Annotated in this window: 39 protein-coding genes, 4 tRNA genes, 1 other RNA gene and 1 pseudogene; 19 read left to right on the top strand and 26 right to left on the bottom strand. The window is 51.3% G+C overall.

Annotated elements, in window-relative coordinates; translation table 11 throughout:
• A pseudogene (locus A9165_RS14115) lies at positions 1–429 on the bottom strand (AraC family transcriptional regulator); the annotation flags it as partial.
• A gap of 61 nt (positions 430–490) precedes the next feature.
• Between A9165_RS14115 and A9165_RS14110 the strand changes: the two are divergent.
• Both A9165_RS14110 and A9165_RS14105 read left to right on the top strand, forming a co-directional pair.
• Positions 491–808, top strand: a complete 318-nt coding sequence (locus tag A9165_RS14110; RefSeq protein ID WP_255365732.1) for a hypothetical protein — start codon at positions 491–493, stop codon at positions 806–808.
• 120 nt (positions 809–928) lie between these two features.
• Positions 929–2149 carry a GGDEF domain-containing protein gene (locus tag A9165_RS14105; RefSeq protein ID WP_008607719.1) on the top strand — a complete coding sequence of 407 codons (1221 nt, stop codon included), beginning with the start codon at positions 929–931 and terminating at the stop codon, positions 2147–2149.
• A gap of 20 nt (positions 2150–2169) precedes the next feature.
• Here the strand turns inward: A9165_RS14105 and A9165_RS14100 are convergent, their stop codons facing one another.
• Positions 2170–3033 (bottom strand): LysR family transcriptional regulator, encoded by an 864-nt coding sequence (locus A9165_RS14100; protein ID WP_008607718.1) that lies wholly within the window; start codon positions 3031–3033, stop codon positions 2170–2172.
• A gap of 258 nt (positions 3034–3291) precedes the next feature.
• Here A9165_RS14100 and A9165_RS14095 point away from each other — a divergent pair, with 258 nt between their 5' ends.
• The 4 genes from A9165_RS14095 (at position 3292) to A9165_RS14080 (ending at position 6333) form a co-directional block, all read left to right on the top strand.
• The gene (locus A9165_RS14095; protein ID WP_065956373.1) at positions 3292–4152 is read left to right on the top strand and encodes an EamA family transporter; all 861 of its coding nucleotides are present in this window, start codon (positions 3292–3294) and stop codon (positions 4150–4152) included.
• 150 nt (positions 4153–4302) lie between these two features.
• Complete coding sequence (locus A9165_RS14090; protein WP_039925165.1) at positions 4303–4722, top strand: AtaL-like protein; 420 nt, start codon at positions 4303–4305, stop codon at positions 4720–4722.
• A gap of 151 nt (positions 4723–4873) precedes the next feature.
• Complete coding sequence (gene wrbA / locus A9165_RS14085; RefSeq protein ID WP_065956372.1) at positions 4874–5470, top strand: NAD(P)H:quinone oxidoreductase; 597 nt, start codon at positions 4874–4876, stop codon at positions 5468–5470.
• Between the two features lie 170 nt (positions 5471–5640).
• A complete protein-coding gene (locus tag A9165_RS14080) occupies positions 5641–6333 on the top strand; it encodes a LiaF domain-containing protein (RefSeq protein WP_008607713.1) in 693 nt (230 codons plus the stop codon).
• A gap of 9 nt (positions 6334–6342) precedes the next feature.
• Here the strand turns inward: A9165_RS14080 and A9165_RS14075 are convergent, their stop codons facing one another.
• The 5 genes from A9165_RS14075 to A9165_RS14055 all read right to left on the bottom strand — a co-directional run bounded on the left by A9165_RS14075 (position 6343) and on the right by A9165_RS14055 (position 12214).
• On the bottom strand, positions 6343–7572 hold the full coding sequence (locus A9165_RS14075; RefSeq protein ID WP_255365731.1) for an MFS transporter: 1230 nt from the start codon (positions 7570–7572) through the stop codon (positions 6343–6345).
• 136 nt (positions 7573–7708) lie between these two features.
• A complete protein-coding gene (locus A9165_RS14070; protein WP_065956370.1) occupies positions 7709–9811 on the bottom strand; it encodes a sodium:proton antiporter in 2103 nt (700 codons plus the stop codon).
• An 82-nt stretch (positions 9812–9893) separates the two neighbouring features.
• Positions 9894–10292: a hypothetical protein gene (locus A9165_RS14065; RefSeq protein ID WP_065956369.1), complete on the bottom strand. Its 399-nt coding sequence runs from the start codon at positions 10290–10292 to the stop codon at positions 9894–9896.
• A gap of 285 nt (positions 10293–10577) precedes the next feature.
• A complete protein-coding gene (locus tag A9165_RS14060) occupies positions 10578–11870 on the bottom strand; it encodes a DEAD/DEAH box helicase (protein WP_065956368.1) in 1293 nt (430 codons plus the stop codon).
• A 41-nt stretch (positions 11871–11911) separates the two neighbouring features.
• Positions 11912–12214 carry a DUF6172 family protein gene (locus tag A9165_RS14055; protein WP_065956367.1) on the bottom strand — a complete coding sequence of 101 codons (303 nt, stop codon included), beginning with the start codon at positions 12212–12214 and terminating at the stop codon, positions 11912–11914.
• A gap of 205 nt (positions 12215–12419) precedes the next feature.
• Here A9165_RS14055 and A9165_RS14050 point away from each other — a divergent pair, with 205 nt between their 5' ends.
• Complete coding sequence (locus tag A9165_RS14050) at positions 12420–13331, top strand: tetratricopeptide repeat protein (protein WP_065956366.1); 912 nt, start codon at positions 12420–12422, stop codon at positions 13329–13331.
• A gap of 83 nt (positions 13332–13414) precedes the next feature.
• Here the strand turns inward: A9165_RS14050 and A9165_RS14045 are convergent, their stop codons facing one another.
• Together A9165_RS14045 and A9165_RS14040 are read right to left on the bottom strand one after the other, a co-directional pair.
• Complete coding sequence (locus A9165_RS14045; protein ID WP_065956365.1) at positions 13415–13825, bottom strand: hypothetical protein; 411 nt, start codon at positions 13823–13825, stop codon at positions 13415–13417.
• Between the two features lie 50 nt (positions 13826–13875).
• Positions 13876–14841 carry a hypothetical protein gene (locus A9165_RS14040; RefSeq protein ID WP_065956364.1) on the bottom strand — a complete coding sequence of 322 codons (966 nt, stop codon included), beginning with the start codon at positions 14839–14841 and terminating at the stop codon, positions 13876–13878.
• Between the two features lie 308 nt (positions 14842–15149).
• On the opposite strand from A9165_RS14040, the gene A9165_RS14035 reads away from it, so the two are divergent.
• On the top strand, positions 15150–16037 hold the full coding sequence (locus A9165_RS14035; RefSeq protein ID WP_065956363.1) for a hypothetical protein: 888 nt from the start codon (positions 15150–15152) through the stop codon (positions 16035–16037).
• A 132-nt stretch (positions 16038–16169) separates the two neighbouring features.
• On the opposite strand, the gene A9165_RS14030 is transcribed toward A9165_RS14035, so the two are convergent.
• The 4 genes from A9165_RS14030 to A9165_RS14015 form a co-directional block, all read right to left on the bottom strand.
• The gene (locus A9165_RS14030) at positions 16170–17195 is read right to left on the bottom strand and encodes a helix-turn-helix transcriptional regulator (RefSeq protein WP_065956362.1); all 1026 of its coding nucleotides are present in this window, start codon (positions 17193–17195) and stop codon (positions 16170–16172) included.
• Positions 17196–17294: 99 nt separating this feature from the next.
• The gene (locus A9165_RS14025) at positions 17295–18530 is read right to left on the bottom strand and encodes a triacylglycerol lipase (RefSeq protein ID WP_040291578.1); all 1236 of its coding nucleotides are present in this window, start codon (positions 18528–18530) and stop codon (positions 17295–17297) included.
• Between the two features lie 38 nt (positions 18531–18568).
• The gene (locus A9165_RS14020; RefSeq protein ID WP_065956361.1) at positions 18569–19516 is read right to left on the bottom strand and encodes an alpha/beta hydrolase; all 948 of its coding nucleotides are present in this window, start codon (positions 19514–19516) and stop codon (positions 18569–18571) included.
• Entirely contained in the window at positions 19516–21780 is a 2265-nt protein-coding gene (locus tag A9165_RS14015) for a TonB-dependent receptor (protein ID WP_065956360.1), read from the bottom strand. The genes A9165_RS14020 and A9165_RS14015 overlap by 1 nt, the downstream gene beginning before the upstream one ends.
• 455 nt (positions 21781–22235) lie before the next feature.
• Between A9165_RS14015 and A9165_RS16940 the strand changes: the two genes are divergently transcribed.
• A complete protein-coding gene (locus A9165_RS16940) occupies positions 22236–22514 on the top strand; it encodes a hypothetical protein (protein ID WP_065956359.1) in 279 nt (92 codons plus the stop codon).
• Positions 22515–22995: 481 nt separating this feature from the next.
• Positions 22996–24447, top strand: a complete 1452-nt coding sequence (locus tag A9165_RS14005) for an anion permease (protein ID WP_065956358.1) — start codon at positions 22996–22998, stop codon at positions 24445–24447.
• Positions 24448–24670: 223 nt separating this feature from the next.
• Here A9165_RS14005 and gcvP read toward each other — a convergent pair whose 3' ends face one another.
• The 7 genes from gcvP to A9165_RS13970 form a co-directional block, all read right to left on the bottom strand.
• Entirely contained in the window at positions 24671–27562 is a 2892-nt protein-coding gene (gene gcvP / locus A9165_RS14000) for an aminomethyl-transferring glycine dehydrogenase (RefSeq protein WP_065956357.1), read from the bottom strand.
• A gap of 79 nt (positions 27563–27641) precedes the next feature.
• Positions 27642–28031, bottom strand: a complete 390-nt coding sequence (gene gcvH / locus A9165_RS13995) for a glycine cleavage system protein GcvH (RefSeq protein WP_065956356.1) — start codon at positions 28029–28031, stop codon at positions 27642–27644.
• A gap of 132 nt (positions 28032–28163) precedes the next feature.
• Complete coding sequence (gene gcvT / locus A9165_RS13990; protein ID WP_065956355.1) at positions 28164–29243, bottom strand: glycine cleavage system aminomethyltransferase GcvT; 1080 nt, start codon at positions 29241–29243, stop codon at positions 28164–28166.
• A gap of 231 nt (positions 29244–29474) precedes the next feature.
• Positions 29475–30674: an FAD-dependent oxidoreductase gene (locus A9165_RS13985; protein ID WP_065956354.1), complete on the bottom strand. Its 1200-nt coding sequence runs from the start codon at positions 30672–30674 to the stop codon at positions 29475–29477.
• Entirely contained in the window at positions 30661–31869 is a 1209-nt protein-coding gene (gene ubiH, locus A9165_RS13980) for a 2-octaprenyl-6-methoxyphenyl hydroxylase (protein ID WP_065956353.1), read from the bottom strand. The genes A9165_RS13985 and ubiH overlap by 14 nt, the downstream gene beginning before the upstream one ends.
• Before the next feature lie 57 nt (positions 31870–31926).
• Positions 31927–33234, bottom strand: coding sequence for a Xaa-Pro aminopeptidase (pepP, locus tag A9165_RS13975; RefSeq protein ID WP_065956352.1), 1308 nt, complete (start codon positions 33232–33234; stop codon positions 31927–31929).
• A gap of 8 nt (positions 33235–33242) precedes the next feature.
• The gene (locus A9165_RS13970; protein ID WP_065956351.1) at positions 33243–33824 is read right to left on the bottom strand and encodes a UPF0149 family protein; all 582 of its coding nucleotides are present in this window, start codon (positions 33822–33824) and stop codon (positions 33243–33245) included.
• Between the two features lie 141 nt (positions 33825–33965).
• On the opposite strand from A9165_RS13970, the gene ssrS reads away from it, so the two are divergent.
• The 4 genes from ssrS to serA all read left to right on the top strand — a co-directional run bounded on the left by ssrS (position 33966) and on the right by serA (position 36877).
• Positions 33966–34149: non-coding RNA, 6S RNA (gene ssrS, locus A9165_RS13965), on the top strand.
• A 38-nt stretch (positions 34150–34187) separates the two neighbouring features.
• Entirely contained in the window at positions 34188–34766 is a 579-nt protein-coding gene (locus A9165_RS13960) for a 5-formyltetrahydrofolate cyclo-ligase (RefSeq protein ID WP_065956350.1), read from the top strand.
• A 122-nt stretch (positions 34767–34888) separates the two neighbouring features.
• Positions 34889–35545 carry a ribose-5-phosphate isomerase RpiA gene (rpiA, locus tag A9165_RS13955; protein ID WP_008951555.1) on the top strand — a complete coding sequence of 219 codons (657 nt, stop codon included), beginning with the start codon at positions 34889–34891 and terminating at the stop codon, positions 35543–35545.
• A gap of 105 nt (positions 35546–35650) precedes the next feature.
• The gene (gene serA / locus A9165_RS13950; RefSeq protein WP_008607690.1) at positions 35651–36877 is read left to right on the top strand and encodes a phosphoglycerate dehydrogenase; all 1227 of its coding nucleotides are present in this window, start codon (positions 35651–35653) and stop codon (positions 36875–36877) included.
• Positions 36878–36973: 96 nt separating this feature from the next.
• Here serA and A9165_RS13945 read toward each other — a convergent pair whose 3' ends face one another.
• The 3 genes from A9165_RS13945 to gltX all read right to left on the bottom strand — a co-directional run bounded on the left by A9165_RS13945 (position 36974) and on the right by gltX (position 41410).
• Positions 36974–38980, bottom strand: a complete 2007-nt coding sequence (locus A9165_RS13945; protein ID WP_065956349.1) for a PhoX family phosphatase — start codon at positions 38978–38980, stop codon at positions 36974–36976.
• 114 nt (positions 38981–39094) lie between these two features.
• Complete coding sequence (locus A9165_RS13940) at positions 39095–39886, bottom strand: YdiY family protein (protein ID WP_065956348.1); 792 nt, start codon at positions 39884–39886, stop codon at positions 39095–39097.
• 117 nt (positions 39887–40003) lie between these two features.
• Positions 40004–41410, bottom strand: a complete 1407-nt coding sequence (gene gltX, locus A9165_RS13935; RefSeq protein WP_065956347.1) for a glutamate--tRNA ligase — start codon at positions 41408–41410, stop codon at positions 40004–40006.
• A gap of 198 nt (positions 41411–41608) precedes the next feature.
• Here gltX and A9165_RS13930 point away from each other — a divergent pair.
• The 5 genes from A9165_RS13930 to A9165_RS13910 all read left to right on the top strand — a co-directional run bounded on the left by A9165_RS13930 (position 41609) and on the right by A9165_RS13910 (position 44414).
• Positions 41609–41684 (top strand) — tRNA-Val (locus A9165_RS13930).
• A 27-nt stretch (positions 41685–41711) separates the two neighbouring features.
• Positions 41712–41787 (top strand) — tRNA-Val (locus A9165_RS13925).
• 25 nt (positions 41788–41812) lie between these two features.
• A tRNA-Val gene (locus tag A9165_RS13920) sits at positions 41813–41888 on the top strand.
• Positions 41889–41913: 25 nt separating this feature from the next.
• A tRNA-Cys gene (locus tag A9165_RS13915) sits at positions 41914–41997 on the top strand.
• A gap of 788 nt (positions 41998–42785) precedes the next feature.
• A complete protein-coding gene (locus tag A9165_RS13910; protein ID WP_065956346.1) occupies positions 42786–44414 on the top strand; it encodes a response regulator in 1629 nt (542 codons plus the stop codon).
• A gap of 11 nt (positions 44415–44425) precedes the next feature.
• Here the strand turns inward: A9165_RS13910 and A9165_RS13905 are convergent, their stop codons facing one another.
• The 3 genes from A9165_RS13905 to ligA are packed head-to-tail and all read right to left on the bottom strand — an operon-like array spanning position 44426 to position 47254.
• Positions 44426–44893 (bottom strand): DUF2919 family protein, encoded by a 468-nt coding sequence (locus A9165_RS13905; protein WP_065956345.1) that lies wholly within the window; start codon positions 44891–44893, stop codon positions 44426–44428.
• Positions 44890–45225 carry a DUF3392 domain-containing protein gene (locus tag A9165_RS13900; RefSeq protein WP_065956344.1) on the bottom strand — a complete coding sequence of 112 codons (336 nt, stop codon included), beginning with the start codon at positions 45223–45225 and terminating at the stop codon, positions 44890–44892. Before A9165_RS13900 ends, A9165_RS13905 begins: the two co-directional genes overlap by 4 nt.
• The gene (gene ligA, locus A9165_RS13895; protein ID WP_369799979.1) at positions 45218–47254 is read right to left on the bottom strand and encodes an NAD-dependent DNA ligase LigA; all 2037 of its coding nucleotides are present in this window, start codon (positions 47252–47254) and stop codon (positions 45218–45220) included. Before ligA ends, A9165_RS13900 begins: the two co-directional genes overlap by 8 nt.
• Positions 47255–47290 lie beyond the last annotated feature (36 nt).

The raw sequence follows: 47290 nt of genomic DNA, 5'->3' as shown, positions 1-47290 counted from the left end.
CATCCTAATTGTCGCCGAACAGGTCGTGGCCCTTTTATGCGCCAGCAAACCGCTTGCGGCCAGAATAAAGGTGCCGGTGCAATTCGCCGCAATCAACTTGCCGCTTTGCGCCACGTCAAGCAAGCCTGCTAAATAAGGGCGTGATGGCTCGGCAATGGCTGTCAGTTGCGCACGGTTATAGGCATAAGCCGGTGGCAGGATAATGGCATCAGCCTCTTGCCAGCGATGCGGTTGTACCGGCAGGCTAACCCCTTGTTTCAGTTGCAGTGGCGTGCCGTCCGGTGACACCAGGTAGCAATGCAGCAAAGGCGTTGCCTGGTGTTGCTGTTGATATTGCCACAGCACATTACAGTACTCAAAAAAGTCCAGCACACCAAAGAGATCGCTGCTGATACTGTTATTGGTTGCTAATACGGCGATTTGTTTCATACCGACCCCGCTTTGGCACTATTCACCTTATTTTTATCAATAGTGACACTGTGGCCCCCCTTTGGCAAGGCGTAAACTGCAAACCACAGACACAACAACGGACGGAAACAAGATGAAGACTAAATTTGCAACGGCTTTCACTGTGCTGGCCTGGCTTGGTAATTGGTGGCTGATTTTGTGGATCAACTTTGCTGCTGAGTTGTCTCTTTTGATGCATCTGGTGGCGATACCGGTTTTATTACTTAGCACGGCCTTTGGCGTCGGCAAGTTGCTGGAGCAGCGCCAAGCACGCCACCGTCGAACGTTACGTGTTAAGTCGCAGGCACAGCCAACCCCAGCCAGAGTGCAGTTAAATACTCGCGCGCGCCTTCAGCACTAAAGGCACTGGATGCCGGGTGGCAAACTGCAACGGGCTGCACTATAGTATTTAGATACTAACTCCGGCAATGCTGTATTAGCCGGCACCGCGGGTGCTGACAGCAGCGGGTGACAGGCAAAGATGGATATGGCTTGGTATCAGGTTGTGCATATTGCTGGCAGTGCCTTGTATCTACTGCTGCTGTTGTTATTTCTGATTTGCTCGCGGGTACCGCGCACCAATCCGGGAGCCGGGTTTTGGGCCCTGGCGCTGGCTGCGATGTGTCTGGCCCGACTTCAACTACTGCTGAGCTTGCCGGCGTTGCTTTTTATCGATACCTTTGTCTGGTATGCCGGCTTTATTATTCTGGAAAAAATATTTCTAATTCATGGCCTGAAACGTTTTTTGCAATTACCGCTACCTACCGTTGTTTTCGTTGGTCCCGCCAGCCTGCTATTTGGCCTGTTAGTCCTGTTCAGCTTGTTACAACGACCGCAATTAGGTCCGATGATCATCTTTGCGCTGTTTAATCTGGGCTGTTTAAGCTACGTTGCCTACAGCTGCTTTCAACACCGCCAGGCAGTCCCTAAACAAGCCCTGCTTTTTACCTCGGGTATCGCCTTGGTACTGGCACTGCATTGGGCGACTTTTCCCTTTGTGTTAACACTGTCCTGGTGGCGGGTATTAGGCTTTGTGCTTGGCACCATTCTGACGATGGCGTTATATCTGAGCTTGCTACTGGCAGTATTTGCACTGTTTTATCAGCGTTTATCTGATGCCGAAAGCCAGGCGCTGGAGCTGGCCTATCAGGATCCGCTAACCGGACTCAATAATAAGCGTTATATGGATATGCTGTTTGATAAGGCTCTGCTGCTGGCCACCCGGCCGCACCAGTTTGTAGCGATTTACTATATCGATCTGGATAACTTTAAACCGATCAATGACCTGTATGGCCATCAAACCGGCGATAAGGTACTACTGGAGGTAGCTAACCGGTTAAGGCGCTCGGTGCGCAGCACCGATATCTGCGCCCGGATCGGTGGCGATGAGTTTGTGGTGATTGCTACCCAGCTGGATCAGTCAGAGCAACTCCACAAGCTAGCCGATAAACTACTGACGATCTTAAAACAACCAGTTGAGCTGGGTAACAAGGTATATCAGCTTGGAGCCAGTATTGGTGTCAGTATCTGCCCGGCGCAAGGCACCAGTTTAGCCGAATTGCTAGCCCATGCCGATCAGGCGATGTATCAGGTGAAGCAGCATGGGAAGAGTGGCTATAGCGTATACACTGTCACCAAACAAATGGAGAATGCTACTGCTGCCAATGGTGATGCCGCAGTGTCAATGAAAACAGAGTTATAGAAACCCGCAGCCACAGCGTTTCAACGCAGCGCTGATACCAGATAATCAACAAAAGCCATAGCGGCGGTCGTTTTAGCCTTACTATTGGCATACAGCACATGCACCGGCGTCTGGCTGGCCGGATAATCCGGCAATAAGCTGAGCAGTTGCCCTGTGGCAAGATATTCCGCCACCATAAAATCAGGTAGCAACCCTATCCCTTGCCCAGCCAGCACTAACTGACAGGCGTTAGACATATTACCGGCTGCGATCTGCCAATTTACGCTGACCGAAATATTATTCTCAAACTGCCATTTATCCAGCGCGGCAGACAATACCACACATTGCTGCCGTCTCAGATCGTCCGGAGTGACCAGCGTTTCCGATTTTGCAAGATAAGCGGGGGCAGCACAGAGGATCCGTCTGACAGTACCAATTTTACGGCACAACAATTCAGAGTCAGCCAACTCCCCCATTCTGATGGTAAGATCGAGCCCATCCTGCACAACGTGGCTGCGTTGCTCACTTAGCTTTAATTCAATCCGGACCCTGGGATACGCAGTAAGAAAGCCCGGTAACAGAGGCGTAATCCGATGCTGACAGTAGCCAGTGGTGGCACCAATCCGGATCAAGCCAGCAGGCTCGGCATGTTGCTGCAGCAAGCTCTGCTCTGCCAGCTCTAGTTCGTCAATCAGGCTAACAACGCTGGCATAGTATTCCTGCCCCAAATCGGTTAGCGACAACGCCCGGGTGGAGCGGTTTAGTAGTCGGTTGCCAAGTCGCTGCTCCAGAGCTGATAATTGCCGGCTTAGGGTTGCCTTTGGCAAATTCAGTACCCTGGCTGCGGCAGAGATACTGCCCATTTGCACGATCTTTACGAAATAGCGGGTCGCATTTAAATCCATGACAAGCTCATCTTCAGGCTGGCAAAACGTGCCCGGCAGCGGGCATTAGCGTAACACAGCATAGTTCAGCTTAGATCTTAAGCCCAGCTCTAGTGCCAACTATTCTGGCTCGCGGTTTAACTCGCCTTTCCGCGGCGGAACAGGCACGACGCAAACGGATAGCGTATAAAAACGAAACAGCGCCCGGCCATTTTTAGAACTAGTGGCACAGCAGACAACAGGATAATCTGATCACAACAGCAGGCACAGGACTCACCAATGAACCGTGAAAGCAACGCCCGTGACGTGCTGATCACTGGCCTGGCGCCAGTGATCTGGGGCAGCACTTATCTGATCACCACCGAGATGTTGCCACTGGGCTATCCGCTTACCACGTCAATGCTAAGGGCCTTACCTGCCGGTATCCTGCTGTTACTGTTGGTGCGGCAACTTCCCGACAGACACTGGCTGGGCCGGATTTTTCTGCTCGGCGCCCTGAATTCCTCAGTGTTCTGGTGGTTATTATTTATCGCGGCGTACCGCTTGCCCGGAGGCGTGGCTGCAACCCTGGGGGCAATGCAGTTTTTGTTTGTTATCGTCTTATCCAGAGGATTACTGGGCACCAAGATTCACACCAGCGCACTAATCGCTGCCGTGGCCGGCATACTCGGGGTCGCGCTACTGATTCTGACACCGGCGGCTAAACTTGATCCTGTGGGCATTGCAGCCGGGATCGGCAGTGCCGTTGCCATGGCATTGGGCACTGTCTTGAGCCGGCGCTGGCAACCGGCGGTCAGCACCCTGACCTTTACCAGCTGGCAACTCACGGCTGGCGGCATTCTGTTAGTGCCTGCGGCATGGTTTTTCGAGCCAGCTCTGCCGTCCCTGACACTGGTCAATATCGCCGGTTTTTTATATCTGGGGCTGCTGGGTGCCGCCTTTACCTACATTATCTGGTTTCGTGGCATTGCCCGGCTAAGCCCCAATCTGGTGGCACCTTTGGGTTTTTTAAGCCCGCTAAGTGCCGTAATGCTGGGTTGGCTGATCCTGGGGCAAGCCCTGTCGGTACTGCAAATCCTTGGTATTGTGGTGGTACTGGGCAGTGTCTGGTTCAGTCAACAGCGCAAAACCAGCTCCTAAACTGGGTGCAACAGAGTTTGCCCCGGACGCCCGGGCAAACGCCCTATCCTATAGCTAGCTATTTTGAAACGCAGCTGTTTCAGATCTCGCGCTAGTGCACGGCGGTCACACCCTCTAAGCTTAGTAGCAGAACCAACAGTGGAGGCCGCTATGCCATTAGTGAACTATCGGGTAAAGGTGCATGCAAGTGCGAATAAACTCTGGGACATGATGCTCGATAAAATGCGTCGTCCTGACAAATACGTACCCGGGATAGTCCGGGTCGCAATACTACGGGAACACAGTGCCAATTGCATTGAACGGGAAATGGAGACGGCACAGGGCAAAGTGATCAGAGAGCTGGTTGTGGCCGAACCGCTAACCCTGACGGTGATTTTTAAATCTTATCAGGATGAGGTGTATAGCGGCTTTGTCACTAATACCATCTTTGAAGAAGACGACGGCGTTTATCTTGATTACACCCTGAATTGGACGCTGAAACCGGGTAAGTCAGCAGCGCAGCCCGACAGTTTTTGGCAAGAGACCATTAAAAATGCCGTGTTGCATGCCAAACAACTGGCGGAGTCATAAGACAAGCGGCGGCTATTGCAGCTAAGCTTATTGCTGTCAGCGTACCTGCCCAGACTGTCGCCGGCACTGCTCCGGTCGCCAAAGGCGTGATAACAGCGGCCTGTGGCAGAACCTTAAACTGCTTGATGCCATTAATACTTATGAGGACCTTATGAAAAAACTACTGGTGCTGTACTACTCATCATACGGCCATGTCGAGACCATGGCGAATGCGGTTGCCGAAGGCGCCCGACAAGTTAGTGGCGTGCAGGTGGATATTAAACGGGTGGCGGAACTGATGCCCCCTGAAGTGGCGAAATCAGCCGGTGTGAAGCTGGATCAGGCAGCCGCAATAGCTAAGCCTGCTGAGCTGGCCGATTACGATGCGATCATCTTCGGCACCCCAACCCGCTTTGGCAATATGGCCTCGCAAATGCGCAATTTCCTTGATCAAACCGGTGGGCTTTGGGCACAAGGCAAACTGATTGGCAAAATTGGCAGCGTTTTTACCTCTACCGGCACCGGTGGTGGCAACGAAACCACAGTGCAGTCCTTTCATACCACGCTATTGCACCATGGCATGATTATCGTTGGCTTGCCTTACAGCTGTCCGGAGTTGGCCGATATTTCAGAGCTTAAAGGGGGCTCACCACTGGGTGCTGCCTGTATAGCCGGGGCAGATGGGAAACGCGCGCCCTCGCCAAAAGAGCTGAATATGGCGCGCTTTCAGGAGCGGCATGTTGCAACGCTGGCGCTAAAGCTTACCTGACAGGCGCGAACTACCCGGCAGTAGACCACAGCCAGAAGGCTGATGTTTTCTGGCTGTTAAAATCGCTTACAATTTTCTCCTGTTCGAACGGTTAAAATTGGGCCATGCTGATAGTTATTCGATCAGTACTGTGTGCCGGCTCCGGCAGCAACCAGCAAAAGGATAGCGAGATGGCAATTGATACCACAGGCGTAAAACTGCAAGACCGGCCTGTTGCTCAAATCAGGGAAGAGGTGATTGACCAACTGATTATGAACTACAGCCATGGTGTCATTTCCGAGCAAGCCTTTGAACGGCGGCTGGATATTGCCACCAATTCTGATGATCACCTGCTGCTGGCCGAACAGGTTGCTGACCTCACTTTATTACCCGATGCCAAATATCGCGCCATGTGGGCGCAAAATTTTAACTCGCCGGGTCGCCATAATCAGGCGCACCAGCAAAGCGCGCCGACTGACTGTGATCGCCTGGTTTCGGTATTAAGCAGTGATGAACGCAGTGGCCCATGGCGGGTACCACAACATCTGACCATCATTAATGCGCTCTCCTCGGTTGAGCTGGATTTTTCTGAAGCGCAGTTTGACCATACGCAGCTAACAATAAAAGTGCAAAACTGGCTGGGCAGCGTCACGATCAAGGTACCTGAACACGTTGCAGTAATTAGCGATGTGAACAATATCGCCTCTTCCAGCAGTAATAACGTCAGCAGCGGCGGCCCGGGGCAAGCCAAAACGCACTTTATCCGGGTTGAGGGTATCTCGGTACTGGGCTCGGTCAGTATCAGTGTAAAACGCACCTTACAGGAACGCTTTACCGAGTTTGCTAACTCTATCCGCTCAGCACTGGGATTAACCAAAAGCTGATTATGCGTGCTAGGTTTGTGGTCGCGGGATCCTGGGTAACCAAAACGCCAGCATCCCCAGTAGCGGAAACCAGGCACAAAGCTTAAAGATGGTGCTGATACTGGTGACATCGGCCAGCATGCCGAGCAAGGCGGCGGCGATGCCACTGATGCCAAACATCATGCCGTAGAATACACCGGAAATCATACCGATTTTGGCTGGCATCAACTCCTGGGCAAAGACGATAATCGCCGAAAAGGCTGAGGACATAATCAGCCCAATCAACACGGTCAGCACGGCAGCCCCGGCTAAATTGACATAGGGTAGTAGCAACGCCAACGGCGCCGCACCAACAATAGACACCCAGATCACCGGCTTACGCCCTATCCTGTCGCCGATAGGCCCACCTGCCACTGTACCCACTGCCACTGCAGCCAGAAATAAAAATAAAAACAGCTGGGAATCTGCAACGGATACTGCAAAGTTTTCAATCAGATAAAAGGTGTAAAAGTTGCTGAGGCAGGTCATATAGACGTATTTGGAAAACACCAGCAGCGCCAGTACCAGCAGCGCCTGCCGGGTTTGCTGCACTGTTAAGCCATTGCCATTTTTTGCCGCGCTACGCAATTGCAGACGGGCGTTACTGCTAACCACCCAGCGACTGACGCGCAACAGCACCATAATGCCAACTATTGCTAACAGGCAAAACCAGCCAATACTCCCCTGGCCCCGCGGAATAATAATCAGAGCCGCTAACAATGGCCCCAGGGCCGAGCCGGCATTACCGCCGACCTGAAATAACCCCTGCGCAAAGCCATAACGACCACCCGACGCCATTCGGGCTACCCGCGACGCTTCCGGATGAAAAGTTGACGAGCCTAACCCGATCAGTGCTGAAGCCAGCAACAACATGGCAAAACTTTGCCCCAGGCTGAGTAACACCAGACCAAGCAGCGTAAACACCATACCAAGTGGCAGTAACAAGGGTTTGGGATGCTTATCGGTGTACAGGCCGACCGCCGGTTGCAATAACGATGCGGTAAGCTGAAAAATCAGCGTAATTAAGCCAATCTGGGTAAAGCTCAGCGCATAATCCAGTTTTAACATCGGATAGATCGCAGGCAAGATGGCCTGAATAATATCATTCAGCAGATGCACAAAACTGACCGCGCCAACCACCGGCAAGACTAACACTGTGGGGGAAAAGCTGGCGGATGCTGGCGTGCCGGCAGCAGCAATTGACTTGGTTAATTCAGACAAAGACGACTCCTCTGCTGTCTGCTGATCGCTATGTAAAAACAAGGCGCGGCTGATTACCCCGCGCCTGTTGCTACCCGTTTGACCCGCATTTAACAGGCTGGCCTGTTAAATGCGGCTGCGCTGCGAAAACACCGCGCTAGGCACTATGATTACTGGTATCAAACCGGTGGCGGATATCTTCTTCGGCCGCTTCCGTTACCAGACCGTTCTCATGTAAATAGTTCAGTGCCCGCTGACCGGATTGCGCCAACGAACGGTTCGCCAGTTGCTCCAGATGTGCTGACAAGACCTGCGGATGCTGTGCCGTTAATGCCGCTTGTTTACTGGCATTGCGCTCCTGATATTGCCGGTACAACTCGGTGACTTCGGCATAAATATCCGCCTGGAATACCGGCTCGTCAAAATTATCCTGCATCAGGCCAATAATAATCAGTGCTTTACGGGCAATAATCATCTGACTGCGATAATACTCCAATTTTTCTTCCAGTAACTTCTGCTCGCTGACCTTGCGACTGAACAAGGTGTGCATCATATTGGCCAGCCATTCAAAGATATCCTTTCGCTCTTTAAAGGCTTCCGGATCGATATGGCTATGCTGGGCATACTCAATTTTTTCTTTCTGTAAGAACAACTTGCTATAGATTTTGCGATAAGGCCGTAAACTGACTTCATCATTAATATACAAGCGTTTCAGGATGGTAAATTCGATATTGACCATCGCCAGATGTAGCGACTGCACAAAGATGGTCCGGCCATAACGCTGCATCAGGGCCTCACGTTCTGCTTTGGCTTCGCCGAGCTTTTTCTCTACCTGCGCCAATAAAAACTGGTATTTTTCTTCACTGAAAAAGCCTTTCGCGCGGTGTTCCTGTAAGCGCGACCGCTCCATCAGCAGATAGTAAATACCCAGATCGGCACGATGTGCGGTTCCCAGTGGCTCGGCGGCATTGATTTTGTAGCGGCGCATCATAGGGCCAATCATCGGCGCTTTAATAAACAGGGTCGCCAGAATACAGCCGATGGTCAGTGCCAGCAGGAAATCGCGTGGCGAATATGGCAGGCTCCAGCCTTCCAGCGTAAAGTCTTCCGGGATAATCAACACGATAATAATCGACAAGGCACCGCGCAAACTGGCCCAGGCCAATAACTTATTCCACGATGCGGGAATAGTTTCTTCTACCTTACTCCAGTTAAGTGGCACCATCACCGCATAAACCGCGACGATCCGGGTTACGGCCACCACAACCACTGTCAGCAAGATTGGTAACCACAGCTCAGCAAAATTAACGCCCAGGCTGGCGAACAATAAGCCCGCCATCAGGAACACCAGCGAGTTAACGATAAAAGCCATGTTCTCAATCAGCTTACTCAGGTACTCATCGACCTTCGGCGCCAGGATATTACGCGAGTAATTACCAAGGAATAAGGAGGCAACAGTCGTCGCAATAATCGACGACACATGGAAATAGCCCAGGCTGTTAATCAACTCGGTCAGGATAAACACCAGGTGGGCCGAGATCACTAACAAGGTGACAGTTACAAATTCATTGCTTTTTGTAAAGTGCAGTGCTTTGGAAAACAGTCCTGCCAACACCAGGCCAATCACCACACCCGAGGTCAGCATAATGACAAACTCGCTGATACCGTGCAGTACCGTAGCGCTGCCATTAAAACCATCGGTAGCTATGGCAAAGAACACGAAAAATAAGGCGACGGCGGTACCATCGTTAAACAAACTTTCACCTTCAAAAATCATTCCTAAGCGGCGAGGCACACCAAATTCTTTAAACATCGACAGCACCGCGACCGGATCGGTGGCAGAGATAATGGCACCGAACATCAGCGTCAGAATAAAGGGTACTTCAATCCCAATCAGCGGTAACAGGTAGTAGAGCAAGGTACCGATCATCACTGACGAGATACAGAGACCCACCACCGCCAGTAACGAAATGGCCCAGGCGTTATCGACCATCTTGCGGAAGTTCATATTAAAGCCGGATTCAAAAATCAGCACCGGCAGGAAGATAAAGAACAGTAACTCCGGGGTCAGCGCCATCTCGCTGATAAAGCCGAAAACCGTACTGACATAGGGCAAGCTGACAATCGGCACCAGCAGCAGGCCAACCAGCACCAGCAACACGGTATAAGGCATTTTAAAACGTTTAGCTGCGAAAAAAACCACGGTCGACAGCGCTATTAATACAAATAGTGCCAGTGTGGATGTCAGAGTCAGTACCATTGCCAAAGCTCTCCGCTAGATATTGCACGGTTTAAATTAAAAGTGAGTGAACCTTGCCGTTAACTGAACTGTGTTTTGTCTTTTAGCCTGAGTGACCATAAGCGCCCTGCATCCCTGTGGCAGCACAGGCTTGCTTGCTCAGGGCAACAGATAACAGCGACAAAACAGCGGTAGTAAACGAAAAGCGGTTGGCAGGGAGGCAGGAATACGTTGGGCCGACCCTGGCGTGCCGGCTGTTATCAGGGCGTCCGGCATGGTGGTAATACACCCTAAGATGGCGGACGCGGGTGATAAAACAGCGCAGCAAATAAAGAGGTTGAGACTGAGGCAAGAGCTTGGCAGATAACATAAGGACGGACGTTTTACAGACACGGCGTTGCGAAACCAGACAGAGGATTCCGGCCAGCATAATACCGACGAAAATGATGACGTTACCGGTGAAACGGGCAGCGCGGACCGCGATGTTTAACATCGGATGCATTGCAATTACCTTATATAACCAGAGCGGTGTAGTCTTTGCTCAGAACAGCGCGCGTATTCTAACCCTTAGCGGTAGGAAGTAAAGCGCTAAGCGTTATTCATCGTGATTTTTATGCCATTCCCCGCACACTGACCAGGTCGCACTATTGAGTGTAACTGCTTGTAATAACGGCATTCTGCTGTAAGTGCGACAGCTTTAAGCTATCGACTAAAGTAGCACGGTGCGCCAGCGCAGAACCGCCATTCACGATAACGGTTTGCGCTGCGTGCTGTGAATGTATTGAGCTTAGCTGCGGCGGGCTTTACCAGATTTTACCGCTGCGCTGCCGGCTGGCTTTTTTGCTTTTGCTTTCGGGGTGGCAACATCAATCTGGGTCGCGCTGGCTTTATTGGCGCGGGTGCCAAGCACTTTACGCGAAATGCTTTTTAACAAGCTGCCGCGGTTGCTGACTTCAAAGCCGGGTTTCACCACCCGCGCAATAGTACTACCAATCAGCTTTTGAATGCGCTCCAGGCTCTGCTCTTCTTCACGGCTGACAAAGGAGATCGCCTGCCCCTTGGCGCCAGCGCGGCCGGTACGACCAATGCGGTGGACATAGTCTTCCGGTAAATACGGCAAGTTAAAGTTCACCACATAATCCAGCCCCTGGATATCCAGACCCCGGGCGGCAACTTCAGTAGCAATCAGTACCTGCAGTTTGGCTGATTTAAAATCGGCCAGTGCGCGGCGACGACTGCCCTGGCTTTTATCGGCATGACAAACCGCAGCATTGACTTTAGCTTTTTGCAGATCGGCGAGTAACCGATCGGCCTGCTCTTTAGTACTGGTAAAAACCAGCACCTGAAACCAGTTGTGCTCAGCTAACAGTTGTTCAAATAACTCGATTTTGCGACTTTCTTCTACCGGATACACCACATGCTCCACCGTGTCGGCAGTGCTGTTGGTTTTCGCTACCCGGATTTGCTGATGATTTTTCAAAATCTTGTGAGACAGTTCATTCACTGCCGGCGACGTGGTCGCAGAAAACAGCAGTGTTTGCCGGCTGGCCGCGGTCATCTCCACTAACTTCAGCACATCAGTACTAAAGCCCATATCAAGCATACGATCAGCCTCATCCAGCACCACAAAAGCAACGTCACTTAAGATCACGTTACCCAGCGCCATGTGCTCAATTAAGCGGCCCGGCGTACTAACCACGATATCAACGCCGGTCTGTAATTTACTGGCCTGCCCGCCCATTTTAACGCCGCCATAAATCGCAGTGACGCTAAGTGGCAAAAATTGGGCATAGGTGCTAATCGCATTGGCAATTTGCTCGGCAAGCTCCCGGGTTGGCGTTAAAATTAACGCCCGGGGCCGCCGCTCAACCACAGCTTGCGGCGTATCCACCAAGCGTTGTAATAATGGAATAGCAAAGGCCGCGGTTTTACCGGTACCGGTTTGCGCAGTAACCTGTAAATCTTTGCCGCGCCGCGCCGGCACTATCGCCTGCGCCTGCACTGGCGTAAGCTCACTAAAACCACATGCTGTTAAGCCACGCAGTAAGTCTGGTGCCAAATTTAAAGCTGAAAATTGCATAAGAATTCCTCTGCAGCCTGGCTGCAGCTTATAAGTGAAGCTTATTCGGTATCGCTATCCAGGCGTGGCTTGTGATTACAGGCACGGGCCAGAATTTCGATATAAAACTGTGGCCACTGCTGCGCAGCCGCGGCATCGATATGTTGGTTGATTTCTGAGGTGAACATCGGCTTTGCTTCCGCTTCTGAGGCGCCAAAGCGACAATCAAAGGTCCAATAATCTTTATCTGCAGGTACCGCTTTGCGCCGCTCACGCGCCAGATATTTGCGAATTTCGTGTTTAATGGCGTCAACTAAACGCGCTGGTTGCAGCTTGGGGTGGGTTAAGGCAAAGGTCTTTTTCATCACAAATCCTAGGGGGTGGCTACTACGCAACAGCTTGCGCGCGCGAATAAACCGTTATTATACCTTTAAGTGTCCAAGATAACTGCCCTATTCTTTCGTTCACGTCTTAACGCCGGTTAATTGCTGACGAGCATTGACGGTCTGAAGAGCGGCGGGCATAGTGATAACTCACTACCTTGGACATCTATCCTGCAGTAGGTTTTATATGCGCCATGCTCTCTTTGTTGTGGTATGCCTGACCTTTTCGGTTAACGCTTCAGAAAATCTAAGCGACCATGCGCAATTCTGCGCGCCTGTGGCAGCGCAAAACTGTGGCGACTATCTGCAGCAACAACTAACGGCATTAACGCCTTATAGCTCTGCCTGGTATCGGATCAAAGCTTATCAGCTTAACTACCTGTTTGATAAACATCAGTTCCGGCAATTAAACACCGAAGCCGAACAGCTATTACAACAGCCCAATCTACCCGAGGTGTTGAAGGTACAACTGTACTTTTATTACGCGAAAACCCTGTTTTATTTCGAACGGCGTGACGAGGCAAAACACTATGCCAAGCTGGCTCTCGCGATGCTGGAAGAGGTTTACCATGCCTTTGGTGACCCGCTGCGACTGGTCGAGCTGGCAAATTTACACTATTCATTGGGTGAGCTTGAACAGGCCGGGCAACTGCTGCAGGTGGCACAGTCGCGATATCAAAAAAGTAAGGATCCCCAGTTTAGCTTTGAGCTTAATTCCAATCTGGCATTAGTCGCCCACCAGCGTGGCGATCTGGCAGCCGCCGCGGCCTACCGTAGTGAAGCCTTAACCGCCGCCAGTGCGCTTGGTCATCATAATAAGATTATTGTTGCTATGGGTAATTTAGCGCGCACCAGGCAGCTATTAGGTCAGTTGCAGGAAGCGCTGCAGCTGTATCAGGACTCGCTGCAGTTTACCGCTGCCGCAGAACACCGCGTGCAACATCAGATCCATTTGCTGCGCTTATCCGAAATCAGCCTGCAACTGCAACAACCCGCACAGGCCCGAGCTTACCTGCAACAAGTTATCCCAGAGCAGCTTGGGCCGGGTCACCGACAACTTTATCAGCAGCTTGCCACTGCGTTGGACCATACCCCGTAGCACAGCACCTGCGCTGCTTTACTAAACCGGACACGCTAATGCAAGGCTGTAAGTTGGCTTGGTTACAAGCTTATCTTATGTGGTTATTGATATTCTTTTTTTAAACCTTTACCGGTAAGCCCTGTATACAAGGTACAGAGACCACCAATGCCAATAACAACAAGGCCAAAATAAAATCCCTCCGGATTATCCGCCAGCCTTACGATAACGCTGCCATGCTTACCTTTAATCACTCCGTCACTATAAAAAATAAAAGCCATAAAAAACAAACCGATACCAGTTATCGCCAAAAAAGTTCGGCCTAATACCTTTTTCGCATCATGACTCTTTATTTCCTGTGCGCCCAACTCTGCCTGCTCTTGTTGCTGCCGCTCCGGTTTAGCCAGTTCAGCCATTAAGCGGGCATAATTTTCCGGATATTGTGCAGCGTCGATACTTTCCTGTGCCTGGCGCAGCTCTTCTACGCTGTAACGACTAAAATCGATTCCTGCCAAAATACCCCTCCCTTAAAAACTCCCAACATCAGCTTACCCAACAAAAATAATCAGCTCACTTGTTTAACTTTCTGCTGTAACAAGGTCAGTAACTGCTCACTATTGTACATTTCATGATTTAATATCAGCGAGGATTTAATACTGCCGCCGCCGGCATCGCTAAAATGCAAAATATAACGCTGGCCAAAACCAATCCGAAACCAGGCTTGCCAGCCAGGGGCTGGCTCAACGGCCACTAACCGCGTAAGCGGAATTACCTGCCTGGAGAATAAGCTTTGCTTGATTAAGGTATCACCTTGTAACAACAGCCGGTTGTTTACTATGGTTGCGCCGAGGATCCCGGCACCGGCGATGTAAACCATAAACAGATTGGCAGCAAGATGGGTATTCGCCATAAAGCCTATATCAAATATCCCAAGCAAAGCGGCACTACCGACAAACAGCATCAATAGCATCAAAATTGCGGCGGCAGCTTTACTGGCGGGCGGCGAGAAAACCTCTAATGTCTCACCCGGCTTAAGGGACTCGACACGTTGTGTTGTTTTTGCCGGTGCCTGACCAAAGGTTAAATAAGCAGCCATAACATTGCCGAAAAACAAAAAATAAAACATAAACATCGATATATATCCGGACCATGAGCTTTCCTGCGCTGTCTCCGAGCTCAGGTTAAAAAGCGTCATAAATACCGCATACGGCAGCCCGGTGCTCAGCATCATATTAACGTAAAAAGCACGACGCTCCTGACGCTGAGCTTGACCTCGTACTGCTGCCGGGCCGAGCTGCTCTACTGCGGCCAAACTGGCAGTTGTTGCCTCCTTGCCATCTGCAATTAAGCTCGCTTTTTGTGCAACCAACTGCTCCCGAACTGCAGCCAAAGTATGGTTACGCACCATTTTGGCTCCCACCAACTCAGCGTCCAGTGCCTGTAAATACTGATCAAGGTGAGTGTCACCGGTGGCCAACTGTTGATCGAATTTTGGTGAAGGCAGACGGGAAAGTGTCCGTAACATAGTCATCACAGCTCCTTAGTTATAAAAGTTCCCAATCCACAGCGTTAACTGCCATTAACGCTAATCGGCCAGACCTTACTACAACCGGGAAAAGCTGTAAAACAAAATAAGCAGCCATGTTTTTTTAATGAAATATTACGCTTTTTTAGGTTAACGATGCCCGCATCGAAATCCTGGCAAGGCTCTGCAGCACGGCAGATTTGCCGTCTGCCGTTAATCTCTCTCAGCGAACTTAAGCTACTGTAGCGCCAACGGCTTTATCTCAGCCCTGATATCGTGAATACTGAGCCAAAGTGTATTTAGCGGAGAACAGCATGCGTTTTTTCAGCAAACTCAGTACCTGGCAGCGGCTAGCGCTGCTACTGCTCTGCCTGTTTACGTTAGCTGCCGGGATCTATAGCGGTGTGCTGCAACAGCGGTTAGTAAATCCGGCACTGGCGCCACTGGATCAAAAAGCCGAACAGGCTTTACAACACAGTTTACTGCTAAGCAGTGCCTCCTTTGCCACGGCGCGGTTGATTGACCGCGGTATCGCTTTTGTTTCCGAAGCCGAAGTTGGCGTTGGTGTTGCCAGCGTAAAACCGGGCCAGCTGTTAAAGCCGCTGCAGGATATGGCAGTGCGCTACTCGGATGTGATGGTAATTGCGATGACCTCGGTTGGGTTACAGCTCTTTTTACTGCACTTTGGTCAGCTGGCCGCCTTGCCGCTTTTTGGTAGCGGCATCCTGGCCTCGGCAGCATTACTGTTATGCGGGCCCGCCAGCTGGCGCAACAGTTGCCGCTATCTGCTGCGGCTTTTTGTGGCGCTGTTGCTGATTATCCGCATTGGCATTCCACTGGCGGCCTATGGTGTGGCCGAACTGTCGGATTGGGTACTTACGCCACAACGCGAAGCCGCCGAAGCGGCACTTAACCGCGAAACGGCTGCTTTGCAGCAAATTGATCAGCCAATTAGTAATACAGAAGATGGCTCAGTTAGCTGGCTGCGGCAAATGGCCGCTAAAGCCACTGATATGCTGGGCGCGATGCGCGGCTTCTCCGACAATATGGTAGAAAAGCTGATCCAGCTTATCGTGGTATACAGCCTGAAAACCTTGCTATTTCCGCTGTTATCCATGTATTTACTGTGGCAGCTGGGTCGCTGGTTTGTGAGCCGGCCAATGCCGCAGCCAGAGGCGGCAGAGAAAATAGCAGCGGTGTAGGGGTATTTCGGCACAACACAAAGTTCCACGACTTTGGTTTACTTGCATAACCAGAGTCGCATTCACATACATCAAAGAACATCTAACAATCGAGACTACTTTGCTCTGAAATATTACTGTTATTAATCAAACTTATTTACCTTCCGAAATCCGGTGATGCTGGCGAAACTTCATCAGCGAATACTGCTTTGGACTGACTCCGTTCCAGTTTCGAAAAGCGCGTTTAAAACTTCTGACGTCAGAGAAATCCAGTTTGCTTGCGATCTCTTCTAATGACAGGTGTTGGGTCAATAACAGTTTCGCTTCTTGGTTAAGTACCAACTCTCTGGATTGACGAAAGCTGGTGCGATAAGCGGAGAGTCTGCGTCTTAGCGTCGCGACACTGCATCCGAGGCTCCTGGCAACACTTTGCTGGTCTCTCAAGCCTGCCTCTAATGCGCCTCTAACTCTGACCAGAAAGCTCTGACAGGCATCAGTTGATGGTACCGTTCCCAACCGCTGTAGTTCACTATAAACCATCGCAGTATTCAGCGTGTTATTGCATGATTGTGTTATTTCAAGCTCCGCCTGCGTCAGAGGATAATGCAGCTCAAAACAACCCATTTTGTAGCTGATTGCTGTTTCCGGAAAGGCTGTGCTCAAAGGCGACTGCCCGGCCTCTGTGTTACGACTTTTTATTTTTAACAGCGCGACAGGAGCTCCAGAGAGGGTGGTGACGATAGCATGAATAAAGATCAACACCATATCCAGGTTGAACATTACATATTGCCCTGCCTCAGCCGCATACGGGAAGGTTCGGTCATCAATTCGATAGACGAGGGCATCTGTGGTTTTTTCAACCTGATTGTAATTTCCTCCATGAATAAAGTTATAGGCGTTAGCCAGTTGCCGACATGCCCCTTCAATTGTACGGCAGTGACTCAGGCTTGAGAGTACATAGTCATTGGTACCCGGCATCAAAGGTCTGGCCGATAAATGCAGCGATTCATCCTGAACCTCGATGGCAAATCTCTCGAGCAGTCTGAGCAAGTTCGCCGGATCTTCCGTCTCTTCGCCTGCATTAATTGCAGTTAGCGTATCAAGAGAAATCCCCTGCGAGGCCATCATTTCGGCTAATATCTGCCTACTAACACCGCAACGTTGGTTAACTGTTGCCATAACGTCTCTGCACGTGCTGAATTATTACATGAATAAAGCACAGCGCAGAACAGCTGGCAACAGTACGAAAGTACAGTTTGGGTTAAATATACGTTGCGGTCAGATAGCGTTTAACCAATTTCTGATTTGCGTCATCCCTGAACTCTGCCAACCTAAAGCTAAATGGTTCAAATATAACACCGCTGAACCGCCGTGATTACTGATGCCAGTACTGTCATTACAGCTCGCGACAAAAACAACACCATCCGATGGCCCGGTATGCTCGTTATGAATCAGTGCGATATTCGCTCTGTCACCACAAAGATTATGTACTCTGACATCGGCAGGTGTACCGGCAGCCCTGAGCTGATCCACCAAAGATAAATGCATAAAGGCTTGAATACCCTGCCCACCACTATAAAAGCCCTGCCCACCATAATAGGTGGTGTACCAGTCTTGCTCATAACTAGGTAGCGGATAAGTCGCGTCCCAACGTTTCAACATTTGCACAGATCCCGGGAAAAAGCTTGATGCATAACTCCACTGCGGGCCAGTATTCCAAACACCGTAACACATGATGCTGGTATGTGCAGTGGGACCATTTATAACACCACCGCACCCGGGATAAACCGCAAAGGTATGCGTCCAACCATGACGAAACGACCAGTCAATACCGTTATTTGGCGCACCAAGCATAATTAAGCGTCTTACATCCCCACGATAACGAGTACCCCAGGGGCGAGTAACAGAAGAGATATACATTCGGGCATTAAATGCACTTTTTGACCAGGTGATAACATCCACTTTGCTTGCACCCGTTTTTGTCTTTATCACTGTTATCGCATTGGCAATTTGCTCGGCCCAGAAATAACCATCACCATTTTTATGAGCTAAAGATAATGCAAACACTTTAAAATTGTCTGCTGCCAACGACTGCATCAAACCAGTGCTTGGACAAGTTTGCTGGCCACAGCCATAACCGCCGGCATCATTCGGGTTAGCCCAGGCGATATCAGCGTCCTGATTTGCACCATGAACCAACAACACCGGGACGGACTTAGTATTGCTGCTCCAGCCCGGTGCGTGATAAAGAAGAAAACGCGCAGAGCTTGGTTTAGACGTACCGAAAAACGTGGCGCGTTGTCCGGTTTGATCACCTCTACCATCTGTTGGAAAGTCCTCTGCAGAGAGGTTTCCACTGGTATCCCGCCAGCGCTCTACCCGGTTCCAACCATTCGAAATGCCAGTAGTAAATGAAGCTTCATGTACTGGATTCGCAGCAACATAACTGCTAGAAACACTACACATCAGTATCGAACAAAGTACAAAGCTTATCAGTTTGTTAATGAAACACATTTTGACCTCCGGTTGCACGATACTGCAGTGCTGCATTTTCACGTTAAAAGATCTTCACGAATTTGTCGCGCCAACTGGCTTCTGGCTTGCTGTGAAATCGGCAATATACCAAACGAAAAAAATGCGTGAATACTGGGGAAGCGAGCTAAACGCCGCAATAATCCTACCGACTTTAGACGTTCGGCCAGTATGTATCCCTCATCGAAAAGTGGGTCAAAGTCGGCAAGCAATATGCTGGTAGGCGGCAGGTCATCGAGATGAGACAACAATAACGGTGACACTTCCGAGTTGTCGCTGGTTTCATCCGCCGTTAAATACCAATTGCGCGTATCATCAATGGCAGAGCGCGCAAGAAGATAATCACCGTTACCAAACTGCATTCGGGATGGATAAACATCATGTGGTTGATGCACATCCAGCACCGGATAAATCAGGTATTGTGCGGCCACTGGCAACTTCAACATCCGGGCAGCACGTACACTTAATGCTATCGCCAGATTTCCACCAGCACTGTCGCCCATTAAAGAAACTTTGTCAGTCGTAATGGATAATGCAGCAGCATTCTGATGCAGCCAGCTCAGAGCGGTACTCACATCATCTAACCCTGCAGGATATGGATGTTCAGGCGCCAGCCGATATTCAACACTTAAAAAACGCACACCACTTTGCTGACATAAAGAACGCACCAGCCCATCATAACAATCAAGATCGCCAAGGCTCCAGCCCCCGCCATGGATGAAGAGCACTATGGCATCAGGTACCAGCAGTTGTTGCGGATGATACAAACGTGCCGGAATATCATGTGTGCCCGCAGGCAGTCGCAAGGCTTCAACCTGACAACCCGGCTCATTGTCACCGGCCAGCGACAAAAACATCGCCCTCGCCCCTATCCGTGACTCCTCGATAGTGGGTTTATGTGGTTGCATGGTGGCAGACTGCTGATTAAATTGCGTTAATAACGCTTTGGTTGCTAAATCTATAGTCATTAGAAATACCTGTAAGTAAGTTGTAGGCCATAGGTACGGGGATCGCCGTAATAGCCAAGCTGCACACCAGGCGAGGCGCTCAAATCAAAACCATGTTGGCGATAGCGTTTGTCGGTCAGGTTTTTACCAAATAAGTTAAGCTGCCACCGCTCGTCTTGGCTCTGCCAATTGACATAAAGGTCGTAAAGGGTGAACCCTGGCTGCGCCAACAAATCGCTGCTGCTAACTGTCAGATAAGTTTTACTTTTAAAACTCCCACCAGCATTCACTGACAAAGTGCCCCGACTGCCCAGATCAAACCAGTAATCCAACCCAAGGCGACCATTCCAACGCGGCGCATTTACTAACTCGCGCTCATCGCTGACTTCCTGCTCGAAATCACCTATCAATTTATCGTAACCACCGTTTAAATAGCCCAGATTCATGTTCAGTGTCAGGCTGTCGGTTAGTAACGCCTGCAGCTCAAGCTCTGCACCATAAGTTGTTGCTTTACCTGCATTTTCGAAAAGTGAAAGAAAGGCACCAGTATCAGGATCGATAGAAAAACGGCTAAGTTGAAAGTTTTTATAATCGTTGTAAAAGAATGCCGTGTTCAAACGTAATTGCTGGTTAAGCAATAAAGATTTTGCTCCGGCTTCATAGCTCCAAAGCGTTTCAGGATCGTAAGGTTGTGCGAACGAAGTTAACCGACCATTAAAACCGCCGCTTTTGAACCCTTTACTCACACTACTGTAGAGCATGGTTTGGCTAGAATACTGATAGTTCAGCACAGCTCGTGGTGAGAAATCATTCCAACGCTGACTTGCGTCATACCCGGTTAAACTATGACCGATACCAGTACCGAATACCGCCTGCATGCCCTGGGGGGTATCAATACCCGTGCCAGCAAACTCCTCTCCTCTATTAGATACTTGCTTCTTTTCACTGGTCCAACGGGCTCCCAGAGTGATACTGAGCGGCTCGCTTAATTGCCAACTCATATTGCTGTATACGGCGTAGCTGGTATTGGTTTGGTCACGTAACCCGGCACTGATCACTGGAAATGGGAAGAATACACCATTCCCTAAAGGTACAAAGAAGTCTGGAGCAATGGCACCACCAAGACTCCAGGAATTTTCCCTAAAATAAAATAATCCCGAAACCAATGACAGAGATTCACTTCGGTATAACCACTGCAACTCCTGACTCAGCTGATCCTGATCTTCGTAACTGTAAATACCAAAGCTGGCATCTGGCGTACCGTCTAAATCAAGGTGAGTACGATAGTTCATCTCCCTATAAGCCGTTATCGACTTCAGGGTAGATTGCTGCAATTGATAGTCTAGCGTTAGTGCAACACCTTTGGTGCGTAATTCTTCGCGGTCGTTAAAATTTGCGTTGACGACAAAAGGGTCCTCCCCTACTGGCAAAAAATCCCCGCTAGGCAAGGAGTAGATCGGCGTTTCTCGGTGTGGCGTTCTTGAGTAATCAGGATTCTGATTTGAACCATCTAGCACTAAATACGCAGTAAACTCTGATACCGGAGTAAACAGTAAACTGCCGCGCCAAGTTAAGGAGTCCTTATCGTAATCGTTCTTCCCAGTGTATTGGTTAAAGCTAAAACCGTCGCGGCTGCTTTTGGCAATAGCGAAGCGTCCGGCAAGCTGCTCGTCAATTAGTGGCCCGGTTAAGCTGGCTTTAACACCACGCTGCTGATAATTGCCTGCCAACACACTTACGTACCCCTCAGTAGTCTCTGATGGGCGGGCACTGGTAAATTTTACTGCTCCACCAATAGTGTTACGGCCATAAAGTGTACCTTGCGGCCCACGCAATACCTCTATTTGCTGTGGATCAACCACATCCAAAAACGCGCCCTGCACCCGTCCTAAATACACATCATCCAGGTAAATCCCCACTCCGGGGTCATTAAATGAAATAGAATCCAACTGCCCAACGCCCCGGATGTAAACAACCGCATTAGCTGCATCACCAACATGTAAATTCAAATTTGGCACTAATGCTTCCAGTTGCCCCAGATTTTGAATTTGATATTGCTCTAACTCTGCACCAGATAGTGCGGTAACCGCTATCGGAACTCTTTGCAGATTCTCGGTTTGCCGCGTAGCTGTTACTTCAATAACTTCAATTACTCTGGCTTTCTCCTTTTCAGCGTCTGTTTCGTCAGCTAATATCGGAGATGCCGTCAGCGCAGTCAAAACAGCCAAAGGGAGTATTGCGGGTTGGCACAGCTTAAGGCGATATTTTTGTTGTTGTAGTTTCATAACATATTCCTTACCTTGTCGTTGCTCCTATACTAGGGAACATCTACACAACCGCAAGGACAGAACACGTCAATTTTGGGGGTCAAAATCGCTCAACTCTCAAGCCGTTACAGCAATAGGATCAGAATCTTTCTTCCAGATCGAATATTATTCAGCAATAAGCTTGATAAAACAGCTTACAAAACACCCACCATCAAATAGCGATTTCAATTTACTGCTGCTATAATTTCACCGTGTTCTAAATTAAGAAGGAGAGTTTGATGATTGCAGTAATTACCCACCCGGCGACGGCTGCGGCGTAAGTTAAACTTTTCGCTTTTTAATTTCACCTGCCTTAGCCCGGTGTTTGCTGACCGGGATCTCTGAAAGCCCATTCGGGTTACCTTAACTTTTCCAGAGTTCCTTACCATTTTTACTGGGCGTGCAGTGCTTAACTGTGCGCAGAAGGAAATGCAATGAACTTAGCCTTAACTTTACCACAACTGGGCTGGCAAGCCTTTTTTATACAACAACTGTCGCTGGCAGAATTTGAACAGGCGCTTATCGCCCGCGTCACAGCGCATCACCGTAGTGGCTATCAGCTGATGACGCAGCAAGGACCACAAGCTATAGCGCGGGGAGAGTTAGACGCCAGACGGCTCGCCAACTACCAGAAACTTAATGCCGAACAAGCACGTAATGCGGCCTCTTTGCAGCAGCGGCGTGAAAAAGAGCGGCAGTTTAGGGCGTGTTGACGTTTGCTGCTTGTTTTTGCAGCCGTTTGGCTGGTGTTTATACAAGGCAGAGCTTGTGATGTGTAGTTATTCTACATGAACAAGCGATAACGCAGTAGAAACGCCAGCCAAACGCTGCCCGAAGGGTTCGCGCTGGCGGCGCTTTGCTCTTTGTGGCCTGCATGGATGCAGGTCAGGGGCGAGAGCAGGACGCGGTAGCTTCACTCGTCACTTATTTAGAATAGCTAAACCGGGTACCGCGTACTGCGCTCCTCGTTTCGCGATCAAAGCGCCGCCAGTGCGAACAAAATCTAAGCAGCAAACGTCAACACGCCCTAGTAAGCTGGTTAAGTCGGTAACGTCACTTAAAGCCAAGAAATACGCTGACAGCGAAGCTTCAGCAGCCGCAATTGTTTGTGATAGATCAGGCAAAGTTGATTTAGCAGCTCAAAGTTGCATTTTCCTTGCTAAGCTAAGTTTATATACACTTTGGAGAAACCTTATGCCAGCCTGGTCGAAAGCACTACTGCCGCTGTTATTGGCAATGTTAATTTTGTTATTACCGGTGCCTGACGGCTTAGATCCACATGCCTGGCGCTTTTTTGCTATTTTTGTGGCAGTAATAGCCGGGTTAATCTTAGAGCCCCTGCCAGGCGCCGTGGTAGGTTTATCGGCAGTGGTGTTGGTGGCTATTGCAGCGCCATGGGTGTTATTTAGCCCAACGCAGTTAGCCACGACTAACTTTAATAGTACGGGTACAGCGTTTCGCTGGGCCATTGCCGGTTTTGGTAACTCTACCGTTTGGCTTATTTTTAGTGCCTTTATGTTTGCCGCAGGCTACGAAAAAACGCAGTTTGGTAAAAGGTTAGCCTTATTGCTGGTAAAGAAAATGGGTAAAAACACCCTCACCCTTGGCTATGCGATCAGCTTTGCCGATTTATTGCTCGCTCCTTTTACACCGTCTAACACGGCCAGAAGTGGCGGCACCATCTTCCCTATTATCGCTAACCTGCCGGCCCTGTATGACTCCAAACCTAATGATCCAAGCGCGCGGCTGATTGGCTCTTATTTGATGTGGGTCGCCATTGCCGCAACCTGTGTCACCAGCTCAATGTTTTTATCAGCACTAGCCCCCAATTTACTGGCCACCGCCTTAGTAAAAAGCCAAATAGATATTAGTATTAGCTGGGCCACCTGGGCATTAGCATTTTTACCGGTAGGGGTGATACTGCTGCTACTAACCCCTTTGCTGGCGTATTGGTTTTACCCGCCAACCATAAAAAGCAATGCAGAAGTCCCGCGCTGGGCCGCAACAGAGCTGGCTAAACTTGGCCCGATGCAGCTAAAAGAGTGGTTACTGGTCAGTTTTGTTTGCTTAGCCCTGGTACTGTGGATCTTTGCCGGTAAATATATTGAGCCGGCGTTAGCTGCCTTACTGGTGATTTGTTTAATGTTATATACCAAAGTGTTGGACTGGTCAGATATTACCGGCAATAAGGCCGCCTGGAATACGCTGGTGTGGTTTGCGACCTTGGTAACTCTGGCCGGAGGCTTATCTGATGTCGGCTTTATCCGTTGGCTGGGTGTCTTAGGTGGCCAATGGCTGGGCGATTTATCACCCGTTGCTGCTACACTGATCTTAGTGATAGCCTTTTATCTATTGCACTACTTATTTGCCAGCAGTACAGCACATACTACTGCTTTACTGCCTGTTACGCTGGCTATTGGTGCCGCGATACCCGGCATGAATTTACTGATCTTCAGCTTATTACTGGTAACGTCATTAGGCTTAATGGGCATCCTGACCCCTTACGGCACAGGCCCCAGCCCGATTTATTTTGGTAGTGGTTATTTGCCGGCACACGACTATTGGCGCCTTGGCACCATTTTCGGTCTGTTGTACCTTGCCGTGTTACTATTAGTTGGCTATCCGTGGTTACAATTTCTGTTTTAACATTAAATTTTGCTCAATTAAGCCGAGTAAATGGTTTCTTTAAAGATTAGCTACAAATGGCTTTTAATCATGACGGCTCATAAAAGCAAAAAGCGACCCAGCTCTGGTCGCTTTTTAATTGGCTTTTCACACTTCTTGCCAGTATTACAGTGCAGCCCTCTGCTCAGTTTAGCATCTAGCTGCTAAGCTAAAGCGCCAGTAACTAGCCTGGCGTTTACACTTATTACCGGTAAGCCTCCGGGCTTGGGCATGAACACATCAGGTTGCGGTCGCCGTAGACGTCGTCGATACGGGTAACCGTTGGCCAGAACTTGTTTTCTGCCACAAACTGCGCCGGGAAGGCGGCGTAGGTGCGCTCGTAGGCGCGATCCCAGCTTGGGTCCAGAATATCGGCCATGGTGTGTGGTGCGTAAGCCAGTGGGTTGTTATCCACTGTCCACTCGCCGGCTTCTACCTTGGCAATTTCGGCTCTGATGGTCGTCATCGCTTCGATAAACTTATCCAGCTCGGCTTTGCTTTCTGATTCAGTTGGTTCAATCATCAGCGTGCCGGCGACCGGGAAGCTCATTGTTGGTGAGTGGTAACCAAAGTCCATTAAGCGCTTGGCGATATCCATCTCGGTAATACCGCTGGCTTCTTTTAATGGCCGAATATCGATAATACATTCGTGCGCCACGCGGCCATGGGTACCAACATACAGCACCGGGAAGTGCGGGTTCAGTTTCTTGGCAACGTAGTTCGCGTTCAGGATCGCGAATTCAGTGGCTTGTTTTAAGCCTTCGCTACCCATCATCGCGATATACATCCAGCTGATTGGCAGAATGCCGGCGCTACCAAAAGGTGCTGCCGATACTGCACCATTGCTGGCGCCGGTGCCGTCGATTTTTACGACCGCATGGTTAGGTAAAAACGGCGCTAAATGGCTCTTCACACCGATTGGGCCCATACCCGGGCCACCACCGCCGTGCGGGATACAGAAGGTTTTGTGCAGGTTTAGGTGCGATACGTCTGAGCCGATAAAGCCTGGCGAGGTTAAGCCCACCTGCGCGTTCATATTGGCACCGTCCATATACACCTGGCCGCCGTAGGAGTGGATCACTTCACACAGCTCGGCGATGGTTTCTTCAAATACACCGTGCGTAGACGGGTAAGTCACCATAATGGCCGCTAAGCGATCGCCTACTTCGGCAGCTTTGGCTTTTAAGTCGGCCATATCGATATTGCCTGACTTATCGCAGTCTACCAGCACAACTTCGTAGTTGGTCATGGCCGCAGTAGCTGGGTTTGTACCGTGCGCCGATACCGGAATTAAACAGATATTACGATGGCCTTCGCCACGGCTTTCGTGGTACTTACGAATGGCCACCATACCGGCGTACTCGCCCTGCGCGCCTGAGTTTGGCTGCATCGAGATAGTGTCGTAACCGGTGATATTTACCAGCCAGTCGCCCAGCTCGTTGATCATCTGGTAGTAACCTTCGGCCTGATCGCGTGGCACGAACGGGTGCAGAGACGCGAACTCTGGCCAGGTGATCGGGATCATCTCGGCGGTGGCGTTCAGTTTCATCGTGCATGAACCTAACGAAATCATCGAGTGGTTCAGCGCTAAGTCTTTGTTTTCGAGCTTTTTGATATAACGCAGCATCTCAGTTTCACTGTGATACTGGTTAAATACCGGGTGGCTTAATACGGCAGAGGTGCGAACTAAATCGGCTGGGATAGAGCTTGAGCCATTAGCCACGATCTGTGCATCTAAGGCGTTTACGTCTACGCCATGGCCGGCGCCTAATACGATATCAAACAGCTGTGCGATGTCGGCAGCCTGAGTGGCTTCGCTAAAGCTTACCGCCAGGCTATCGGCCACGTCCGTACGCAGGTTAACACCGGCGGCTAAGGCGCGGGCAACAACAGCAGCGCGATCAGCAACCTTAAAGGTCACGGTATCGAACCAGTGGCTATTCACCAGGGCAACACCTTTGGCTTGTAAGCCAGCAGCGAAGATATCGGCGCTGCGGTGAATGCGCTCGGCGATATCTTTTAAGCCTTGCGGGCCATGGTACACGGCATAGAAAGAGGCGATATTGGCCAGTAATACCTGGGCAGTACAGATGTTCGAGTTCGCTTTTTCGCGGCGGATATGCTGCTCGCGGGTTTGCATTGCCATCCGCAGTGCCTGATTGCCACGGCGATCTTTCGATACACCGATAATGCGGCCCGGCATAGAGCGCTTATAAGCATCGCGGGTGGCGAAGAAGGCAGCGTGTGGGCCACCAAAGGCCATTGGCACACCAAAACGCTGCATAGAGCCTAATACGACATCGGCACCCAGCTCGCCCGGTGCTTTTAACAGCATTAACGCCATTGGGTCTGTTGCTACTGCAACAATGGCTTTTTTCGCCTGTAGCGCGGCAATTAAGGCGCTGTCGTTACGGATATCACCGTTAGTGGTTGGGTACTGTAATAAGGCACCGAATACGTCCTGCTCAGCAGCTTCGCTGGCTTTACCCACCACAATATCAAAACCAAACATTTCGGCGCGGGTTTTTACCACGTCGATAGTTTGTGGGTGCACGTCGTCGGCAATAAAATACAGGTTAGACTTGCTCTTAGTCACGCGCTTGGCCAGCGCCATGGCTTCGGCAGCGGCGGTTGCTTCGTCCAGCAGCGAGGCGCTGGCCAGTTCCATACCAGTTAAGTCTAAAGATAACTGTTGGAAGTTTAACAGCGACTCTAAACGGCCCTGGGCAATTTCCGGCTGGTATGGCGTGTACGCGGTGTACCAGCCCGGGTTTTCCAGCACGTTACGTAAAATAACATGCGGGGTCAGTGTTGGGTGGTAACCCATACCAATGTAAGACTTATACATTTTATTTTTTGACGCAGCAGCCTTTAAATACGCCAGGGCGTCTACTTCAGTGCGGCTGTCGCCAATGGCCAAAGGTTTTGGCAGGCGAATGCTCTGCGGCACAGTTTGCGCAATCAGCTGCTCGATACTGTCTACGCCAAGTTCCTGCAGCATAGCGGCAGTTTCGGCAGCATCCGGGCCAATATGGCGCTGGATAAATTCGTCGTGTTTCGCAAGTTGCGTCAGGGTTTTCACAGCGGTATGGGTCATGCTCATTATCCTGGTAGTGCTTTCTAACATAAAGCCCCGTTATCTACGGGGCTTTAGGGTGGCAGGATCTGCCGTAATATTAAGCTTCGTCAATCGCGCTCTGATAACCGGCGGCGTCTAACAGGGCGCCGAGCTCAGCTTCGTCTGCGATTTTAATCTTAAACATCCAGCCATCTTCGTACGGGCTGCTGTTTACCAGCTCTGGCGAGTCGCTCAGGGCATCGTTTACGGCAACAATTTCACCTGAAACCGGCGCATAAATATCTGACGCCGCTTTTACTGACTCAGCCACGGCAACATCATCACCTTGCGCTACAGACTCACCAACTTCTGGTAATTCAACGAATACCATATCCCCCAGTAATTCCTGAGCGTGCTCAGTGATACCTACGGTGTAGATGCCATCGCCTTCAGCGCGCAGCCATTCGTGGCTGGATGCGTATTTTAAGTTTGCAGGAATGTTGCTCATTGTAAGTTCCTTAGCTGTGTGTTCTTGCCACCTGCCGCCCTGTTAGCACAGGCACGGCCAGGTGAAGCCTCTCTGGTCTTTCCGGCAGCAGGCCGGCATCGTTATTGTATTATTTTTGGCCAGCTATAAAACTTAGACCAGTTTTTTACCCATGCGCACAAAGGCCGGTTTTACTACTTTTACCGGCACCAGTTTACCGCGAATATCCACTTCTGCTGTATCGCCGGTCGCGGAAGGTACCCGCGCCATCGCAATACTAAAGCCCAGCGTCGGCGAGAAAGTACCAGAGGTAATTTCACCTTCACCGGCAGCAGTGATCACTTTCTGGCCATGGCGTAATACCCCTTTTTGCTCCATTACCAGCCCCACCAGCTTGGCGGTGCCGGCAGCTTTGGCCTGCTCCAGCGCGGTGCGGCCAATAAAGTTACGATCGCCAGGCTCCCACGCAATGGTCCAGCCCATATTGGCGGCCAGTGGTGATACCGTTTCGTCCATATCCTGACCGTACAGGTTCATACCGGCTTCTAAGCGCAGGGTGTCGCGGGCGCCTAAACCACAGGGTTTTACTCCGGCAGTTACCAGCTGTTGCCAGAAGTCTGCCGCCTGCTCGTTTGGCAGCGCAATTTCGTAACCGTCTTCACCGGTATAACCGGTGGTAGCGATAAATAAATCACCCGCCTGCACGCCAAAAAATGGCTTCATGCCGGCGACGGCCGCTTGCTGCTCCGCCGTTAATAAGGTTGCCACCTTGGCTTTGGCATTCGGGCCCTGCACGGCAATCATCGCAAATTCCGGACGCTCGGTTACCGTAACATTAAAGGCTTTGGCTTCAGCGTTGATATGGGCTAAGTCTTTTTCGCGGGTGGCAGAGTTCACTACTAAGCGGAAGAAATCTTCTTGCAGGAAGTACACGATTAAATCGTCAATGACGCCGCCGGTGCTGTTTAACATGCCGCTGTACAGGGCTTTGCCGGGGGTGGTGAGTTTGGCAACGTCGTTGGCTAATAAATAACGCAGGAAGTTACGGGTATTGGCACCGGTTAAATCAACAATGGTCATATGCGACACATCAAACATGCCGGCATCCTGACGGACGGCGTGGTGTTCTTCAATCTGAGAGCCGTAGTTAATTGGCATATCCCAGCCGAAGAAATCGACCATTTTCGCACCAGCAGCCAGATGGCTGGCGTGTAACGCGGTTTTTTGAGCCATTATTTTTTCCTGTTTATTATGCGGGCCGGCAGCTTAATATTGAGCTTGGCAAATAAACCTTTGTTATCAGCCTATTACGCAATATTGCTACCAGTCTGACTAAAAAATACTGCTCGATTATACCCGATCACCCCGCCAGCAAACAGCCCAATTTGGATTACTTTTTGTAATGCGACAACCGGGGTTACCAAAAAAACTAAGGCAAATTTATGACAGCAATAATTGCTACAGCTATGGTTTGGCTAAAGCCGGTAAATCACCGCTATTACCCAGCGCCTGTGCCATCAGCTGCTGTTTAACAAAAGGCAGTTTATCGGCCAGCAGCAAACCTGCGCCGCGCAAAAATTTTAATGCCGGCTGCTCATTACTAAAACCACGTTTGAAAGCTTCCATCGCCGCGATCATGCTTTGCGCTTCGGCCTTACGCCAACGCTGATACGCCTGTAACACGCGGGGGGCAAATAGTGGTTTACCCGCCTGCTGTTGCTTGCCTAACAATTCAGCCAAGGCAGTCACATCCATTAAACCCAGATTCATGCCCTGCCCGGCTAACGGATGAATACTATGTGCTGCATCGGCCACCAGCACCACACGGCCACGTACCCAGTCACTGGCATAACGCATCCGTAGCGGATGCACGCTGCGCGCTGTTGTCAGCGTTAAACAACCCAATACACTTTGGCTGGCGGCGGTTAGGGCGCGCGCAAAGGCAGCATCATCCAGCGCCATCAGTTCGCTGGCTCGGCTGGTTTCAGCACTCCAGACAATAGAGCAATGCTTAGGATCCGGCAGCGGCAGCAGCGCCAGCGGCCCGGTCGGTAAAAACACCTGCCGCGCCGTCGCCTGATGTGGTTCATCGCAGTGGATCACCGCCACAATCGCATCCTGCTGATAGTCCCAGTGCGTCAGGGGTAACTGTAACTGCTGGCGCACGTATGAATTTACGCCATCGGCGCCAACCAGTAATTCGCTGAGTAAGATCTCGCCACTGCTCAGTTGCAGCAGCACCTCTCGTTCCGATTGCACTAACTGCTGAATTTGGGCACCAAAATAACAGTGGATCGCCGGCTGTTGCTGTACTTTTTGATACAGCTGCTGGCGAATCGCTTCGTTATCGCAGATCCAGCCTAAATCTGCCGGCTGTGGTGGCTCGGCGGCAAAATGAATGCGGCCAAAGCTGTCGGCATCCCACACCTGCATATGCTGATAAGCAGCGGCCTGCGCGGCTATGCCATCCCACACACCTAAATGGGCCAGCACCCGTTGTGAAGCCGGATTAAGGGCGCTTACGCGCAAATAGGCAGGCGTTGCCGGCAGTGGCTCAGCGCCCTTTTCCACCAGCGCCACCTTTAAGCCCTGCTCTGCCAATAACAGCGCCAGGGTTAAGCCGGCACTACCGGCGCCAACAATGGTGACATCAAGATTTTGCATAAAGAGTTCCATAACCCATAGTTTGCCGCGCGAGTGGCGTCTTAAGCGGATCGCACAGCAGCATCGCCGTCAGGCCAAGATTACGCGCCAGCGCCACCAGGCGTGAGCGGTTAGAAAAGGTGCGCACTAAGGCGTCGGTCAGCCAAATCACCTGCTGCATATCGGCCTGGCGTTGCTGCTGATAGGCACGCAGCAGCGCATAGCCACCGGCATCGGCTAAACCTTGTTCTGCCAGCAGCTGGCTTAAACAGGCAATATCTCGCAGTGCCAGATTAAAGCCCTGGCCGGCAATAGGGTGCAGGTTATGCAAGCTGTTACCTAACAATGCGGTGCGGTGATTCACCACCTGTTGGCTTTGCTTTAACACCAGCGGGTAAGCGGCGCGGCTGCCCACTGTAGTAAAGACGCCGGCCCGATAACCAAATGCCTGTTGAATTTGCGCTAGAAATTCGTTGTCACTGAGTGCCAGTAACCTTGGCACCTGCTCCGGAGGAACCGTCCAGACCAGCGAATAGCGGTTTTGGGTCAGCGGTAATAAAGCAATAGGGCCATGCTCGGTAAAGCGCTCGAACGCCTTATACTGATGCGCACTGCTGAGCGCCAGATTGGCGATAATGGCCGCTTGCGGATAAGGCTGCTCCGTTAAACTAAAACCGGCCAGCTGCCGGGTATTGGAAGCACCGCCTTCGGCGATCACCAGTAAGCGGGTACTCACACTCTCGCCGTCATCTAAGGTTAGCTGTTGCCAAGCTTGCTGTTTGTCGATGGCGGCGATGCTGCGCGGCTGTAGCCGGCTTAAATTCGGATGTTCCGCTAACGCCTGATACAGCGCGGCACCAATATGCTCCACTTCGATCACCTGCCCCAGGGCGGGCAAACGGTATTCGTCGGCACTAAGCCAGGTTTTGCCAAAATGGCCACGATCGGATACCGCTATGGTTTTGATTGGGCAGGCCTGCTGGGCCAATTGCGGCCAGAGTTGCCAGCGTTGTAATAATTCGACACTGGCCGCCGCCAGCGCAATACTGCGGCTATCAAAACTGGCTTTGGATACCGGCGTTTCAGCCTGCTCGATAATGGCGACCTTTAATGCCGGCGCCTGGCGTAATAATGCCAGCGCCAGCATCGAGCCGGCCATGCCACCACCGGCAATCACCAGATCAAAATCGACTGTGGTAGTGCTTGTTACTTGCACGGCTTACCTTATTTGTTGTGTATTTATGCTGTTACTGATTACTGTCAGAGCGTCAGGCTAGCGATTGGCCATCAGGGCTTCTACTTCCGCCAGGGTTTTGACACAGCCAGTAGTCAGGTTGTCATGGCCGTCCGCGGTCACCAGAATATTATCTTCGATCCGGATTGCCAGGCCCCACCATTTTTCGGCGGCCTCGCTACCCGGTGCGATATACAGGCCGGGTTCAATCGTCAGCACCATGCCGGGTTGAAACGGCCGATCGTCACCAGCGACCTTATAGGCGCCGACATCATGTACGTCCAGCCCCAGCCAATGGCCTATACCATGCATAAAATACTGCTTACAGGCTTTACTGGTAATGAGCTCGGTCAAATCGCCGTGCAAAATACCTAATTCCAGCAACCCTTTGGTCAGCACCTGCTCGGCAATGGCATTTAACTGTGCAAAGGTGCAACCGGGTTTAACGGCTTCGATGCAAGCCAGCTGCGCAGCCAGTACCAGCTGATACAGTGCCGCCTGCTCTGGGGTAAAACGGCCATTTACCGGGAAGGTGCGGCTAATATCAGCGGCATAGCCCTGTAACTCGCAGCCGGCATCAATTAATACCAGCTCGCCGTCAGTCAGCTGGCTGCTATTTTCGGTGTAGTGCAAAATACAGCCATTCTCACCACTGCCGACTATGGTGTTATAGGCCGCGAAACGGGCACCATGCAGCGCAAATTCATGCAGGATCTCGGCTTCTAACTGATATTCCCAGCCGCCGGCATGGCAAAAGCGCATGGCGCGATGATGAGCCTGAGTACTGATTTGGCCAGCGCGGCGCATTAGCATAATTTCGTCGGCACTTTTTATCAGCCGTTGTTCACTGCTATAAGGCCTAAGGTCCATCAGCGCCACCGGCGCCTGCTCACCGCGTTTTTCGCGCTGTCTGAGCCCCTGCATAATGGTCAGCACTTCTTGCTGCAATGCTGGTTCATCACCTAAATTCAGATACACCGCCTGCATGCCATTTAATGCCTGCTGCAGGCTGGCGCTACGCTCACTTAGACTAACGGCATTTAAACCCAGGGTAGTCAGTGCCGCAGCTGGCCCCAGCCGCCGGCCCTGCCACATTTCAGCAAAAGGGTCTTTGTCGCGGCACAGCAACAAGCTGCGACACTCACCCGCGGTGGTTTTAGTTATGATCAGTAAGGCATCGGGTTCGTTAAAGCCGGTGTAATACCAAAAGTCACTGTGCTGCCGAAACGGATATTCGGTATCGCGGCTACGAGTTTGCTCGGCAGCTGCACTCAGTAATACCACAGAGCGCTCTGGCAGTTGCGCCAGCAGTTGCTGACGCCGCTGCTGATAGACTTCGATTTGCATAGCAGACCTTAATGTAAGGTTTTATTTAACGGGCCCTTTACCGCCGGCCGCTGCCCGACTTCGTTGTAGCAGCTAAACACCATCAGCCGGATATGCTCCAGTACCAGGAAATAGGCTTCTTCGTTTTCTTCGGCGCTGGCATCGTCCTGCGTACTAAGGTCAACCTTAGTCACTTCACTAAGTTGATTAATCGCTTCGCGTACTTCTTCGCTTAATAACGATAAATCGGTTTGTTGTACCGAGAATCCGACTAAAAACGCCTGCGCCCACTCCACCATCGCTTCCAGCCGCTCAATCAGCGCATCATCGTCATGTGGCAGCAACAGCGCGAAATCATATTCAGCAGCACTCAGGCTTTGTGAGGTATTGCTGATCAGCTGCTGCACGTCGGTTTTTAGCGCCTGAGGCAGGGCCTGACCGTCATTTAAAAAGTCGTGCAGCACCGGCAAAAACTCGCTGGCATCGGCTGGCATACCGCCACACAGCAGGCCACTGATTAAACCATGCAATTCTGCGGCCGAAGCCATCACATAGGCTGCATCCAGGGCTGCGCTCCAGCGCTCATAGCTTTGTACCAGTGATAATGGCATACAGTGCCCCTTATTTACTTATATCTGCTTATGCTACCACTGCTACAGAGCCACGCCAACCTGTGCCTAAACAAGCAGCAGTTGGCCGCTTTTTGCCGGGCTTTGTTTCTCATCGGCATAAAAGCGGTGTTATACTGAGGGCGTTCTCTGGGTTGTTCGTGTTTTGTCGATGTCCCTGAGCCGATAATTGTTTTATTAAGGGATGTTTCTGCGTCGCTTTTGTGCAGGCCCGGCTAGTACTGGGAAGCCTACGGTGGCCATTGGCGTTCCGCCTTGAACCTTGGGTTCAAGGGCTGATACAGGGCACGGCAACTTCGGAGAACACTTCTACACTCTCTTCTTCCTGACAGCAAGGGTTCTAAATTGCTAAATCGGGCACAACTGCGAACTGAAATCCGTAACCGGCGGCAACAGCTAAGCGCTCAGGCGCAGCGGGACGCAGCTATCGGATTAGTGCGACAACTGCTCCCTTGTGCTGAGGTATTAGCGGCGCAACATATCGCGCTCTATCTGAGTAATGACAGCGAAATAGATACCACGGCGCTAATCCAGGCCTTATGGCAGGCCGGCAAGACGCTGTATTTGCCTATTTTGCATCCGTTTTGTGCCGGCTATCTGATATTCCAGCACTATCAGCCAACGACGCCATTAGTACCCAACCGCTTTGGTATTCCGGAGCCGAAACTAAACTGCGCTGAACTACTGCCGGTGCAGCAGCTGGATCTGATTTTTACCCCTTTAGTCGCGTTCGATAGCCTCGGGCAACGCCTTGGCATGGGTGGTGGCTTTTATGATCGTACCCTGTCGCAGTTAGCCGCCAATCATCATTGCCGGCTAATTGGTTTGGCGCATGATTGCCAACAAGTGCCGCAGTTACCCGTCGAGCCCTGGGATCAGCCACTGCATGCGGTAGCGACCGGCAGCCGACTGCTACGCTTTTAATCACTTTTTTTATAAGTCACCGCTTTTCTCGGCGAATTATCCGCGCTAACTAACACTGTCTTTTTTTCTGGCAGCCGATATACTATCCATCTTTATGGCTAAACGCATAAAGCGAACCCTCCATGACGCAAGATGAAATGAAACGCAACGCGGCCCGCGCCGCCGTGGCCTATATCGAGCCACAGACCATTGTCGGTGTCGGCACCGGCTCTACCGTAAACCACTTTATTGACGCTCTGGCCGAGATCAAAGATCAAATCGCCGGCGCCGTCTCCAGCTCTGAACAATCTACCGCCCGCTTAAAGGCACTGGGCATTCCGGTGCTGGATTTAAACAGCATTAGCGGCTTTGGCGTCTATGTTGATGGCGCCGACGAAATTAACGCCGCTAAACAAATGATTAAAGGCGGTGGTGCCGCCCTGACCCGCGAAAAAATTGTCGCCGCTGTCGCCAAAACCTTTATCTGTATCGTCGATAGTACCAAGCAGGTTGAGGTATTAGGCAAATTCCCGCTACCGGTTGAAGTGATCCCGATGGCCAGCAGCTATGTCAGCCGCGAACTGGCAAAACTGGGTGGTAAACCGGTAGTACGCGAAGGCGTGGTCACCGATAACGGTAATCTGATTATTGATGTGCACGGTTTACATATCAGCGAGCCGTTAGCGCTGGAGCAGCAGATTAATAATATCGTCGGTGTTGTTACCAATGGCATTTTTGCCGCTCGCGCCGCCGATCTGGTCTTGGTAGGTAGCGCTGAGGGTACTCAGGTACTGCGTTAACACTAAGCAAAGCTTTTGATAGAACTGTTTTTATAACAATAGCCCCGCTTAAGGGGCAGTGAAGACAACCGGGCAGCATTTATATTAAGCACAAGAGAAGTGACCATGGAAAAATTTTCGCTGGCAAAAGACAAAATTAAGATCCTGCTGCTGGAAGGCCTGCACCAGAGTGCCGTACAAACCTTTAAAGACCACGGCTACAGCAATATCGAGTATCTGAAAACCTCGCTGCCGGAAGACGAGTTGATTGAGCGGATTAAAGATGCCCACTTTATCGGCATTCGCTCGCGCACCCAGCTTACCGACAAGGTGTTAGAAGCTGCCTCTAAGCTGGTGGCGATCGGCTGCTTCTGTATCGGTACCAATCAAGTGGATCTGGACGCGGCGTTAAGACGCGCCATCCCGGTGTTTAATGCGCCCTTTTCTAATACCCGCTCGGTGGCTGAACTGGTGCTGGGACAAATTATTATGTTACTGCGCGGTATTCCGCAGCGTAATGCCGCGGCTCATCGTGGCGAGTGGTTAAAAACCGCCGATAACTCCTTTGAAGCACGCGGTAAAACGCTCGGCATTATCGGCTATGGCCATATCGGTACTCAGCTTGGCATTATGGCCGAAAATATCGGTATGCGGGTGCAGTTTTACGATATCGAAAACAAGCTGGTACTGGGCAATGCGGTACAGGTAGATTTAGGCAGCTTACTGAAAACATCCGATGTGATCAGCCTGCATGTGCCGGAAACGCCACAAACCAAAAATATGATTGGCGAAGCCGAACTGGAGCTGATGAAGCACGGTGCTATCCTGATCAATGCCTCGCGTGGCACTGTGGTTGATATCGATGCCCTGACCAGCGCGTTACAAAGCAAAAAGCTGGCCGGCGCCGCCATCGATGTATTCCCGGTGGAGCCTAAAGGCAACGACGAAGAATTTATCTCGCCACTGCGCCAGTTCGATAATGTGATTTTAACCCCGCATATCGGTGGCTCGACTCAGGAAGCGCAGGAGAATATCGGCTTTGAAGTCGCCGGTAAACTGGTGAAATACAGTGATAATGGCTCTACGCTGTCGGCGGTGAATTTCCCGGAAGTGTCGCTGCCAGAGCATAAAGGCCGCTCGCGCCTGCTGCATATCCACAAAAACCAACCGGGTATGCTGACCAAGATCAACGAAGCCTTTGCCCGGCATAATATCAATATCTCCGGCCAGTACCTGCAAACTGTGCAGGAAATTGGTTATGTGGTGATTGATATTGACTCGGCCGATCACGAACTGGCACTGAATGAGCTAAAAGCCATTCCCGGTACCTTAAGAGCGCGGGTATTACACTAAGGTTTTACTGAGTCGCACTATTTACTTAGTCACATGAAAAGCAGAACAGGGGGCCAAGGCCCCCTGCGTTATTAGTGCAGTCAATAATGGAGTACCTTAGGTCCCAATCATACCACCGTCATCTTTGGTAATAATCACCGTCGCTGAACGCGGCCGGCTATTGCCACCGTCCGGCCAGTTACTGGTAAAGTTCGTTACGCTGGAACGATCGCCCGGATGCTGGATATTCACAAACATAGTGCGCTGATCCGGCGTCATAATCACCCCTGTCACTTCACAGTCAATTGGCCCCACCAGGAAACGCTTGATCTGTCGGCTCACCGGATCGGCAACCAGCATGGCATTGTTACCATAAGGGCCGCTGCTTTGCTGAGAGCCACTCATATCCGTTTGGATCCACAGTAAGCCATTATCATCAAACCACAGACCATCCGGGCTGGCGTGGTGGTTATCTGCCGTTAATACCAGGTTGGTTCCCGGCGTAGCGGTACCAACGTCACCGGCCAGCAGGAAGATATCCCAGTTAAACTGGCTTGAGGCCAGGGTACCGCGCTCTTTCCAGCGGATAATATGGCCAGTGGCATTGTTGGCGCGCGGGTTAGCTGCATCAACCTGCGCCGCAGTACGGTTAGTATTGTTAGTCAGGGTAAAATACACTTCCGAGGTTTCCGGATGCACTGCGCCCCACTCTGGCCGATCCATCTTGGTCGCGCCGGCTATATCGGCGGCCAGGCGGGTATTAAGCAGCACATCGGCCTGATCGCTAAAGCTTACGCCGGCCAGAGCGGCCTTGGCAGCAAACTCGGGATTGTTAATATCCAGCGCCAGCCAGTCACCAGAGCCATCGGCGTTAAAACGGGCGACATACAGGGTACCGTCATTCAGCAGATGCCCACCGGCAGTATTGCGGAAGTACGGCTGTTTCGACACATACTTGTAAATATATTCATCCCGCGCATCATCGCCGGAATAAGCCACTAACGGCTCGCCTTCGGTGACCTTGGCAAAGACGATACCTTCATGGGCAAAACGGCCCAGGGCGGTGCGTTTTTGCGGCACACTGTCCGGATTAAAGGGGTCGATTTCAACGATCCAGCCAAAGGTATTGGGTTCGTTGCGGTAATCCTCAGCGGCACTGGCTGCTAATGTCGATGCATTAAAACGCTGATAGCGATCTGCAGCTGGCGTAGCCGTTTCCCAGAAATAGCGGCCATTACTGCTGCCAACGCCATAGCGGCGGTGCTCACGAACCTGGGGGCTATCGCTATTCATAAAGTAGCCCGCCCAGTTTTCCTCCGCCGTCAGGTAAGTGCCCCAGGGCGTGTAACCATGAGCACAGTTATTTAAGGTGCCGCGGGTACGGCTGCCATCCGGACTGTATTTGGTCACTACCTTGGCATGGCCTCGTACCGGGCCTGCCAGCTCCATGGGGGTTTCACCGGTAATACGGCGGTTAAAAGGGCTGTTACTGACGACCCGCCAGTCACCATTGGCCGCTTTTTCAATATGCACCACACTGACACCATGCGCCGCCAGCTCTTTGGCCACCTGTTCCGCCGGGCGTGGTAATACCGGTCCTTGCGGATGCAGTACATTCGGTTCGACATATTCATGGTTCATCACCAGCAAGCCTTCGCTGGAGCTGTTGCCACCGCTGCGCACATCAATCGGGAAAAAATGCATGCCATCATGGTTCATGCCCATTTGCATCGCCTGCTCGGCCGCTGTGTTACTGGCGTCCGCCAGAAAGTTCGGATAGGTGCCGGTGATAGGAGTACCCCAGGCCAGGAAAGGCTTAGCGCTATAGCCCGCCGGTACGGTAATGCCATCAACCCGGTTGGCCGCAATAGCAGCAAAACCCAAAAAAGCCGGTGCCGGGATCACACTAACAGGTGGCAAAGGCTCAGCGGTATCGCTGCTATTACAGCCGGTTAAGCCAACGCCCATAATACCGGACACGGCTGCTGCCAAACTGCCTTTTAAAAAGCTGCGCCGCGCCATCCGTTGTTCTAATACCTCGCCAAAGCTCGGATTAGCAGACGTATTAGAGATGGGCTCCAGGCCGGAGTTATCTATTTGAACAGGGAGATTAGGTTGTGTCATGGTCAGGGTTCCTGCGTTATTTATAATATTGGCGCAGAAATTGGAACACGACTATGTGAAAGCCAAATGACATCCAGGTGGCTTTTTGGTTAAAGATTGATTACAAAAAACTGCTTAGAATTGATACACCAGCGACGCCGAGGTTTCGGTATCAGTAGTTTGCAAATTGCCTTCAGGCCGCGAGTTGTGGCTAACCGAGAAACTTAAACGCATTGCCAGCCGGCCATTAATTTGCGCGGTTAAAGCGCTGCGGCTGGTATAAGCCGAGTTTTCGCCATCGACCGACACATTGCCCTCAAAGGTTTGACGGAAACGGCTGCCTTTGTAAATTTCCTGCTCAAAGTTGAGTGCCAAAAACCAGATCAAACCCTTAGAAGTGCTGCCGGAAGCGCCCTCGCGATACGCAAAACCCGGGCCGGTTTCCAGATCCAGATAATTGGCCTGCTTTTGATACACCCGGTTAGCATAACCTGTTGCCAGCGAGCCGACCTGCCGGAATGAACCAAACATATCGTAGGCATAGGCACCGCGGCCAAAGAACGAGGTAGAACCGCTTAAAAACTTATAGTTACTCTGCCCTGACAACGCATAGCGTTTTACCGTGGCCTCGGTGCGCACTTCACCGGTTTCACTGTTGGTAAACTGATTCTTTTGGATCCGGCCCTGCACATTATAGCGGTTCCGGAAATAATCATTTTCATGCACCATTTCGGTGTTTACCCGCCAGCCGCGTGCATCGGTGTTGCCATCGATAAACAAAAAGCCCAGCTCAATATCGCCGGTAAGGGTGCCCAGTAACCCCAGGTTCTGTAACTCAGGTACCAGAGGCTCGGCCTCTTCCGGCGCTTCATTGGCACTGACCTGAAACGCCAGCAAGGCCACGACTAACAATAAAAAAACAGGCATGTTTAATCTAATATTCAGTTTTTTTTAATCTACACGCAAAGTGAATTAAAAACGCCTGAACTCGCAGGCGTTATCACATCTTAAGGTATCCGCTCAGACCGGGTCTGAGCCGGTGCATCAGACCGCGTGCTGCTTAATAAAGCTCAGCGCCTGCTCGATGCGGGCCAGGCTGCGCGCCTGACCAATCAGTTGTAACGTCAGATCCAGCGCCGGTGAATTACCGCCACCTGTTACTGCCACCCGTAGCGGCATCCCCACCTTACCCATACCCAGCGCCAGTTCGGCGGCGGTATCGGTAATTTGCTGATGGATCAGCGCTGGCTGCCAGTCGGTTAACTTAGCCAGTTTGGCATGTAACAATGCCAAAGGTTCCGCCGCTGCCGCAATTAAATGTTTCTTGGCGGCCGCTTCGTCAAAGCTGCTAAAGTCTTCATAGAAATAGCGGCTGACTTCCACCATTTCTTTTAAGGTTTTAACCCGTTCGGCCTGTACCTGCACCAGCTGCGCTAAACTTGGCCCGGTGCTGATATCCAGTTTTTGCTCGGTAACATGCCAGGCTAAATGGCTGGCGACTTCTTCTGCCGGCAGGGTTTTCATATAGTGTTGATTTAACCAGATCAGCTTGTCGGTATTAAAGGCCGATGGGGCACGATTACAAGCTGACAGGTCGAACAGCTGTACCAGCTCGTCCAGACTAAAAATTTCCTGATCGCCATGCGACCAACCCAGACGAACTAAATAGTTGATCAGTGCCTGCGGTAAAAAGCCGTTATCGCGATATTGCATAACGCCGACCGCGCCGTGACGTTTTGATAACCGCTTGCCATCGTCGCCCAGAATCATCGGTACGTGCGCGTATTTTGGGATCTCAGCGCCCAGTGCAGCCAGAATATTCATCTGCCGCGGGGTGTTATTGACATGGTCATCACCCCGGATCACATGGGTAATGCCCATTTTCCAGTCATCAACGACCACGGTCAGGTTATAGGTTGGGGTGCCGTCACTGCGGGCAATTACCAGATCGTCCAGCTCAGCATTGGCAATTTCAATGCGGCCTTTAATCATATCATCAATCACGACCACGCCATCCAGCGGGTTTTTAAAGCGGATCACATAAGGCTTGTCGGCCGGATGATCAGTGCGATCGCGCCACATACCGTTATATTTTGGCTTTTCACCGGCAGCCATTTGCGCTTCGCGCATCGCGTCCAGCTCTTCTACCGTACAGAAGCACTTGTAGGCTTTGCCTTCTGCCAACAGCTGCGCCACCACTTCTTTATACAGGTCAAAGCGTTTGGTTTGATAGTACGGGCCTTCGTCGTGTTCCAGTCCCAGCCACTGCATACCTTCTAAAATGGCGTCTACCGATTCCTGGGTTGAGCGTTCCAGATCGGTATCTTCAATACGCAGAATAAATTTACCGCCATTTTTTCTGGCATACAGCCAGCTGTATAAAGCAGTACGGGCGCCACCTACGTGTAAGTAGCCGGTTGGGCTGGGTGCAAAACGGGTCACTAATGACATAATCTTTCCAATTCAGACAGGCAAAAAGCTAAGAGGCCGGTATTGTAACAATCCACGCCGGCGGATGCACCCGAGGCGTAGTGGCAAAAGCTGGTTTTTTTCACTATGCTGTTTACTTTTGCGGCATACAGCGCGCTTTGCCCGAAAATAAAGTTGACAGCTAAATCACGCTCCCTATAATGTGCGCCATCGCAGCGTGGATTGTTAGCTCAGCTGGGAGAGCACCGCCCTTACAAGGCGGGGGTCACTGGTTCGAACCCAGTACAATCCACCAATATTTTCTACACAGCGATACTCCCATGGATTGTTAGCTCAGCTGGGAGAGCACCGCCCTTACAAGGCGGGGGTCACTGGTTCGAACCCAGTACAATCCACCAAAACTCGATACAGCAATACTCCCTTGGATTGTTAGCTCAGCTGGGAGAGCACCGCCCTTACAAGGCGGGGGTCACTGGTTCGAACCCAGTACAATCCACCAAAGCTCCTATTTACGATACTCCCATGGATTGTTAGCTCAGCTGGGAGAGCACCGCCCGCTTTTTACAAAAACACGGTTGCCACTGGTTCGAACCCAGTACAATCCACCAAAACTCTTAAGCAAAAATTCCAATAGATTGTTATCCCAACCGGGAGAGCACCACCCGCTTTTTACAAAAACACGGTTGCCACTGGTTCGAACCCAGTAAAATCCCACCAAACCCCAACACTTAGCGTCCAGACCAGTGCAGCGCCCTTAGCTGGGTAGTAATTTTCTTCACCGGCTTCAAGGATCACATCCCTGTGCCCTTTCAGCCTCCGCAGCATCCCTGCTGCTGTTACAAAAATTCTACCGCAGCTAAGGGCTTAAAGAGCATCGGTTAGGCATCACGACAATATACTATTGGCGGCACGATCGTGAACGAGGCGGTAAATGCAGAGTACACTTTTCTGGGGACGTCTTTCGCATGGATGCGAAAGGGGAGCCCCCAGGGATGGGTTCACGGCGTGCCCCAGGAAAGTTGTACGGCGCGTTTAGCCGACGGATGCACCGAGATAGAACCTGCGTAACGATGAGCACCAGTAGCGTTGAGATTGGGGCAGCGCCCTTAGCTGGGTAGCAATTTTCTCCACCAGCTTCAAGGATCACATCCCTGTGCCCTTTCAGCCTCCGCAGCATCCCTGCTGCTGTTACGAAAATTCTACCGCAGCTAAGAGCTTAACTAATATCGGTGAGGCATCACGGAAAATATCCTTCTGGCCGCAAGATCTTGAACAAAGTGGTAAATACAGAGTACCGATTTAGTGCGCAATCGCCTATTTATTGATCCTGCCCGGTTAACTCAAGGCAAAAAGTTGCTATAGTAGCTTTAGACGAAGTTCTCGGATCCAGCCTGTAATGGAAAATGCACCCAAGCGGGACGAACGCATCCTGATTATTGATGAGCAACCCCTGTCACAAAGCTACCTGCGCTACACGCTGGAGCAGCTGGGTTATCAGAATATTACCATTGCCGAACGGCCACAGCAGGCGCTGGCACTGTGCCGTAACAACCTGTTCGATCTTATTATCTGCTCGTATAACCAGGCCGATGGCAAAGACGGCTTTCAGCTGTTTGCCGAATTAAAATTCAGTGGCCTGCAAAAGCACAGCAGTGCCGTGATCTTTATCAGCGCCGAGACCGATCCGAACCTGGTACACAGTGTTATTGAATTACAGCCGGACGAGTTTCTAGCCAAACCCTTTGTAATTAAAGACTTACAGCTACGTATTGAACGGGTGCTAAAACGTAAACAACAACTGCGCCCGTTGTATCAGTTGCTGGATGCGCAGCATTACCAGGCAGCGCTGAATTATATCGACGAGCAACTTGCTGATGCCAATCAACGTAAATGGTTTCCGCTGCTGTTAAAGCTGAAAGGCGACATTCTGCTGGCACAGCAAGAATTTACCGATGCCGAACACTTCTTTCTCGCCATGCTGAGTATTCAGCCCTTTAGCTGGGCCAAGATGGGGCTGGTACGGTGTTTTGTCGCCAAAGATCAGGAACAGCAGGCGTTTAACTTACTGGAAGAGTTATTACTGCGCAGCGAAAGCCGGCTGTTTGCGCTCGACTTATTGGCGGAACTGGAATTTAAACAACAGCATTACCAGCAAGCCCAACAGCATTTGATTGATGCCGCCGAGCTGGCGCCGCGAAATTTACTGCGCCAGCAGAAATTACTGCAGTTATCCCGCCTGAATCATGATTACGAAACTCAGTATCAGGCGGCACGGGATATGGTGAAATATGCCCGTTACTCGGCTTTTGAACAGCCGGATCTGTATTTGAATCTGGCGCGGGCCAGTATTGATTTTGCGCTGGCCACTGAAGATGAAGAGCAGCACAGCCGCTTAAACCGGCAGGTAAATCTGAGCTTACAGGCGTTACAAAAGCAGTTTGCCAAGCAGGATTTGTGGGAGCAACATCAGGTAGTACAGGCCCGTTTGCTGTATTTACAGGACCACAAAGATAAAGCCAAAGCGCTGCTACGCGATCTGAAAACCGATCAGCCGATCACCTCGCTGGAAGATGCCTTGGATAAGGCTAAGGCGCTGCATGAAGTGGGGCTTACCGACGCGGCAGAACAACTGTTTAGCCAAATCAGCCAGCACTGTAAACAGCAACAACCCGATCCGCTGCTGGGCGCCTATCTGCAACAGGAAGTCACCGAGCGCCGGCAAATGCAACAAGGCCCGCGCGAGCTTAACAACAGCGCTGTACAGCTTTATCAACGCGGACATTGGGAGCAGGCGTTTGAAGCCTTCGCTCTGGCACACAAGGTGATGCCGAAGAATGCCGGTATTGCACTCAACTTACTGCAAACCCTGCTAACCAGCCCAAGACCTCTGTGCGCACCAGACCTGCGCTATCGTTTGCTGCAACAATGTGAGCTGGTTGTCGCCGGCGCCAGCCTTAAACCTGAGCAGCAACGTCGTTATGAACAGCTAAAAAGCAAGCAACAGCCGTTATCGATGAATGCCTGAGCCGCGGTACTTTATTTCTCTACCGGCTCCGGCCATTCGCTAAAGATCCGCGGCAGGGTTTTCGAGCGCAGCAGCCAGAATAGCCCCAGCCCCAGACCAAACACCGCAACCAGCCGCCAGGGCGCATCCAGGATCACATCCGGCGGTAAATCGTAAATACTGTAAGCCAAATCGACGGCGCAGCTGATAAATAATAAGCCGCGGCTGTAGCGCCAGATGGCGCGCCAGGCGGCGCTGCGTTTATCGCTGCGTTGACTTAGTGCCGCCACGACCAACAGTACCGGCAAGGCAATGACACAGGCAATCAAAAAGTCCTGCTGTTGCGGATAGAACAGTTTCAGTAAATCTTTTTGCTGCGGCGGCAAGGTCAATACCAATACCCAGCTTAAATAAGGACGCAGCAGCAGCGCCAGCAACCAGTAAAAGCGTTGTGGTATCGGCGTCAGACCGTATTTATCCAGCAGAGGCCAGTCTTTCATGCCTGTCGCTTGCGTTGTGCCAGCATCCCCAGCAGCACAAAGACTGCCAGGCTCACCCAGGGTAGCCAGAGGTTGCTTAAACCCGCCAATTGCTTGGCCACCAGCGGCGTTAAAAACAACGTCAGGGCGCCATAGCCAAAGGCACAAAGCAGCACAAAAATAGCGGTGCGCCAGATAAAGTGCCAGTGTGCGGTTTGCCGGCGTACACTTTGATTTAGTGTATCGCCAAACACCACCAGTGTAGTTGCCACCATGGCCAGCGCCATATCGCGCACATAGGGGCGAAACAAGGCGCCCCAGTCCAGTAATAAGCTAACTAACCAATCAGGCATCCGGGCTGACTCCATACTGCTTAAACAAATCCAACATCTGTTGCTCATCCCAGACCGGTACCTGTAATTCACTGGCTTTCGCCAGTTTCGAGCCGGCATTTTCGCCGGCAATCACGGCATGAGTTTTCGCTGACACCGAGCCGGAGACTTTGGCCCCCAGCCGCTGTAATAACGCCTTGGCTTCATCGCGGCCCATACTGCTCAAAGTACCGGTTAATACGATGGTCTGGCCGCTTAACGGCTGTTCAGTAACCTGTTGCAGTGCTATCGCCGGCCAATGCAGGCCTTGCGCCAGTAAGGCGCTGACCACCTGTTGGTTATGCGGCTCGCGGAAGAAATGATACAAATGCTCAGCAACGACAGTGCCAACATCGCTAACCGCTAACAGCTGCTCGATACTGGCGGCCATCAGGGCATCCAGGCTTGCAAAATGATTGGCCAGATTCAGCGCCGTCGCCTCGCCTACTTCCCGGATCCCTAGGGCATAAATAAAGCGCGGCAAGGTGGTGCTTTTCGCGGCTTTAATGGCATTTAACAGCTTTAATGCCGACTTCTCGCCCATCCGCTCCAGGCCAACTAAAGACGGCATATCCAGCTCAAAGATCGCATCCGGTGTTTTCACCAGTTGCTGCTCTACTAACTGCTCAACCAGCTTATCGCCCAGACCTTCAATATCCAGCGCCTTGCGCGAGACAAAATGTTTTAGCGATTCTTTCAGCTGTGCCGCGCAATATAAACCGCCACTGCAGCGGGCCACCGCCTCACCACTCACCCGCTCCACCGCTGAACCACAGACCGGGCAGACCTCGGGGAAGATGACCGGCTTTGTCTGTGCCGGGCGCTGCTCGGTAACGACGGCAACAATTTGTGGGATCACATCACCGGCGCGGCGCACTATCACTTTATCGCCAATTTGTACGCCCAGCCGGTTTATTTCGTCCTGATTGTGCAGCGTGGCATTACTGACCATCACTCCGCCGACATTAACCGGCTCCAGCCGTGCAACCGGAGTGATAGCGCCAGTACGACCGACCTGAAAATCCACGTCCAGTAAGGTGGTTAGCATTTCCTGCGCCGGGAATTTAAAGGCAATGGCCCAGCGCGGCGCGCGGGCGACAAAGCCCAGCGCCTGTTGCTGCGCCAGATTACTAACCTTAATGACGACACCGTCAATTTCATAAGGCAGTGCCGCGCGTTTGGCCAGGATCTGCTGATAGTAGCTCAGCGCTGCTGCTGTACCTTCAACCAGGCGGATCTCCGGGCATACCGGCAGGCCCCAGTCTTTTAGCTGTTGCAGCCGCTGATAATGGCAGCGGCTATTCAGCCGTAACTCAGGATCCTCTACTTGACCAACTGCATAAGCATAAAACATCAGCGGTCTTTTCGCGGTAACGGCCGGATCCAACTGCCGTAAACTGCCCGCAGCAGCGTTACGCGGGTTGGCAAAGACTTTTTCACCGCGAGCCTTGGCATCGTTGTTCAGCCGTTCAAAGCCAGAGAGCGGCATAAAGACTTCGCCGCGCACTTCCAGTACCGGCGGTACTTCACCGCTTAAGCGCAGCGGGATCGCCCGGATGGTGCGGATATTGGCGGTAATATCTTCGCCGGTGCTGCCATCGCCGCGGGTTGCCGCCTGCACTAACACGCCGTGTTCGTAACGGATACTGACCGCCAGGCCGTCTAACTTAGGCTCAGCACAAAAGCTAAAATCGCCGGCAAAGTCCAGCCGATCCTGCATCCGTTTTACAAAGGCCAGAAAATCGCTGTCATCAAACGCATTGTCCAGCGATAACATCGGTACCTGATGGCTAACCTGGGAGAACTTGGCTAAGGGGGCGCCACCAACCCGCTGTGTTGGTGAGTCGGCGGTAATCAATTCTGGATGCTGCTGTTCCAGTTGTTGCAGCTCGCGGTAAAGCCGATCGTATTCGGCATCCGGCACACTGGGAGCGTCTAACACATAGTATTGATAGTTATACTGTTCCAGCTGCCGGCGCAGCTGAGCGATTTGCTGTTCAGGAGACATCATTTGCAAACTCACCAATTGGCATAGGGGCAGTCAGTG

This window comes from Alishewanella sp. HH-ZS (assembly GCF_001704375.1).
Classification (GTDB): Bacteria; Pseudomonadota; Gammaproteobacteria; order Enterobacterales; family Alteromonadaceae; genus Alishewanella; species Alishewanella aestuarii.
This window is presented reverse-complemented; position numbering and strand designations above follow the sequence as displayed.

Coding starts and splice junctions, on each gene's coding strand:
- A9165_RS14105 (WP_008607719.1), top strand. CDS start 929: ATGGATATGGCTTGGTATCAGGTTGTGCATATTGCTGGCAGTGCCTTG.
- A9165_RS14100 (WP_008607718.1), bottom strand. CDS start 3,033: ATGGATTTAAATGCGACCCGCTATTTCGTAAAGATCGTGCAAATGGGC.
- A9165_RS14095 (WP_065956373.1), top strand. CDS start 3,292: ATGAACCGTGAAAGCAACGCCCGTGACGTGCTGATCACTGGCCTGGCG.
- A9165_RS14090 (WP_039925165.1), top strand. CDS start 4,303: ATGCCATTAGTGAACTATCGGGTAAAGGTGCATGCAAGTGCGAATAAA.
- wrbA (WP_065956372.1), top strand. CDS start 4,874: ATGAAAAAACTACTGGTGCTGTACTACTCATCATACGGCCATGTCGAG.
- A9165_RS14080 (WP_008607713.1), top strand. CDS start 5,641: ATGGCAATTGATACCACAGGCGTAAAACTGCAAGACCGGCCTGTTGCT.
- A9165_RS14070 (WP_065956370.1), bottom strand. CDS start 9,811: ATGGTACTGACTCTGACATCCACACTGGCACTATTTGTATTAATAGCG.
- A9165_RS14065 (WP_065956369.1), bottom strand. CDS start 10,292: ATGCATCCGATGTTAAACATCGCGGTCCGCGCTGCCCGTTTCACCGGT.
- A9165_RS14060 (WP_065956368.1), bottom strand. CDS start 11,870: ATGCAATTTTCAGCTTTAAATTTGGCACCAGACTTACTGCGTGGCTTA.
- A9165_RS14055 (WP_065956367.1), bottom strand. CDS start 12,214: ATGAAAAAGACCTTTGCCTTAACCCACCCCAAGCTGCAACCAGCGCGT.
- A9165_RS14050 (WP_065956366.1), top strand. CDS start 12,420: ATGCGCCATGCTCTCTTTGTTGTGGTATGCCTGACCTTTTCGGTTAAC.
- A9165_RS14040 (WP_065956364.1), bottom strand. CDS start 14,841: ATGACTATGTTACGGACACTTTCCCGTCTGCCTTCACCAAAATTCGAT.
- A9165_RS14035 (WP_065956363.1), top strand. CDS start 15,150: ATGCGTTTTTTCAGCAAACTCAGTACCTGGCAGCGGCTAGCGCTGCTA.
- A9165_RS14030 (WP_065956362.1), bottom strand. CDS start 17,195: ATGGCAACAGTTAACCAACGTTGCGGTGTTAGTAGGCAGATATTAGCC.
- A9165_RS14025 (WP_040291578.1), bottom strand. CDS start 18,530: ATGTGTTTCATTAACAAACTGATAAGCTTTGTACTTTGTTCGATACTG.
- A9165_RS14020 (WP_065956361.1), bottom strand. CDS start 19,516: ATGACTATAGATTTAGCAACCAAAGCGTTATTAACGCAATTTAATCAG.
- A9165_RS14015 (WP_065956360.1), bottom strand. CDS start 21,780: ATGAAACTACAACAACAAAAATATCGCCTTAAGCTGTGCCAACCCGCA.
- A9165_RS16940 (WP_065956359.1), top strand. CDS start 22,236: ATGAACTTAGCCTTAACTTTACCACAACTGGGCTGGCAAGCCTTTTTT.
- A9165_RS14005 (WP_065956358.1), top strand. CDS start 22,996: ATGCCAGCCTGGTCGAAAGCACTACTGCCGCTGTTATTGGCAATGTTA.
- gcvP (WP_065956357.1), bottom strand. CDS start 27,562: ATGACCCATACCGCTGTGAAAACCCTGACGCAACTTGCGAAACACGAC.
- gcvH (WP_065956356.1), bottom strand. CDS start 28,031: ATGAGCAACATTCCTGCAAACTTAAAATACGCATCCAGCCACGAATGG.
- gcvT (WP_065956355.1), bottom strand. CDS start 29,243: ATGGCTCAAAAAACCGCGTTACACGCCAGCCATCTGGCTGCTGGTGCG.
- A9165_RS13985 (WP_065956354.1), bottom strand. CDS start 30,674: ATGCAAAATCTTGATGTCACCATTGTTGGCGCCGGTAGTGCCGGCTTA.
- pepP (WP_065956352.1), bottom strand. CDS start 33,234: ATGCAAATCGAAGTCTATCAGCAGCGGCGTCAGCAACTGCTGGCGCAA.
- A9165_RS13970 (WP_065956351.1), bottom strand. CDS start 33,824: ATGCCATTATCACTGGTACAAAGCTATGAGCGCTGGAGCGCAGCCCTG.
- rpiA (WP_008951555.1), top strand. CDS start 34,889: ATGACGCAAGATGAAATGAAACGCAACGCGGCCCGCGCCGCCGTGGCC.
- serA (WP_008607690.1), top strand. CDS start 35,651: ATGGAAAAATTTTCGCTGGCAAAAGACAAAATTAAGATCCTGCTGCTG.
- A9165_RS13945 (WP_065956349.1), bottom strand. CDS start 38,980: ATGACACAACCTAATCTCCCTGTTCAAATAGATAACTCCGGCCTGGAG.
- A9165_RS13940 (WP_065956348.1), bottom strand. CDS start 39,886: ATGCCTGTTTTTTTATTGTTAGTCGTGGCCTTGCTGGCGTTTCAGGTC.
- gltX (WP_065956347.1), bottom strand. CDS start 41,410: ATGTCATTAGTGACCCGTTTTGCACCCAGCCCAACCGGCTACTTACAC.
- A9165_RS13910 (WP_065956346.1), top strand. CDS start 42,786: ATGGAAAATGCACCCAAGCGGGACGAACGCATCCTGATTATTGATGAG.
- A9165_RS13905 (WP_065956345.1), bottom strand. CDS start 44,893: ATGAAAGACTGGCCTCTGCTGGATAAATACGGTCTGACGCCGATACCA.
- A9165_RS13900 (WP_065956344.1), bottom strand. CDS start 45,225: ATGCCTGATTGGTTAGTTAGCTTATTACTGGACTGGGGCGCCTTGTTT.
- ligA (WP_369799979.1), bottom strand. CDS start 47,254: ATGATGTCTCCTGAACAGCAAATCGCTCAGCTGCGCCGGCAGCTGGAA.